A 57,671-nucleotide genomic window follows, 5' to 3' on the forward strand; every position below is an offset into this window, starting at 1 on the left:
ATGACCATCGCGAGCATGAGCATTTATGGCGGCAGTATGATCTTGCTGTTTCTCGCTTCAACCCTCTACCACTCTATCCCTTACCAAAGAGCAAAACGTTGGCTCAAAACCCTCGATCATTGCGCGATTTATTTATTAATTGCGGGCAGCTATACCCCATTTTTGTTGGTGAGTTTGAGAACACCACTTGCGATTGGTTTGATGGCTGTCATTTGGGGTATCGCGTTAGTCGGAATCATCATGAAATTGGCGTTTGTGTACCGCTTTAAACGTTTTTCATTGTTTACCTATCTTGCGATGGGGTGGCTGTCCTTAGTGGTGATCTATCAATTGGCGATCAACTTAGATGTGGGGGGATTGGTCTTGCTGGCTGCCGGTGGAATCATTTACTCATTAGGCGTGATTTTCTACGTTGCTAAGCGCATTCCCTACAATCACGCCATTTGGCATCTATTCGTATTAGCGGGATGCGCATGCCACTTCTTTGCTATCTACCTCTACGTTCACCCGGTGCCTGCTGTCTCTTAGTTTAGCGGGTGCTGACTTGGCTGATATGCGCTGACACTTGGTATTGTTTGTGTTCATCCAGATCGAGTTGGATGGTTTTACCTTGCTCTGCTTGTTGAGGGCGTAAGTAGGTGTCTGCCATGCGCTTTATTGACTTCCAAATGTCGACACTCTCGCTGAACAACACTTTGCCGGTAGTATCAGACACTGTGATATCGACCGTAACAAGTATCACTGATTGAGAGCTCTGGTTAGTGAGTGAGGTTGGAATAACTAACTCGCCATCTTGATATTGAGCTGAGCCTAATAGAACGTCAACTCCAGAATCAGATAACTGCATGGTTGGTTTTTTGCTACCGACAGTAACTAACGTACCTACTTTTTGAGTGACGACTGGGATTGCCACGACCGCTGGTTCAACGGCTTGTTTTACTTCAGATTGGTCAGTTGCCGGTTCAGGTACATACTGCCAGGTGAAGTCGTCGTTAAGTTGTACTTGTCTGCCATCTTCTAGCGTTACTTGTTCTGCGGCGTAGGTTGACGATGTTGCCAGTAGGCAAGCAAATGCGATTCCATTTTTCATAAGTATTTTCCTTGTTAACGGCGCCAGAATGCAGGGAAGAAGAGCACTAATAGCGTCAATATTTCTAATCGTCCCATTAGCATACCCAAGCTCAGCAACCACTTAGCGGCATCTGGTAGTGGAGCAAAGTTACCGGTTGGACCGATGACGCTGCCCATACCTGGGCCGACGTTTGCTACCGCTGTAATTGAACCCGAAATGCTGGTAATTGGATCAAGGCCCATCGCACTTAAGCAGCCAGCAATAAAAATGATGGTGATAAAGAACATCAAGCCAAATGCTACAACAGAGCGAACGATGTCATCATTCACAGGCCTTTGATTGTAGCGCTGGACAAACACACCTGAAGGGTGGATGAGCTTCATCATCTGCTTATGTAGAAGCGTCATGGCTATTTGGAAGCGGAATACCTTAATTCCACCTGAGGTTGAGCCTGAACAAGCTCCTGCCATCATAAGGAAGGCAAATAGCGTGGTAGGTAAGGCGCCCCAAGCGGTGAAATCTTCTAAACCAAAACCAGTGGTTGTCACGACGGATACGATATTAAACATAGAGACACGCAGCGCATCGAGTATCGGGTAACCATCACGAATATTCAGCCACAACGCAACGACAATACTCGAACCTAAGAACAGGTAAGTGAAGCCTCTAACTTGGGCATCGTTATACAGTGCCGCTGGTTTTTTCTTACGTAGTGCGGTGACAAACAACAAGAAAGGTAAACCACCTAAGAACATAAATAGTGTGCCCACCCAGTGAGCGCCTTTAGAGAAGTGATTCATTGAGCTATCGGAGGTGGAATAGCCGCCGGTAGACAAGGTGGTGAAAGAGTGGTTGATCGCTTCGAACAGGCTCATACCAGTGAGTAGGTACCCCAGTAAACATAGCCCCGTTAACACCAAGTACACGACGACGATGTTCTTCGCGACGGTTTTGGCTCGTGGGCTGCTTTTGTCGGACCAGTCTGATGACTCGGTTTGGAACAGCTTCATACCACCCACATTGAGCATCGGCAGCACCGCAACCGCCATAACGATGAATCCTACGCCACCAAGCCATTGTAAGATGGAGCGCCACAACAAAATGCTTGGTGCCATATTATCGAGCCCACTTAATACCGTAGAGCCCGTCGTGGTGATACCGGACATGGTTTCAAAGTAAGCGTCGGTGAAGCTGATGTGATTGATGAACACAAATGGCAAAGCAGCAAAAGCACTGGCAATCGTCCACACTAAGCTGGTGATCAAGAACATATCACGTACGCTAAGGCGGAATTTATCAGTGCGCCCTAAGCTTAGGCAGGCAAAAGCTGCAAGGTGAGTGATCAGCACCGCTTGGCCAAATTCAAGAAAACCATCGGTACCAGATACGAACGCCACTAAGGTTGGGACGTACATAAATAGGGCTAGTTTGGATAGCACTAACCCTATAACAAATAGAACGGGGCGTAGATTGACCATAATGCCAACTTAACTCGCGTTGCCTACTTCTCTATAGGAAGAAAGGACTCGGTTGGAACAGTGCTTCAACATCAGGCACGTATTTTTTATCGACTAAGAACATCACTACGTGGTCGTCTTGTTCAATGATGGTTCGGTCGTGGGCGATCAGCACTTCTTCGCCGCGTACAATGGCACCAATAGTGGTACCTGGTGGTAGCTTAATGTCACCAATGGCTCTGCCAACCACTTTAGAGGTGGTTTCGTCACCGTGAGCGACCGCTTCGATGGCTTCTGCCGCGCCGCGACGTAAAGACGATACGTTAACGATGTCTGCTCGACGTACGTGAGTGAGTAGTGCAGAGATTGTTGCTTGTTGTGGTGAGATAGCAACATCAATGACACCGCCTTGAACTAGGTCGACATAGGCGCCACGCTGGATCAGCACCATGGCTTTTTTGGCACCCATACGCTTGGCTAGCATAGCCGACATGATGTTGGTTTCATCTTCATTGGTGAGAGCGATAAACACATCGACTTGGTCGATGTTCTCTTCAGTGAGCAGCTCTTGATCGGCGGCATCACCACAAAAGACGATGGTATTCTCAAGCTCTTCGGAAAGTTTTTCGGCGCGTTGGTAACTGCGTTCAATTAGCTTAACGCTATAGCTCTGTTCTAGGCGTTTGGCCAAACTAGCACCAATGTTACCACCGCCGACTATCATGATACGGCGGTATGGCTTTTCTAAACGCTGCAGTTCACTCATGACAGAGCGAATGTGGTTACTCGCGGCAACAAAGAACACTTCATCATCGGCTTCGATAATGGTAGTTCCCTGTGGCCGGATAGGGCGACCTTGACGGAAGATAGCTGCAACACGAGTATCGATGTGAGGCATGTGCTCACGTAGGGCTGATAACGCATTACCGACTAACGGCCCACCATAATAGGCTTTTACAGCGACAAGGCTAACTTTCTGCTCGGCGAAACTGACCACTTGCAGTGCGCCTGGGTACTGGATTAGACGCTCAATGTAGCTCGTTACTAGTTCTTCTGGTGCAATCAGGTGATCGACAGGGATCGCACCGGATTTAAACAGCGCTTCTTTTTCCGCCAAGTACTCTGGAGATCGGATTCGAGCGATACGGTTTGGGGTATTAAACAAAGAGAACGCAACCTGACAAGCTGCCATGTTGGTTTCATCCATGTTGGTGACGGCAACTAACATGTCGGCGTCTTGTGCACCGGCCTCACGCAGCACATCTGGGTGGCTTGCGTAGCCATTTACAACACGTAAATCATATTTATCTTGCAGTTCACGAAGACGATCGCTGTTCTTGTCGACGATAGTAATATCGTTGTTTTCACCGACAAGGTTTTCTGCCAGCGTACCACCGACCTGACCTGCACCAAGAATGATGATTTTCATACTGAGTTCTCTTTGTTACCACTTAGCCAAATGACCTGATTGATTGGCGCATGCCAACCAAAACCAATCAAGGCGGCTTATACAATCGCCGCCTATACTGCGCCTAATCTATGCGTGTTTTGTCAGCACTGCGTAATAGAAACCGTCCATATCTTCTTCACCCGGAAGAATTTGGCGGCCTGGGTTGTCTGTGTCAGAGCCAATTAGAGTCGCGTTTTGAGTGCGCTCTAAGAAGGCTTTAACCTGCAGGCTGTTTTCTTGTGGAGTGATAGAGCATGTCGCGTAGACTAATGTCCCACCAGGTTTGAGCTGTTGCCACATCGCATCCAAAATCTCACTTTGCAGCTGAGCAAGTGCGTCAATATCATCAGCGCGGCGAAGCCACTTAATATCTGGGTGACGGCGTATTACCCCAGTTGCAGAGCAAGGTGCGTCTAGCAAAATACGATCAAACTGGTCACCTTGCCACCACTCTTGCGGGTAACGTGCGTCACCGCAAATTACGTCAGCTTTGAGTCGCAGGCGCTCTAGGTTGTCATGAACACGGTTCAAACGAGTAGGGTCGCTATCAATGGCGACCACTTCGGTATCATTGGTGTGCTCGAGAATGTGTGCGGTTTTTCCGCCTGGCGCTGCACAGCAATCAAGAATCAGTTCGCCTTCTTGAGGTTGTAGGTAGTCCACTGATAGCTGCGCCGCTGCATCTTGCACCGATACCCATCCTTTTTCAAAGCCAGGCAGAAGCGTAACGTCACATGGAGAGGCCAGTTTAATCGCGTCTTCTGCTTGAGAGTGAACACTATGTTCAATGTCAGCGTCTTTGAGTAGTTCTATGTACTCGTCACGGGTATGGTGCTGGCGGTTGACGCGTAACCACATCGGCGCCTTGCTATTATTCGCTTCAATCAGACTTTCCCATTGTTCTGGATATGCTTCCTGCAGCATTTTTAAGATCCAGCTTGGGTGGCCGTACTTGCCTGCGTTGTGGCTGACGGCGATTTCGTCGAGCTCTTCTTGATTACGTAGGTAGTTACGCAATACCGCATTGATCAAACCACGCAGGCTAGGGCCGCGTAGCGTTTTTGTTCCTTCAACGGTTTCCGCGACAGCGGCATGAGAAGGAATTCGCATGAAGCTCAATTGGTAAATACCGACCAAGATGAGATGGTGAAAAACGCGCTTTTTGCCTTTTAATGGGTTTTCCATCAGCTCATTCGCGATTGACTCAAGGCGTGGTAAGTAACGCAACGCGCCATAGCAGATCTCTTGTAGAAGAGCATGGTCTCTTGGTCTAATGGTTTTTTGAGCTGCCGGTAAGGCGTGAGAAAGAGATTGGCCTTTGTCGACCACTTGGAAAAGGACGTTAGCTGCCGCAGCGCGAACATTCATGGTGAATACCTTAAAGTCGGTGGAGGCATCTCTGCCTCCGAAATGTACTATCTAAAAATAAGTGTTAGCTCAGCTGTGAGCCAACTTCGAACCAATTGGCTCGTGAGTTAAGAATATCTTGCACAGCCATGGCTTTCTTGCCTGGTACTTGTAGCTGCTCTAGGACTAATACGCCGTTGCCTGTTGCGACATAGATACCCGTTTTATCCGCTTGAACAATAGTGCCGGCAGGTTTGTCAGTGCTTTGCTCTGCGACACGGCTTTGCCATACTTTGATGCTGTTTTCAGCCGCAATAAAGTGGCTCATCGGCCAAGGGTTAAAAGCGCGAACGCAGCGTTCAATGTGCTGTGCTTCATCAGCCCAATTGATGCGAGCTTCATCTTTACTTAGTTTTTTCGCGTAGTTTGCTAGCTCGTCATCTTGCTTCTCTGCAGTAGCGTTGCCACTTGCGATATCTGCAAGGCAGTCAATCAGCGCTTCAGGGCCGAGGTCTGCCAGTTTCTCGTACATAGAGGCACTAGTGTCTGTGTCTTCAATCGGTAACGTAGCGATTTTAAGCATGTCACCTGTATCTAGGCCGATGTCCATTTGCATGATGGTCACGCCTGTTTCAGTGTCACCCGCCCAGATTGAACGTTGAATTGGCGCAGCACCACGCCAGCGTGGCAGAATAGAGCCATGGACATTGATACACCCTAGTTTTGGCGTATCAAGCACAGCTTGTGGCAGTAGTAAGCCATACGCCACCACCACCATTAAATCAGCATTGAGGTCTGCAAGCTGTTGCTTTGCTTCATCTGACTTAAAATTCTCTGGTTGGTAAACCGGAATATCATGCTCAAGTGCGATGTTTTTAACTGGGCTGGCGGTTAGCTTTTTACCACGGCCGGCAGGGCGGTCTGGCTGAGTATATACCGCAATAACTTCATGCTCCGAAGACAACAACGCCGCCAAGTGACGGGCGGCGAAATCCGGAGTACCTGCAAAGACAATTCGTAATGACTGGCTCAAGAGAGGTTTCCTTCTAAATTCTAATACGGCTACAAAAGGCCGCGTGGCGTTACGCCTTGTTCGCTTGCTTATCGTTGAAGCGTTTGATCTTGGCAAGCTTATCTTGGATGCGCTTGCGCTTTAGAGGCGAAAGGTAGTCTACAAACAGTTTGCCTTCTAAGTGATCAAGTTCGTGCTGCACACAAATAGCAAGTAGGTCATCAGCATCAAACGTGAATTCTTTACCGTCACGGTCAAGCGCTTTAACCGTTACTTCTGCTGCGCGCGCAACAAGTGCTCGAGCACCAGGGACTGAGAGGCAACCTTCTTCAATGCCATCTTCTCCACGTTTTTCGATGATTTCAGGGTTAATAAGCACCATTGGCTCATCACGAGTCTCTGAAATATCGATCACAACAATACGCTGGTGGAAATCAACTTGCGTTGCCGCAAGACCAATACCTTCTTCGTCGTACATGGTTTCAATCATGTCATCAACGAACTTTTGGATCTCAGGAGTCACTTCAGCAACTGGCTTTGCGACAGTGCGAAGACGATCATCTGGGAATGTTAATACTTGTAATACAGACATATACACTCGAAAAATTGAACTGTGCCGAAGCAGCATAAACCTTGTTGGCTCAATTCTAGACATTTTGTAACCCAAATGACAGCATCGCAGCGTTATTAATCGATATTTACGACCAAGGAATTCAGGTCATGTCGCGACTTTTCCACTATCTCATACCAACACTTATCTCTACCTTTGTGCTTGTTTCAAATGGCGCGCATGCTAAGCCAAGTAACTCTGAACTGACCGTTAAGCACGATGCGCCGAAAAGCTACACTGTCGTAAAAGGCGATACCTTATGGGACATTTCGGCACTGTATCTCGATAGCCCTTGGTTGTGGCCTAGGCTATGGCAAATCAACCCAGAGATAGATAACCCTCATTTGATTTATCCAGGCGACAAATTGACTTTAATATGGCGTGATGGCCAGCCCGTACTTAGCCTTAAACCGATGGTCAAGCTTAGCCCGAAAGTTCGTGTTTTAGACAAACAAGCTCTGCCAACCGTGCCTGAAGGCTTGGTGCTGCCTTATTTAAAATCTGACCGTTTGGTCGATATGGAAGTGTTAGCCACAAGCGAAAAGGTCCTTGGTGCCAGTAATGGCCGAAAGTACTTAACCTCAGAAGACAGTTTGTTTATCAGTGGGTATCAAACGCAACAGAAGTGGGGGATTTATCGAGTTGCTGCTGAATTTAAGCGTGATGACAAAGTGATGGTAGCGCTAAAGAGAATCGCGTCGGCAACCCTGCTTAATGCTGAGCCTGAATTTACCGGCCTCACAGTGACCAATCAGCAGCAGGAGATATTGGTTAATGATCTTGCTTTGCCAGAAACTGGTATCGAAACGCTTGGGCTTTCGACCACCTTTTATCCTCAGCCTTCTCCGCCCAATAGCCAAGCGACGATACTCGGTGCGCTAGAAGGGGTAGAGTATGTTGGGCAAAACCAGATTGTGGTTATTGATAAAGGCACACAAGATAAACTCCGTCAGGGCAGCATGTTTGAGCTTTATCAGCAAGGCTCTAAAGTGTTCAAGCAGGGGAACGAATTCAGTTATCAAGAGGAACGTGGGGCCGGAGAGTTACAGCTTCCAGATACCCCTGTAGGTAGCTTGATGGTCATTCGCCCATATCCGTTCTTTAGCCTTGCGCTGATCACCGACAGCAAAGCCCCAATCGATAAAAACGTTACTGCTCTCTCTCCCGAGTCTAGCCAAACTTCCCTAAGTGAATCACCAAAAGACAATCAAACTTAATGTGCTCTCAATCGTTATTTGCTTGGTTAGCATTGAGCTTTACACCTAAATTGGGGGCTAAGGCTCTTGCTCGCTTAATGTCGATCGATTCTGCACCGAATTTGATTAAGCGAGATTCCCCTTCACTGCAAGCGATTGGGCTGACTACTGAACAGATTCGATACCTTCACGGAGAAGCACAGCGTCAAGCGGAACTAAGCCTAACTTGGGCAGAGCAAGACAATCACACGATCCTTACTTCATTTGATCCCATCTATCCCCCTCTTCTGAAAGAAATAGCCTCAGCGCCTCCTGTTTTATTTGTTAAAGGAGAGGCCAGTTGCTTGTCTGAACCGCAACTGGCGATGATCGGTAGCCGCAATGCGAGTTTGCAAGGGCTTCAGATTGCGAAAGAATATGCGAGCGCTTTTACTAAGCACGGCCTAGTAGTAACGAGTGGCTTAGCGTTAGGTGTAGATGGTCATGCACATGATGGAGCGTTGCGAGCCGGGGGAAAGACGATTGCGGTATTAGGTTCTGGTCTAGAGCAAATTTACCCAGCAAGACATAGGAAGCTGGCTAGTCGAGTGGTTGAAAGTGGTGCCTTGGTCTCAGAGTTTCGCCCAGATACTAAACCTAGGCCGGAGCACTTTCCTCGCCGAAATCGCATTATTAGTGGTTTGTCTGTTGGCGTCTTAGTGGTCGAGGCTGCAGAAAAAAGCGGTTCACTCATCACAGCGCGTTATGCTGCCGAGCAAGGGCGAGATGTTTTTGCAATTCCAGGCTCAATTCATTCCCCGACTAGCCGAGGGGGCAACCTTTTGATTAAAAACGGGGCGTGTTTAGTACAAAGTGAGCAGGACGTTTTAGATGAAATTGATACTTTGGTAAACTGGTCTATTGATAATAGGGCGAGCAGTCAGCCAGATCTTTTCAATGATAAATCTGAGCAGCCAAGAGAAAATGGTAAAGAATTCAATCACAATGAAGAATTGCCATTTCCGCAACTGTTAGCTAACGTAGGAATAGAGGCTACACCAGTTGATATTCTCGCAAGCAGGACCAATATACCTGTGCATGAAGTCATGATGCAGCTCTTAGAGCTTGAGCTTTCAGGGCATGTTGTTGCAGTTTCCGGTGGCTATATTCGTAAGGGGAGGGGCTAGCTATGATGATGGACATACTGATGTATTTGTTCGAAACCTACATCCATAGCGATGCAGAGTTACAAGTGGATCAAGATGAGCTAGAAGATGAACTGCTTCGAGCTGGTTTTCACGAGAAAGATATCTATAAAGCCCTAAACTGGTTAGAAGAGTTGGCAGCATTGCAGCAAAGCGATGAGCACTCTGCTATTTCAACCAGTGCAGCGACTTCAACTCGCATTTACACCCATAAAGAAATGGAACGGATCGATTTAGAAAGTCGAGGTTTCCTGCTGTTTCTTGAGCAGATCAAGGTGTTAACCACCGAGACGCGCGAAATGGTGATTGACCGAGTTATGGGACTAGAAACCAGTGAGTTTGAGCTGGATGATTTAAAGTGGATCATTCTTATGGTGCTGTTTAATGTACCTGGAAATGAAAATGCCTACACGCTAATGGAAGAGCTGTTGTACACCAAAGAGCAAGGTATTTTGCACTAATCAAGTAAGAGTACGATGAGCAGTAAGATTGACCATCAGCTGTTTTCAGCTCATGAACATGCTTTAGAACATGAGTCATGCCCACAATGTGGTGATGAAGGCGGTGAGTTGCAGCTTCGCCATGGTAAACATGGCCCATTTTTAGGTTGTAACCGTTACCCTAACTGCGACTACATCAAGCCGCTACATCAAAATGACGGGCATATCATTAAGCCGTTAGGTGTGGCGTGTCCTGAATGTGAACATGAATTGGTATTACGCCAAGGCCGCTATGGTATGTTTATTGGTTGTAGCAACTACCCGCATTGTCATCACATAGAATCGCTGGATCAGGCTCCCGAGAAAGAACAACCTAAGCATGCTTGTCCTGAGTGCCATAAAGGGCATTTGGTCGAGAGAAAAACGCGCTTTGGCAAATTATTTTATGCGTGTGATAACTATCCGAAGTGTAAGTTTGCCGTGAACCAGCCTCCTATTGAAGGCCTGTGTGAGAAGTGTGGCTTTGGCCTACTTATTGAGAAGAAACTCGCCAGTGGCACTAAGTATCAATGTGCAGATCGAAAGTGTCATCACACTCAAAGTGCTCTGGAAAAATAACATGGGTATATAAAGAAAAGGCGCCATGGGCGCCTTTTTCGATTGGTGTTTAGTTTTGCCTTGGGTACTAGCAATGCTTCTGAGCAAACTCATGTACAGCAGGGAAGGCTTCTTTATCCAAGATATCAGCCAGTGCGCAAAGCTTACGTTGCAGCTCTGCGGTGTACTCAGCAGAAACGTTGATGTGACCCATCTTACGTCCAGTACGTTTTTCTTTCCCGTACCAGTGTACATGACAGCCCTCCATCGCCAACACTTCGCTTGGCAAAGTATCCTCACCGAGGATGTTGATCATAGAGGTAGTACGAATCAGTTGAGTGCTACCAAGTGGCATGCCGCACACTGCGCGTAAATGGTTTTCAAATTGACAGGTTTCAGCACCCTGCTGCGTCCAGTGACCAGAGTTGTGGACTCGTGGCGCAATTTCGTTAACCAGTAACTGACCTTGTACGTCAAAGAACTCGAGAGCAAGTACACCTACATAATCGAGGCGATTCGCTACGGCGGTGAACATTTGTTTCGCTTGCTGTTGAAGTTCAAGGTTATCAATCGCTGTAGATAGGCTCAGTACGCCATTGGTATGAACGTTTTCAGCGAGCGGGTATACCGCGACACTGCCGTCTTTACCACGCGCACCCACCAATGACACCTCTCGGTCAAATGGGACAAACTCTTCAGCGACAATAGCTTGGGTTTCTGAAGCTTGAATGCAAGCTTCCATTTCAGGCCAAATTGCGTCGGCTTGTGCGATATCCTTGAGGCGCCACTGTCCTTTACCATCGTAGCCCCCTAATGCACTCTTGAGTACCATAGGAATACCGACAGATTCAATCGCAGCATCAAAATCGGCGCGAGTTTGAATGACGGCATACTTAGCATTCTTCACTTCTGCAGCATCAAGTAATGCCTTTTCGATACGGCGATCACCACCCGTTTTGATGGCCTCTGCACTCGGTAAGAACTTACCGCTTTGCTCACAGACTTCGAGTACATCATGGGGAATGTGCTCAAACTCAGCCGTGATAATGTCAGCTTGCTCAATCGCATTGGCTAAGCCATGGCCGATCACCGTTTGTGTCAGTGGATGAACGATATTTTCGCTACCGACATCAAACGCTGAAATTTCAATATTGAGAGGGGCACCAGCAAGAGACATCATACGAGCTAATTGGCCTGCTCCCAGTACTAAAACGTGCATGAGATTAATCCTCTGCTGGGTTTGGATTCGCTAGAATCGTTTCAGTTTGCTCGCTACGGAATGCTTCAACTTTTTCCATTACGGCGTCATCGAATGTACCGATGATTTGTGCGGCAAGCAGACCCGCATTAGCTGCACCTGCTTCGCCAATTGCAAGCGTCCCTACAGCAATACCTTTTGGCATTTGTACGATAGAATATAGAGAATCAAGGCCGCTTAGCGCGCGCGATTGAACTGGGACACCTAGAACTGGTAGTGCGGTGAAGGCTGCTGTCATTCCTGGTAGGTGAGCTGCGCCGCCAGCACCAGCGATGATCACTTTTAGACCGCGCTCTTTTGCGCTGTTGGCGTAATCAGCCAGAAGTTGAGGAGTTCGGTGTGCAGAAACAACTTTTGTTTCGTACTCTACGCCGAAACTATCTAGCATTTCAGCGGCTAGTTTCATGGTTGGCCAATCAGATTTAGAACCCATAATAATGCCGACTTTCATCTCAAACTCCTTAAAGCTACAAAAATGGATGAGCAGATAATTTGTGCGCATTATACGGGGAAAATAATTTCAAGCAAACGTTTGCGTCATTCTAAATTTCAATTGATACATTTTATAAACAAATAGCTTTAGGCACTGAAAGTGATTATTTGTACACTTATCATTTATAGAAAACATAAAAGTAACAACAGGAAGTCATAGTGGATAACTTTGAACAAGCGCTCAACGCACTCAAACAAGGCGAAGTCATCGCTTACCCAACGGAAGGTGTATTTGGTGTGGGGTGTGACCCAGATAACCCAGAGGCGATTGAAAAGCTGTTGCAGTTAAAACAGCGTCCAGTCGAAAAAGGCTTGATACTTATCGCTGCCAACTATGAACAGCTACTACCTTATATCGATGAATCACAGTTGACCGAAGAGCAGCTAAAGAAGGTGCAGGCTACTTGGCCTGGCCCTGTGACTTGGATTATGCCGACGAGCGAACGAGTTTCTGACTGGGTTTCAGGCCAATTCGACTCAATAGCTGTGCGAGTAACTGATCACCCATTGGTACAAAAAATGTGTAATGCCTTCGGAAAGCCGTTAACCTCTACCAGCGCGAATCTGACGGGGCAGCCTCCTTGTATGACAACTGCAGAGGTTGAGCAGCAATTAGGCGATAAGCTGGTGGTTATTCTTGCTGGAGAAACCGGTGGCAGAGAGAAGCCGAGTGAGATTCGCGACGCGAAAACATCAAAAATACTAAGACAGGGGTAGAGTGTCGGCTAACGACCTGTCAAAGGAATAAATATGTCAGTCATAGATAAGCAAGCAGTAAAGCAGTTCTTAATGGAGCTGCAAGATTCTATTTGTCATCAACTTGAGCAGGCGGACGGCAAAGCTCAGTTTGAAGAAGACGCTTGGCAGCGCGAGCCAGGAGAGCGCTTAGGTGGTGGTGGTCGTACTCGTGTTATGCGAAACGGTGATGTATTTGAGCAAGGTGGTGTGAACTTTTCTCATGTTAAGGGAAAACAAATGCCAGCATCGGCAACAGCACATCGCCCTGAATTAGCAGGTCGTAAGTTTGAAGCGATGGGAGTGTCGTTGGTGATGCACCCGAACAACCCTTACATTCCAACATCGCATGCCAATGTTCGTTTCTTCATTGCTGAAAAAGAAGGTGAAGCGCCGATTTGGTGGTTTGGTGGCGGCTTCGACTTAACGCCATTCTATCCATTTGAGGAAGATTGCCAGTACTGGCATAACACAGCGAAGGAAATTTGCGCGCCATTTGGCAGTGATGTGTATTCTGAGCATAAAGCCTGGTGTGATAAGTACTTCTATCTACCACATAGAGATGAAACTCGAGGTGTGGGTGGCTTGTTCTTTGATGACTTGAATCAGTGGCCATTTGATAAGTGCTTTGAGTACATGAAAGCAGTTGGCCTTGGCTATACAGACGCCTACTTACCAATCATTGAGCGTCGTAAACATACTGAATTTGGTGAGCGAGAGCGTCAGTTTCAATTGTACCGCCGCGGCCGTTACGTGGAATTTAACTTAGTTTACGACCGAGGTACTTTGTTTGGCCTACAGAGTGGGGGGCGAACGGAGTCGATATTAATGTCTATGCCTCCTCTTGCGCGCTGGGAATACGCTTACCAAGTAGAGCCAAGCTCACCAGAAGCAGAGTTATACGATCATTACCTCAAACCTAGAGAGTGGTAAGACTTTCTTCCTTATAGGGATAGTGATAGGGTCAATGGTTCGCATTGACCCTTTTTATTTCCGACAGGCAAGGATATGACTCAGCAAGTAGACCAATACGTAGTGTTCGGTAATCCCATCAAACAAAGTAAATCACCTTTTATCCACACACTATTTGCTCGTCAAACCAATCAATCGCTCACCTATAAGACTGCTTGCCCAGAAAAAGATAGCTTTAATGAAGCGGTAACTCGCTTTTTTGCGGAAGGTGGTAAAGGCTGCAACGTGACCGTACCTTTTAAGGAAGAAGCGTACCAATTTGCACATCGATTGACAGAAAGGGCTCAACTTGCAGGAGCCGTGAACACTCTGAAAAAGTTAGATGACGGTGAAATCATTGGTGATAACACAGACGGTGAAGGGTTGGTGCAAGACTTATTGCAATACCAAGTGCCATTGAAAGGTGCGCGCATTCTTTTAATTGGAGCGGGCGGCGCGGCTCGTGGAGTGATTAAACCACTACTCGATCAAGAGCCCGCGGAAATTGTCATTACCAATCGAACTTATGCTAAAGCACAGACGCTCGCGAGTATGTTTGAGCAGTACGGCGCAATTAAAGCGGTGGCGATGGAAGAGGTTTCAGAGTCATTCGATGTCATTATTAACTCGACCTCTTCAAGTTTGAGTGGTGAGTTACCTAATATCTCCACGGCTATATTCTCACCTAATAGCACTGTGTATGACATGATGTATGGTTCTGGAAAAACAACGTTCAATCAATGGGCATTAGATAATGGTGTTGGGGTTGTCTACGATGGCCTTGGCATGCTCGTGGGTCAAGCGGCAGAAAGCTTTATGTTGTGGAGAGGGTTAAGGCCAGGCTCTAAGCAAATATTGCGTGAGTTACGTAAAAACCTAGAAGGCTTGTAATGAATCAGTCGATATTATTTCCCGATCTTCAAACGTGGGATGCAGTTAAAAACGTCATCGTCTTTCCGGCTCAACAATCCGGAGCTCTGATTGAGTGCGTAGTCTCGAAATCTTACTTGGAAAATATGGTAGGAAGTGCGATCGAAACAGAGCAACAAGCGATACAAGTATTTCAGAAGCTAAGGTTTGATCTGGAAGAGCAAGCAGAAGAACTCATAGAAGAGGAAGAGTTCAACCTGCAGGGACAGATTGAACTCGGATAATCTAAACGGGTTTTACATCATTGATGTAGTCGTTTTTGTTTTGTACATAGTTATCAGAAGATTTCTGTAAGAAGGCTCGTTCCTTTTCACTTAAAGGGCGAGCTTGCTTTACTGGACTACCAACATATAGATAACCACTTTCTAAAACTTTATTCGGTGGGACAAGGCTGCCGGCACCAATCATCACTTCTTCTTCAATGACTGCTCCGTCAAGTACAATTGCTCCCATGCCTACCAGTACACGATCTTTGATAATACAGCCGTGCAACATCACTTTATGCCCGATGGTGACGTCGTCGCCAATGAGTAAAGGGTAGCCCGCTGGGTTTTCTTTGTTCTTGTGTGTCACATGAAGGACGGAGCCGTCTTGGATATTGCTTCTTTCACCAATGTGAATATGGTTTACATCACCACGAGCAGCGACTAATGGCCAGACACTCGAATCGTCACCAATTTTAATATCACCAACTAAAACTGCACTCTCATCTATATAGACGCGCTCTCCTAACTGAGGGGCTATACCTTTGTAACTACGAATTGAGTTCATAACTTCTCCTTATTTGTGGTGATTAAAGGGCAATATCGCATAGAAGAGTAGCAAAAATAGCCCTTTTTGAATAAAAAACACCCAAACAATAAAAAAATCAAAAAAAACTCGAAAAAGGGCTTGCCAATGTGATGGCGATCTCTATAATGCCCCTCGCTGACACGGCAACGCTCCACAAGGAACGAGAGCCCAGTCAGCAAGGTCAAATAGCTAAGCCAAGTGCTTAAAAAAGTTTTGAAAAAAGTGGTTGACACTAAAACTTAACTCGCTAAAATGGCCGTCCGTTTTGAGCGTAGCTCAGTTCGGAAAGCTCTTTAACAATTTAAACCTATCAATCTGTGTGGGCACTCGTTGATGATAATCCAAATAGATACTTCGGTATCGATTTAGGTTTCAATGAAACGAAGTGACCATTGAATCTTCGGATTCAGCACAGTCAATTCAAACATTACTTTATGTAATGTTCAGTATTCATTGAGCCGACAAAATCTTAAATTGAAGAGTTTGATCATGGCTCAGATTGAACGCTGGCGGCAGGCCTAACACATGCAAGTCGAGCGGAAACGAGTTAACTGAACCTTCGGGGGATGGTAACGGCGTCGAGCGGCGGACGGGTGAGTAATGCCTAGGAAGTTGCCCAGTAGAGGGGGATAACCATTGGAAACGATGGCTAATACCGCATAACCTCTTCGGAGCAAAGCAGGGGACCTTCGGGCCTTGCGCTATTGGATACGCCTAGGTGGGATTAGCTAGTTGGTGAGGTAATGGCTCACCAAGGCGACGATCCCTAGCTGGTCTGAGAGGATGATCAGCCACACTGGAACTGAGACACGGTCCAGACTCCTACGGGAGGCAGCAGTGGGGAATATTGCACAATGGGCGAAAGCCTGATGCAGCCATGCCGCGTGTGTGAAGAAGGCCTTCGGGTTGTAAAGCACTTTCAGCAGTGAGGAAGGCATTAAGATTAACACTCTTAGTGTTTGACGTTAGCTGCAGAAGAAGCACCGGCTAACTCCGTGCCAGCAGCCGCGGTAATACGGAGGGTGCGAGCGTTAATCGGAATTACTGGGCGTAAAGCGCATGCAGGTGGTGGATTAAGTCAGATGTGAAAGCCCGGGGCTCAACCTCGGAACTGCATTTGAAACTGGTTCACTAGAGTACTGTAGAGGGGGGTAGAATTTCAGGTGTAGCGGTGAAATGCGTAGAGATCTGAAGGAATACCGGTGGCGAAGGCGGCCCCCTGGACAGATACTGACACTCAGATGCGAAAGCGTGGGGAGCAAACAGGATTAGATACCCTGGTAGTCCACGCCGTAAACGATGTCTACTTGGAGGTTGTGGCCTTGAGCCGTGGCTTTCGGAGCTAACGCGTTAAGTAGACCGCCTGGGGAGTACGGTCGCAAGATTAAAACTCAAATGAATTGACGGGGGCCCGCACAAGCGGTGGAGCATGTGGTTTAATTCGATGCAACGCGAAGAACCTTACCTACTCTTGACATCCAGAGAATTTTCCAGAGATGGATTAGTGCCTTCGGGAACTCTGAGACAGGTGCTGCATGGCTGTCGTCAGCTCGTGTTGTGAAATGTTGGGTTAAGTCCCGCAACGAGCGCAACCCTTATCCTTGTTTGCCAGCGAGTAATGTCGGGAACTCCAGGGAGACTGCCGGTGATAAACCGGAGGAAGGTGGGGACGACGTCAAGTCATCATGGCCCTTACGAGTAGGGCTACACACGTGCTACAATGGCGCATACAGAGGGCGGCGAGCCAGCGATGGTCAGCGAATCCCAAAAAGTGCGTCGTAGTCCGGATTGGAGTCTGCAACTCGACTCCATGAAGTCGGAATCGCTAGTAATCGTAGATCAGAATGCTACGGTGAATACGTTCCCGGGCCTTGTACACACCGCCCGTCACACCATGGGAGTGGGCTGCAAAAGAAGTGGGTAGTTTAACCTTCGGGAGGACGCTCACCACTTTGTGGTTCATGACTGGGGTGAAGTCGTAACAAGGTAGCCCTAGGGGAACCTGGGGCTGGATCACCTCCTTATACGATGATTATTGCGATGAGTGTTCACACAGATTGATACGGTTTAAGAAGTTTAAGAGATAGAGATGTCCCCCAAGACATTTCGCACTAGTGTCCCGTTCGTCTAGAGGCCTAGGACACCGCCCTTTCACGGCGGTAACAGGGGTTCGACTCCCCTACGGGATACCATTGGGTCGTTAGCTCAGTTGGTAGAGCAGTTGACTTTTAATCAATTGGTCGCAGGTTCGAATCCTGCACGACCCACCATTCTTTCTCCACGAAGGAATTAAAACTTTTAGTGGGCGATTAGCTCAGTTGGGAGAGCACCTGCCTTACAAGCAGGGGGTCACTGGTTCGAGCCCGGTATCGCCCACCATTCTCTAAATATTTTTGGAAATTCATTGTCCAAACCACAACAAAATATTGCTGATGGTTCGGATTTTTGACGCCTCCGAAAGTCTTTAGAAAATGTTCTCTAACGAGAAACATGCTCTTTAACAATTTGGAAAGCTGACGAATAACATTTGATTGATGTTATTCAAATAAAAGTTCTCAAATCCTATGTCTCTTAGAGATGTAGGTACCAACACACATTCAAGTGTTCTTGGGAATAACTTTCGAGTTATTCATATTTGAGTCCGGCAAAATCGAATGTCTCTCGCTCATTCAAATAATGAGAGACAACACCTTGGTTGTTTGCCATACGTAAAGACCCCTTCGGGTTGTATGGTTAAGTGACTAAGCGTACACGGTGGATGCCTTGGCAGTCAGAGGCGATGAAGGACGTATTAACTTGCGATAAGCCCAGATTAGGTAGTAAAAACCATTTGAGTCTGGGATTTCCGAATGGGGAAACCCAACTGCATAAGCAGTTACTGTTAACTGAATACATAGGTTAACAGAGCGAACCCGGGGAACTGAAACATCTAAGTACCCGGAGGAGTAGAAATCAACCGAGATTCCGAAAGTAGCGGCGAGCGAAATTGGACTAGCCCTTAAGCTTTTAATGATGCAGGTGAAGAGTCTGGAAAGTCTCGCGATACAGGGTGATAGCCCCGTAACCGACACATCATAATCAGTGAAATCGAGTAGGGCGGGACACGTGATATCCTGTCTGAATATGGGGGGACCATCCTCCAAGGCTAAATACTACTGACTGACCGATAGTGAACCAGTACCGTGAGGGAAAGGCGAAAAGAACCCCTGTGAGGGGAGTGAAATAGAACCTGAAACCGTGTACGTACAAGCAGTAGGAGCACCTTCGTGGTGTGACTGCGTACCTTTTGTATAATGGGTCAGCGACTTATATTCAGTAGCAAGGTTAACCGATTAGGGGAGCCGTAGAGAAATCGAGTCTTAACTGGGCGTCGAGTTGCTGGATATAGACCCGAAACCAGGTGATCTAGCCATGGGCAGGTTGAAGGTTGAGTAACATCAACTGGAGGACCGAACCGACTAATGTTGAAAAATTAGCGGATGACTTGTGGCTAGGGGTGAAAGGCCAATCAAACCTGGAGATAGCTGGTTCTCCCCGAAATCTATTTAGGTAGAGCCTCGGACGAATACTACTGGGGGTAGAGCACTGTTAAGGCTAGGGGGTCATCCCGACTTACCAACCCTTTGCAAACTCCGAATACCAGTAAGTACTATCCGGGAGACACACGGCGGGTGCTAACGTCCGTCGTGGAGAGGGAAACAACCCAGACCGCCAGCTAAGGTCCCAAAGTATAGCTAAGTGGGAAACGATGTGGGAAGGCTTAGACAGCTAGGATGTTGGCTTAGAAGCAGCCATCATTTAAAGAAAGCGTAATAGCTCACTAGTCGAGTCGGCCTGCGCGGAAGATGTAACGGGGCTAAGCTATACACCGAAGCTGCGGCAATGCAATTTATTGTATTGGGTAGGGGAGCGTTCTGTAAGCCGTTGAAGGTGGATTGTAAAGTCTGCTGGAGGTATCAGAAGTGCGAATGCTGACATGAGTAACGATAAAGGGGGTGAAAAACCTCCTCGCCGGAAGACCAAGGGTTCCTGTCCAACGTTAATCGGGGCAGGGTAAGTCGACCCCTAAGGCGAGGCCGAAAGGCGTAGTCGATGGGAAACGGGTTAATATTCCCGTACTTCTTACAATTGCGATGGGGGGACGGAGAAGGCTAGGTGGGCCTGGCGACGGTTGTCCAGGTTCAAGTGCGTAGGCTTAAGAGTTAGGTAAATCCGGCTCTTTTTAAGGCTGAGACACGATGTCGAGCTACTACGGTAGTGAAGTCATTGATGCCATGCTTCCAGGAAAAGCCTCTAAGCTTCAGATTGTAAGGAATCGTACCCCAAACCGACACAGGTGGTCGGGTAGAGAATACCAAGGCGCTTGAGAGAACTCGGGTGAAGGAACTAGGCAAAATGGTACCGTAACTTCGGGAGAAGGTACGCTCTTGACGGTGAAGTCCCTTGCGGATGGAGCTATTGAGAGTCGCAGATACCAGGTGGCTGCAACTGTTTATTAAAAACACAGCACTGTGCAAAATCGTAAGATGACGTATACGGTGTGACGCCTGCCCGGTGCCGGAAGGTTAATTGATGGGGTTAGACTTCGGTCGAAGCTCTTGATCGAAGCCCCGGTAAACGGCGGCCGTAACTATAACGGTCCTAAGGTAGCGAAATTCCTTGTCGGGTAAGTTCCGACCTGCACGAATGGCGTAATGATGGCCACGCTGTCTCCACCCGAGACTCAGTGAAATTGAAATCGCTGTGAAGATGCAGTGTACCCGCGGCTAGACGGAAAGACCCCGTGAACCTTTACTACAGCTTGGCACTGAACATTGAGCCTACATGTGTAGGATAGGTGGGAGGCTTTGAAGACGGTACGCCAGTATCGTTGGAGCCATCCTTGAAATACCACCCTTGTATGTTTGATGTTCTAACTTAGCCCCATTATCTGGGGTGAGGACAGTGCCTGGTGGGTAGTTTGACTGGGGCGGTCTCCTCCCAAAGAGTAACGGAGGAGCACGAAGGTGGGCTAATCACGGTTGGACATCGTGAGGTTAGTGCAATGGCATAAGCCCGCTTGACTGCGAGAATGACAATTCGAGCAGGTGCGAAAGCAGGTCATAGTGATCCGGTGGTTCTGTATGGAAGGGCTATCGCTCAACGGATAAAAGGTACTCCGGGGATAACAGGCTGATACCGCCCAAGAGTTCATATCGACGGCGGTGTTTGGCACCTCGATGTCGGCTCATCACATCCTGGGGCTGAAGTCGGTCCCAAGGGTATGGCTGTTCGCCATTTAAAGTGGTACGCGAGCTGGGTTTAGAACGTCGTGAGACAGTTCGGTCCCTATCTGCCGTGGGCGTTGGAAGATTGAAGGGGACTGCTCCTAGTACGAGAGGACCGGAGTGGACGAACCTCTGGTGTTCGGGTTGTGTCGCCAGACGCATTGCCCGGTAGCTAAGTTCGGAATCGATAACCGCTGAAAGCATCTAAGCGGGAAGCGAGCCCTGAGATGAGTCTTCCCTGGCGCTTTAAGCGTCCTAAAGGGTTGTTCGAGACTAGAACGTTGATAGGCAGGGTGTGTAAGCGTTGTGAGGCGTTGAGCTAACCTGTACTAATTGCCCGTGAGGCTTAACCATACAACACCCAAGGGGTTTTGATGGACTCAAATAGAACATTGAATGTGTATAAGTAGAACTTAAAATCAGTTTTCCGAATTAAGAATTTGCTTGGCGACCATAGCGTTGTGGACCCACCTGATTCCATGCCGAACTCAGAAGTGAAACGCAATAGCGCCGATGGTAGTGTGGGGCTTCCCCATGTGAGAGTAGGACATCGCCAGGCTTTGAACAACATCGAACTAAAGCAATTAAAGTAAGACTTTAGGACGGTTACATATTGTGGAGAGATGGCTGAGTGGTTGAAAGCACCGGTCTTGAAAACCGGCATACGTTAATAGCGTATCTAGGGTTCAAATCCCTATCTCTCCGCCACATTCGAAAGCCCCAGTCGAAAGACTGGGGCTTTTTCGTATGCGCTTTATAGTGTCTCACTGCAAGAGTGTACCGCTATATCCGATATCGATGAGTCATTGAAAGGCTCATTCGATATAGCATTTAGGAGTTAAGGGAGTGCATGCTCTAATAAAAGCGTAGATTAGGTGTTGTAAAGAGATACAAAAAAGCCGACACAAACTGTATCGGCTTTTAGCTAGGTATTTAAATACGTTAGGTGCGGTCAGCTACGCTATCTTTAAGCTCTTGCTTTTCTTTATCTGAGATAAACGCTAAATCAAGACCATTGATTTGTGCCTGGCGAATCTGTTGTTGAGATAGACCCGCTTGTGGTGCTGCCACTTCGTATTCGTATGGTAGTTCAATACCTTCTACCGCTGGGTCATCGGTGTTTAGACAAGCCATAACCCCATGTTCTAGGAATTGCTTAATAGGGTGGTTAGACAGTGACTCTACTGTGCTGGTTTGGAAGTTTGAGGTTAAGCAAGACTCGATACCGATGCGGTTCTCCGCTAGGTAATCCATAAGCTTCGGATCGTGAATAGCTTTTACACCGTGACCAATACGTGTCGCGCCTAGTTCTTGAATTGCCTGCCACATACTTTCTGCGCCAGCTGCTTCGCCAGCGTGAACGGTAACATTTAGACCTGCATCCTTAACTTGAGCGAAGTGTTTCACGAAGCGATCACCCGGCTGACCTAGTTCATCACCTGCTAGATCAACTGCAACGATATTGTCTTTTTGGGTAAGGATAGCGTCTAGTTCTTGCTGACAAGCGTCGGTACCGAAGGTACGACTCATAATACCAATAAGGTTAGCTTTGACACCAAAATCACGCACACCTGCTTGTACGCCATCTACTACGGCTTCAACAACGCCTTCTACTGGTAGTCTGTGTTTCATAGCCATGTAGTAAGGAGAAAAACGCAGTTCAGCATAATCGATTTGTGCATTCAGTGCGTCTTCTACGTTCTCGTACGCAACACGACGACAAGCATCCAAGTCACCCAGCACCGACACACCCCAGTCAAGTTTAGATAAAAACGCAACCAAAGAAGGCTCCGCCTCAACAATCTGAACATGCGGAGTCAGGCCTTCAATATCATAGGCTGGAAGTGCAATACCAAACTTTTGGCCTAGGTCTAGAATAGTTTGCGTGCGAATGTTGCCGTCTAAGTGGCGGTGCAAATCTGTTAGGGGGAGGTTTTTGGTTATCATTATCGTCGTTCCAAATCTGTGTGTACGCTAAGTATAAAAACCAAAGCTGATAGTGTCAGCAAGCAATTGATTGGTTTCGCACGAATATTGATGAATTCTACTTCATGTTAACCAAATGTGTTGGCCACTCCTCGAAGGGAACAGGTCGGCTATAGAGAAAGCCCTGACCTTGATTGCAATGGAGTTGTGTAAGCATCTGAGCTTGCGCTGTGGTTTCGATTCCTTCAGCAACAATGTTCACTTTCATGCCTTTAGTCATATTAATAATGGCAGCAACAATAGAGGTATCTAGGTTGTCAGGGTCCATTTTGTCGATGAAAGTTCGATCAATTTTAAGGCAGTCGAAAGGCAACTTGTGCAAGTAAGCGAGTGAGCTGTAACCCGTCCCAAAATCGTCAATAGCGATATGCACACCAAGTGCTCTAATGGCTTCCATATTGGAGAGCACGACAGGGTCGCGGCTCACTATACGTGACTCAGTAATTTCCAATGTAAAACAACTAGGGTCGATGCCCGTCTTGTCGAAGGCACGTTTGATGACGTCGATAAACTCAGGTTGAGAAAGTTGGTTTACCGAGACATTTACGTGCATCTGAAAATGATTGCTCCACTTACCTTGTTCGATCCCAGTCTTCAAATCTTGGCAAGCTTGAACAAGGATCTGCTCACCAATGACAGAGATGAGTCCACTTTCCTCTGCCACGGGAATAAAATCTAGTGGTGGAATCAAGCCTGACTGTGGGGATAGCCAGCGCGCTAAAGCTTCCGCACCAATGACATCACCACTATTGAGGTCGACAATAGGCTGATAAAAAGGAATGAACTCATTCTTTTCTGCTGCGGTTTTTATTTTGGCGAGCATCGAAGTACGTTGGCGAGAGATATCCGCCATTTCCGGGCGATAGTAGCTGATGTTGGAAATATCTTGCTTTGCATTACTCAAAGCAATGCTGCCATTACGGAGCCAATGAGTCATGTTGGTATCTGGACTGCTAGCTGAGATAACAATACCTATCGATGTATTTACCACGACATTTTCGTTCTCAGCTTCGAAGGGAGAAGCAAACATTTGAGCAATACGATTGGCGGTTAGCTGGATATCCTCGTAACTTTGTAAGTTAGGATGATAGAGGGCAAACTCATCTCCGGCAATTCGGGCAATGTAACACTCCTCACTAAATACATCTTTAAAGCGGTCTGCGATGACAATGAGTAGTTCATCACCTTTCGAATGACCTAGGCTGTCGTTGATATCACGGAATTTGTTGATACCAATAAGCATCAGTGTGCCATTTAGATTAGGCAGCTTATCGCACGAATCAATAAAGCCTTCTCTGCTGTATAAATTGGTGAGTGAATCGTAGAGTAGTTGGGCTCGTAAGGCGTTAAATGACGCTTTGAGATTATTGGTCATCTCATTAAATGCGTATACCAACATACTGGTTTCGTAGATGTTACCAGGCTTAGGCATAGTGGCATCCCAATCGCCTTTGGCAAGATGCTTTGCTGCAGAAGCGGTAGAGGTTATGGGTCTAGTTACTCGGTTGAAAGCAATGAGCCCAAGTCCAATGCCAATCAAGCTGACTACTAAGCCAATTAACCAGCTGTTTCTTTGATTCTCTGGTAGGTTACCGAGCAAATCAGACTCTGAGATAGAAACACCAATATACCATTGCAGGCCATGCTCATCTCGGTAAGGGGTAATGTGGTTGAAGTAGTGTTCTCCACTAATGAAAGTTTCGAACTTGCTTGTTTGATTTAATTTGCTGTCGGTAAAGGATTGTGCGTATTGAGCACTAGCTTGGATTATCGGGTTTGGGCTCTCAACCGCCAATAGACGTTGGCCTTTCTCAGATCGTTCTGTTCCCCAAGAAATCACACTGCTATTGTTGGAGTGGGCCACCAATCGTTTGTCTTGATCGAAAATAAACACAGAAGCTGTTGTTTGGTTTCTGAGCTGTTTCAGGAAGTTATTGAAGGTATTGATTTTGATATCCAGCCCAATCACGCCTAGGAAGCTGTTACGATCAAATACTGGAGTGAGTGCTGATAGGGTGACCTCTTGTCTTTCATCAGCGTTGGCATAGATAGAAGACCATGCAGGTTTAAAAGATTGGCTAACCGGCGTATACCAAGGTCGAACACGAGGGTCGTAATTTCGAATGACCGTACGAACATCGCTACTGATGGTTTGACCGCGGTAAATGATCAAGTTCTGCTCAGTACGGCGATCTTTAATCATTAAGGTATAGCCATCATTTGGCTCTTTACGGTAGCCAATATACTCTCCACCTTCTCCACCAAATCCAATCACATCTAATTGATCAATAGAGCTATACAGGTCTTCAAAACTAGTGAGCAGATAGCTCTGAATCTCTGAGCCATCATTTGGGTTGTATAGGTTGTTGAACCCAATACTGTGACCGATGGATTGAGCCGCTTGTAAAGGTTCTTTGAGGAAGTTATCGAGCTCTTTAGTGACATTATCTGTCAGGGCGGTAAGACGTTTAACACTGACGTCTTCTACCATTTGCTGGTAACTGCTTTTTTGAGTAGCAACAATAACACCGATAGTGATGAGGAAAATCATCACAAATGGAAGGACGACGGCAGTGCGTAGTGTAATTTGGGTCATTACCAGTATTTTTATTCTTTATTGGTATCCATTTAAACAGTGCGCCGACGTCTTCGGCGCTGCGTTAATACGAGCGCATTCGTAGTGAAAAAATACCGGTATGACAGTGGATGTATAAACTCAATAAAGCTCTTTGAGTTTACGTGTCAATGTGTTGCGTCCCCAACCAAGTACTTTTGCTGCGTCTTGTTTGTGGCCATTGGTATGATTCAACGCTGCTTCTAGAAGTATACGCTCAAATTCAGGGAGTGCATAAGAAAGCAGTTCGGTTTCTCCAGAGGTTAGAGCCTGTTTCGCCCATGAAGATAGTTGCTCTTGCCAACTTATACCATCGCTAAACTGAGGTATTGATTGCTCTGTTAATAACTCGGGAGGAAGATCACTTGGTAATATCTCATTTCCGCTAGCCATCACAGTTAACCAACGACAGATATTCTCTAGTTGTCGCACGTTGCCAGGCCACTCCAAATTATTGAGTACTTCCACTGTCGATGGGTGTAGAGACTTTACATCAACACCAAGCTCTTCAGCTGCGTGGGATAAAAAGTGCAAGGTGAGCTTTTCGATGTCTTGCTTTCGCTCACGTAGAGCAGGGATTTGAATTCGAATGACGTTAAGGCGGTGGAATAAGTCTTCACGGAAATCGCCTTGATGAACCAATTTTTCTAAATTTTGGTGAGTCGCAGCAACAATTCTTACATCAACCTGTACCGCAGCATGACCACCAACTCGATAAAATTGCCCATCAGCTAGAACACGCAACAAGCGCGTTTGAATATCAAGCGGCATATCCCCGATTTCATCAAGGAATAAAGTGCCGCCATTTGCTTGTTCAAAACGGCCTTGGCGCACACTGTTAGCACCGGTGAAGGCGCCTTTCTCATGCCCAAACAGCTCTGACTCGATCAAATCCTTTGGAATCGCTGCCATGTTGAGGGCGATGAAAGGTTTTTTAGCTCGAGGACTATGTCGGTGTAGAGCATGAGCAACCAGTTCTTTACCTGTACCAGACTCTCCATTGATAAGGACAGAGATAGAAGAACGCGACAATCTACCAATTGCACGAAATACTTCCTGCATTGCTGGTGCCTCACCAATGATCTCTGGAGCGTCATTGGCTTGTAAGTCATCGCCAGCTTGGCCTTTGCGTTGCTCTTGGTTATGGGTGATAGCTCGTTCAACCAGTGTTAGGGTTTCATCGACGTCGAATGGTTTTGGTAAGTACTCAAACGCCCCTTTTTGGTAAGCATTCACCGCGGCATCTAGATCTGAGTGGGCAGTCATGATGATGACTGGCAGCTCAGGTGAGCGAAGGTGGATTTGTTCTAGTAATTCAATCCCATCGATTCCAGGCATACGAATGTCAGAGACCAGCACATCTGGGACTTCACGTTCCAATGCGAGCAGTACGCTTTCTGCATCGGAGAAAGTCTCGCACTTAATGTTTGCTGAAGAGAGGGTCTTCTCCATAACCCATCGAATGGAGCTGTCATCATCAACAACCCAAACATATCCTTTACTCATAATTTTTAATCCTTACAGCAATAGCAAACTGACCCAATCTAGCTAAGCGCTAGATTGGCAAATAAATGGTGAACGTAGTTCTACCGGGCCAACTTTCAACGTCTATTTTGCCGTTATGTTGGTCAATTAAGTTTTGTGAAATCGATAGCCCGAGCCCAGTGCCACCTTCGCGGCCGCTGACCATGGGATAAAATAGTGTGTCTTGTAAATCGGCAGGAATCCCCGGGCCGTTATCAATGATCTCTACCCGAGCCGCAAGTTTATGGCGTTGGCCATGAATGTTCGCCTGATGCACCGTTCTGGTGCGTATGGTGATTTTTCCATGTTCTTGAGGTTGTAGGATTTGAGCTGCGTTACTGACGATGTTGAGCAGCGACTGCTCTATTTGATCGGTGTCCATTAGAATATCGGGTAGGCTGGGGTCATAATCCCTTTCAATCACCACGCTATGTCCTGACTCAAGCTCGACCAGCTGACGTACCTTTTCTAGGATGAGGTGAAGGTTCTCTGGTTTTTTTTGTCCTGGTTTTTGTGGGCCAAGTAATCGGTCTACCAAAGAGCGTAGTCGGTCGGCTTGTTCAATAATGATCTGGGTATATTCGGTCAAGCTCTGATCTGGCAACATGCGCTCCAAAAGCTGGGCTGCGCCTCTTAAACCGCCTAAAGGGTTTTTGATTTCATGAGCTAACCCGCGCACCAACAATTTAGCCGCCTGCTGCTGGGCATGTTGATTCAACTCTTGGCTTAGCCTACGTTGCTGCCCTATCTTTCGCATTTCAACCAGCAACATCAGGTTCTTTTCCCAAGATAGGGGACTAACGGTGACTTCTAGCATTAAAGGTTTACCGTCTACCACAAAGGTCACATCGCTATCTGTGATACTTTGGCCACTTTGTAATGGTTGAGAAAGTAGAGCTAAATCCATGGAGGCATGCTGAATCAATTTGGAGAGTGGCTGATCGACAATACGCTTAGCGCTTTGAGTGAATAGCTGTTCTGCAGCCGGATTGGCATAACGAACGACAAGAGCTTCGTCCAACATTAACGTGGCGGTCACTACATTATTGAGTATCGCATTACTGAGTTCGAGGTTCACTGCGTCATCCTTGGCGGTGGTAAAGAAAGTGTTGCACTAATTTGGTGCGTACTATTCTCAGTATGGCGCATTGATGCTGGAAGAAAAAGAAAAATAGGCGGGATAATTGCGTGATAGGCCTAAATTACTGCTTCTTGAGCGATGTTCTATGCAAATGCACCGTTATTGAATCTGATGATGCAATAAGCTTGCCGCCTCTAAATGATTGAATAGACAGGGTGTGAGTACCTCTATCAATATTTTTTAGCTGCCAGTTGTTCGCTATTTGTGGGGCGCCATATTTATTACCATCTAGCAGAAGTTGCAACTGCTCCCCCACGGCCAGCTTACGGCTGACCGATGCTGTAACAGCAATGAACCCTTGGTTGCTACGGATAGTTTGATCGTGCACTGGTGACTCAATCGCAAGCTCTAGCTTGGCTAACGGTTTCGTTGAGGTAGATGATGCAGTTGTAGAAGCCTCTACTGGTTCAGGTTGTTCAAATGTAGGGGCAGGAGATGCTGCACTATGATCAGGCAAACTAATAAGTTTGGCGTTCTTGTGCTGTGGTGAATCACCAAAATGAATCACACCATTGTCATCTTCCCACGTAAAGACATCTTGAGCTGAAAGGCTCAAAGGGATTGTGATCAATAAAGGGGCAGTAAAATGAAAAAGTTTCATTGCTCACCTCAGCCGTCAAGGCGTTGTATGGAAAGCGCAAGCTGGAGAAAGCGCTGGATTAGATACAATGCTACTGGTTGATTTATGAGCGAAAAATACAAAAAAGGCTCGCCTGCGAGGCGAGCCTAATATTTGGTCATTGGGTTACATGGTATTCCAATGAGATCTTGTGATCTAACCGTTAAGACGCTGAATTAAACAGAGTAGTACAGTTCGAACTCAAGTGGGTGAGTCGTCATGTTAACTTTTTCAACATCTTGAGACTTCAGGTCGATGTACGAGTTGATGAAGTCGTCAGAGAATACACCACCAGCTGTTAGGAACTCACGGTCAGCGTCTAGACACTCTAGCGCTTCTTTTAGTGAGTAAGCCACTGTTGGGATTTCTGCAGCTTCTTCAGCTGGTAGATCGTAAAGGTCTTTATCCATTGCTTCGCCTGGGTGGATCTTGTTCTTGATGCCGTCAAGACCAGCCATAAGCATTGCTGCGAAACATAGGTATGGGTTCGCTGATGGATCACCGAAGCGTAGCTCGATACGACGCGCTTTCGGGCTTGGTACCACTGGGATACGGATAGAAGCAGAGCGGTTACGTGCAGAGTAAGCAAGCATAACTGGTGCTTCGAAGCCTGGTACAAGACGCTTGTACGAGTTAGTTGATGCGTTAGCAAATGCGTTGATTGCTTTAGCGTGCTTGATAACACCACCGATGTAGTAAAGCGCCATTTCAGATAGACCGCCGTACTTATCACCAGCAAATAGGTTAACGCCATCTTTTGCTAGAGATTGGTGAACGTGCATACCGCTGCCGTTGTCGCCAACAAGTGGTTTAGGCATGAATGTCGCTGTTTTACCAAATGCGTGAGCAACGTTATGTACAACGTACTTGTAAACTTGGATTTCGTCAGCTTTAGCTGTTAGCGTGTTGAAACGAGTTGCGATTTCGTTCTGACCAGCTGTTGCTACTTCGTGGTGGTGTGCTTCTACCACTTGGCCCATTTCTTCTAGGATTAGACACATTGCAGAGCGGATGTCTTGAGAAGAATCAACTGGAGCTACTGGGAAGTAACCACCTTTAACGCCAGGACGGTGACCTTTGTTACCACCTTCGATTTCAGAACCTGTGTTCCAAGCTGCTTCGATGTCATCGATCTTGAAGAAAGAACCAGACATGTCAGTTGCAAACTTAACATCGTCAAATAAGAAGAACTCTGGCTCAGGACCAACTAGAACTGTATCTGCGATACCTGTTGAACGTAGGTAGTCTTCTGCGCGCTTAGCGATAGAGCGAGGGTCGCGATCGTAGCCTTGCATTGTTGCAGGCTCAAGGATGTCACAACGTACGTTTAGTGTTGCGTCTTCTGTGAATGGGTCAAGAACAGCAGATGATGCGTCTGGCATCATTACCATGTCTGACTCGTTAATACCTTTCCAGCCAGCAACTGATGAACCGTCGAACATCTTACCTTCTTCAAAGAAGTCTGCGTCAACTTGGTGAGCAGGGATAGATACGTGCTGCTCTTTACCTTTAGTATCAGTAAAGCGTAGGTCAACAAACTTAACTTCGTTTTCTTGGATCAGCGATAGAACGTTTTCTACTGACATCTTGGATAACCTCCAGTGTTATTAAAGCGGTAATAGCCCGATTCGGGTGAATCCAGCATTGATTAATTCCATTTCAATCTTATTAATCGATGCTATTTCTCATAAGGCCAAAATCGTGCCAAAAAAATTAATCCATTAATTTCAATGTATTAAGCTGTTTGTGGTGTTTTTGGTGCGTTCTGGTGCACCAAAATGATCTCTTGTTGCACTTTATTGGTGCAAGTGTTGATTACTGCACCAATATGACTCAAACACCGCATACCATTCAGCCTTTCTTTGCTGACTATGTCAATCGTATTTCTGTGTACCTGATTCGAGTTTGTTCCAAATCAACTCCTCGCCTAGTCTTAAAACAGACGAAAACTGCCGTGATAGATCACATATTTCTAGGTTTTTCGCTAGAATCTGGTACATTACGGTCGTTTTTTTAATCAAATAGGCAGTGCTCGTTAAATGTTCGGTTTAAGAGGGCTGCTTCTTTTATAAGTGAATCTAAATCCATGGCTACTCCACAGATTGATAAATTAAGAAATATCGCGATCATCGCGCACGTTGACCACGGTAAAACAACACTGGTTGATAAACTACTACAGCAATCAGGTACCCTTGAGTCTCGCGGTGAAACTGAAGAGCGAGTCATGGACTCGAACGACATCGAGAAAGAACGTGGTATCACCATCCTTGCTAAAAACACAGCAATTAACTGGAACGATTACCGCATCAACATCGTAGATACTCCGGGACACGCGGACTTCGGTGGTGAAGTAGAGCGTATCATGTCGATGGTAGATTCTGTGCTTCTTATTGTTGACGCAGTTGATGGCCCAATGCCACAAACGCGCTTTGTAACGCAAAAAGCTTTTGCTCATGGCCTAAAGCCAATCGTTGTTATCAACAAAATCGACCGCCCAGGCGCACGTCCTGATTGGGTAATGGACCAAGTATTCGATCTATTCGATAACCTAGGCGCAACTGACGAACAGCTAGACTTTAAAGTCGTTTACGCTTCAGCTCTTAACGGTTGGGCTTCTCTAGAAGAAGGCGAAACTGGCGAAGACATGGAGCCACTATTCGAAACTATCGTTGAAGAAGTAGCGGCGCCAGAAGTTGACCTAGACGGTCCTCTACAGATGCAAGTTTCTCAGCTTGATTACAGCTCTTACGTTGGTGTTATCGGTGTTGCTCGTGTGACTCGTGGTAGTGTTAAGCCAAACCAGCAAGTAACCGTAGTTAGCGCTGATGGCAAAACTCGTAACGGTAAAGTGGGTACTGTAATGGGTTATCTTGGTCTAGAGCGTCACGACGTTGAGCAAGCGAATGCAGGTGACATCGTTGCAATCACAGGTCTTGGTGAGCTGAAAATCTCAGACACTATCTGTGCGCAAAACCAAGTTGAAGCACTACCAGCACTTTCTGTTGATGAACCAACAGTAACTATGACGTTCCAAGTAAACACGTCTCCGTTTGCGGGTAAAGAAGGTAAATTCGTAACCTCACGTAACATCCTAGAGCGCCTAGAAAAAGAGCTAGTACACAATGTAGCACTGCGCGTTGAGCAACTTGATGATCCAGACAAATTCCGCGTATCTGGCCGTGGTGAACTTCACCTGTCTATCCTGATCGAAAACATGCGTCGTGAAGGTTTCGAACTTGCGGTATCTCGCCCTGAAGTAATCATCAAAGAAGAAGATGGCCAGCTAATGGAACCGTACGAAACGGTAACCATCGATGTTCTAGAAGAGCACCAAGGCGGCATTATGGAGAACATCGGTCTGCGTAAAGGTGAGCTAACTGATATGGCTCCTGATGGCAAAGGTCGTGTACGTATGGACTTCATCATGCCATCTCGCGGCTTGATCGGCTTCCAAACTGAATTCATGACGCTAACATCAGGTTCTGGCTTGCTTTACCATACATTCGACCACTACGGTCCGCACAAAGGTGGCGAAATTGGTCAACGTATCAATGGCGTACTGATTTCTAACGGCATGGGTAAAGCGCTAACGAACGCATTATTCAACCTACAAGAGCGTGGCCGTATGTTTATTGGCCATGGTGTTGAAGTGTACGAAGGCATGGTTGTTGGTATCCACAGCCGTGACAACGACTTAACGGTTAACGTACTAAAAGGTAAGCAGCTAACCAACGTTCGTGCGTCAGGTACGGATGATGCACAGGTTCTTACTCCGCCAATCATCATGACGCTAGAGCAAGCACTAGAATTCATCGATGATGACGAGCTAGTAGAAGTAACTCCAGAGAGCATCCGTATTCGTAAGAAGTTCCTAACGGAAAGTGATCGTAAGCGTGCATCACGCGGAGCGAAGTAATCTCTAGTTAGGTTGATTTCGTTATTAGATTGAAGGGTGAGAGGGAAACTTCTCACCCTTTTTTATTGACTCAATATGAGCAAATAGATGAAGCCATTTATTATTTCAGGTGGTCCTGGTGCGGGGAAAACCACACTCATTAATGCACTAAGTGATAGAGGCTATACGACATTTGAGGAAGCCTCGAGAACGTTGATAGAGCAGCAGAGCCGGTTAGAACACGGAATTTTGCCTTGGCACGACTTAGCGGCTTTTGCCAAACTGTGTTTTGAGCTGATGAGTGAGCAAAAACAGAGGGCTCGTGTGGAGCAGGTGCCAAGCTTTATGGATCGTGCTATCCCTGATGTCTGCGCCTATTTAACCCAAGCAGGTATCGATATACCTTCGCACTATATAGATGCATGCCAAGGGTACCAAACGGTGGCGTTTTTATGTCGTCCAGAAGCCTCTCTATATGTGCAAGATGAGGTGCGCCCTTACCCGTTTACGCAAGCTTTAGACATTCACAAACAACTTCACCACACATACCTCAACCTAGGCTTTGAGGTAGTAGAGGTACCTTGGGGCTGCATTGATCAGCGCACCTTATTCATTGATAATCATGTACAATCACTAGATTAGGGCATTGAATTCATTCTGTGAGATGATAGATGACCAAAGGGATTGTTAGGCTTGCTTGGCCAGACCATGAGATCAAGGATTGAAGTACATGCTACCGAAAGCACCATTCGAGTGGCCCCCAGCCATCACCACTACGGTACACTTTTTTCGCTATTTATTGGCGCGGATGAAACATGACCGCGTTAACGTCAATGCCGGTTATCTAGCGTATATCACTTTGCTGTCGATTGTTCCTATGTTGACGGTACTTCTCTCTGTCCTTTCTTCTGTGTCGGTATTTTCAGATGCAGGGGAAGTGATTCAAGATTTTGTGATTACTCATTTTGTGCCAGCTGCTGGTGATGCGGTTCGTGCAGCGCTTATTGAGTTTGTCGCGAATACCGGAAAAATGACCGCGGTAGGTAGTGTGTTCTTATTTGTCGCAGCGTTAATGTTGATCTCAAATATCGACTCGAACCTTAACTATATCTGGCGAGTGACTCACAAACGTCGGGCAGTGTTCTCGTTTTCTATGTACTGGATGGTACTTACCTTGGGCCCTCTGTTAGTCGGTACCAGCATTGCTGCAACTTCTTACATTACGTCGTTAAAAATACTAGAAAGCGATGCGGTTTCTGGGGTGTATAACCTATTGCTTCGCTGGTTGCCTTTCCTGCTGTCCTTTTTTGCTTTTGTAGGACTATATCTGATTGTTCCTAACAAAAAAGTACGCTTTCGCCATGCGATGTTGGGGGCGATTGTAGCTGCGATCTTGTTTGAGTTGAGCAAAAAAGGCTTTGCTGCCTACATTACTCAGTTCCCTTCATATCAGCTGATTTATGGCGCGTTGGCGGCGATTCCTATTTTGTTTGTGTGGGTGTATTTGTGCTGGCTAATCGTGTTGATTGGTGCAGAAGTGACAGCCGCAATGAGCGAGAGGTCACACTGGAGTCAAGAGCCGGACATGGTACACTCTAGCCAACGTAACCCAGAGCAATCGATAGGAAGTTGTAGTGATCGCACTGATTCAAAGAGTGAGTGAAGCCGCGGTAAAAGTGGATGGTGAAGTTGTAGGGCAGATAGACAAAGGTCTACTTGTATTACTTGGCGTAGAAAAAGACGATGATGAAGCGAAAGCGAAACGTCTTATGGAGCGTGTCACCACGTATCGTGTATTCGAAGATGAGGCTGGCAAGATGAACCTGAATGTTCAACAAGTGAACGGAAAGGTGTTGGTGGTGTCTCAATTTACATTACCAGCAGATACCAAAAAAGGGACTCGCGCTGGTTTTTCACGCGGTGCTCATCCTGCAGATGCGGAGCGTTTGTACGAGTATTTTGCCGAGCAGTGCGAAGGCGTCTTGCCAACGGAACGTGGTCAATTTGCAGCGGACATGAAAGTATCGCTGGTTAATGATGGCCCAGTGACGTTTTGGTTGCAGGTTTAATAAAGGAATAAGCGCTGGTTGCATAAAGCATTGATAACAAGCTAAGCGGCTAGGCAATTAGGGATGAATTCATGTTTAAACTGATTACGCCAAAAACAGATAACCAGCTTAATAAGTATTACCACTTTCGCTGGCAAATGCTAAGAGAGCCATGGCGTATGCCAATTGGTTCAGAGCGTGACGAATACGACCCAATGAGTCACCATCGAATGATTGTGGATGGTCGTGGTCGCCCTATGGCGATTGGTCGCCTGTATATTACTCCCGATAACGAAGGTCAGATCCGCTATATGGCGGTGAAAAGCAATCGCCGCAGTAAAGGTATGGGCTCATTGGTGCTGGTGGCGCTTGAATCTCTGGCGCGCCAGGAGGGAGCGAAGCGTTTGGTTTGTAATGCGCGTGAGGATGCGATCTCTTTTTACGAAAAAAATGAGTTTGAACCGCGTGGCGAACTGAATGATCAACGTGGTCCAGTAAGACACCAGCAGATGGTGAAGCAACTTGACCCTATGGCCAATGTACTGCGAAAGCCTGAATGGTGTACTGAACTGCAAGAGCGCTGGGAAAACCAGATCCCAATCAGTGACAAAATGGGTATCAAGATTAACCAGTATACAGGGTATCAGTTTGAGTGTGGTGCGCAGTTAAACCCAAACCTTAACCCACACAACACCATGTTCGCAGGATCTGCGTTTACTTTGGCAACCCTTACCGGCTGGGGGATGACTTGGCTGCTGCTGAAAGAGCGAGGCTTACAAGGTGATATTGTGCTGGCCGACAGTAAAATTCGCTATCGCCATCCGGTAGAGCAAAACCCAGTGGCCTCGACGTCCCTCGATGGCATTAGTGGTGACCTAGATAGGTTAGCCTCTGGTAGAAAAGCACGTATCGTAATTAACGTGACCATCTATAGTGGTGACAAGCCAGCGGTAGAGTTTGTCGGTACGTACATGCTATTGCCAAACTACAAGCAACGATTAACTGCAGAGACTTAGTCTACCGCTTCAGATTCTTTCTCTGAGCAGTTATCGGCAAACTGATTGATGCCAGACAGCACATTAGAAGTGACAGTCTGGCATTTTTGTTTGAGTTCTAGAGTGAGCGTTGCTTGCTCTGGACTAACTAAGTCTAGCTCTCCTGAGAAGTTTGCGTTTAGCTCCGTCCCTTCAATATTTGTGCTAGTGATCGTCACTCGCCCGCGATCGGCTTTTGCGTGAATGCTGGCGGAGTCTAAGGGTTGGAATAGAGTCCGATTGCGTTGTGATTGTTGTTCTTGTATCACTAACAAGCTGTCTCTGAGTTTGAGATCGATTTGCCCCGAAAGAGAGTGGGCTAAAGCCGATTGATCTCCAGACAAGCCTTGTAGCTCTAATTCTAACTCAGCTAACCCATCTAGCTTGAATGGTAATAATTTGGTGTAACTAAACAGTTCGGTCGGTAGCCCATCCCCATGAACGGAAAGCTGCCAAGGTGCGCTAGGCTGTTGCCTATCCCATTGTCCTGTTACATCTACATATCCTTGCTCTAAAGGAACAAACAGCCTATCGACTTGCCACAAGCCTTGATGAGATTGAGCAGAAAAAATTGCCTGAGTCGCGCTGGTATCTCCATAGCTTAAGCTATTGGCAGATGCGCTAAGCTTTCCTTGCCAAAGCCCTAGTTTTCGCTCACGAATCAACTCAAGCTCTTTCCCTTCTACACTCACTCCTGAAAGCTGCCAATACGGTAATTGCTCCAATTGGATTATTTGGCTGCGATTAATTTCGAGATCATCGACGATGAGGGTATCGGGTTCGCCTAGATAATCAGAAATGAACTGAAGCGTACTTTGAGTATCTTCAAGCAGTTTAAGCCCGGTAAGTCTTAGTGTAGACAGATGAATGTCAGAGGGGCTAAGGCGGCCTGATAGCTGCACTCGCCCTTGTAGGTAATCACTGTCGAAGTCTTCAATTTCTATCGTATCGGGTGTGAAATTGAGTGTCGCTGTTGGGCTGATGACCTTTTGTTGGCGCAACTCTATGCTTTCAGCATTAAATGATAAGTACGCCTCGGGTTGCTCCCAAGCCGATTTACTGAGCTCAAGGTTCTCTAGCGAAGCGTCTAGGTTAGTCAATGTCATGTCAGCAAAGCGAAAACTGCTACCGAGTATGTCCAGGCTATTAATGTGGTAGATATTTGCCAGCCAAGGCGCAACGACGGGCTGAACTTGGCTTAAGACGTCGGTGTCAGGCTGAACTAGGTGGTTGATGGTGACATTAATCAGCGACCAGCCTTGTGGAAATTGTTCTGCTTGCCCTGAAATATCAGCCCCGCGCCAGCGGAAAGAGGCGCCATAAATGGTGCTGTTTTCCTGTTTTAGCTCCGCATCGATCAATAATGAGTTCAGAGCTTCACCGTAGTAGTAGATCTGTTCGGCTGAAAGCTGAATATCACCAAACGGAATGTGTTGCGTTGGCTTATCCCAATGTGGCTGCTTGATCTGTACATTCACTCCTCGTGCAACAACGTCTTGATTGGAGAAATCAAAGTTATTCAGTGCCAGTTGGTGCAGTTCAATATTATCTATGGGCAGCTTGGCAAGCTCCTGATCTTGCAGGCTTAGACCATCAATCAGTATGCTATCAATCTGCAGCTTGTTATCTTGGAAAATCGATGAGTTAAACCAAATATCTGTTTGTGGGATATAAATAGGATTGGAATTCGTTTGAAGTGTTAAGCCTTTAATCGTGAAGTGGAAAGGGGCTTGGTAGCGGACACTTTCAACGTGAGCGTCATTGCCATAACGTTGCTGGAGTAGATAGTTTGCTAGCTTGGCGGAATAAGGGGTTTGTGACACAGTAAACAGCGCTGCAATGCAGATCGCTATAACAATTATCACAACTGCTAATGCAGTCAGTAGTTTCTTAGCCAAAGCTCTAACCAAATCCTTATGAATGTGCTGTTAGCTTGAAACAAATGCAGCAACTGTTCAATAAAAAAAGCCCCTCTTTAGAGGGGCTTGTAGCATAGTTAACAGTTTTATCGCGTGTTGCGATTAGTCTAGTTGAGGGCCTGCCGCAACCAGAGACTGACCTTCAGCGTTATCGGTGTATTTATCAAAGTTGTTGATAAAGCGACCCGCTAGATCTTTTGCTTTGCTTTCCCATTGTAGAGGGTCGGTGTAAGTATCACGTGGATCTAAGATGTTAGGGTCAACATCATGTAGCGCCACTGGCACCTCTAGGTTAAAGATCGGGATGTGCTTAGTTTCCGCTTGCTCAATTGAGCCATCTAAAATGGCATCAATGATCGCACGTGTATCTTGAATCGAGATACGCTTGCCGCTGCCATTCCAACCTGTGTTGACCAGGTAAGCTTCAGCACCAGCAGCTTCCATGCGTTTAACCAACACTTCTGCGTACTTAGTTGGGTGCAGGGTTAGGAAAGCAGCACCAAAACAAGCTGAGAATGTTGGTGTTGGCTCTGTAATTCCACGCTCAGTGCCCGCAAGTTTTGCTGTAAAGCCTGATAGGAAGTGGTATTTGGTTTGCTCAGGTGTCAGCTTTGAAACCGGAGGTAATACACCAAATGCGTCTGCCGATAGGAAGATCACTTTATTTGCGTGACCGCCTTTTGATACAGGCTTAACGATGTTCTCAATGTGGTGAAGTGGGTAGGAAACACGAGTGTTTTCTGTTTTTGAACCATCATCAAAGTCGATCGAACCGTCAGAACGAACGGTCACGTTCTCAAGAAGTGCATCGCGGCGGATTGCATTGTAAATATCAGGTTCAGCTTCTTTCGAAAGCTTGATGGTTTTTGCGTAGCAGCCACCTTCAAAGTTGAAGACACCATCGTCATCCCAGCCGTGCTCGTCATCACCAATTAGTGCACGTTTAGGATCGGTAGACAGGGTTGTTTTACCCGTACCCGATAAGCCGAAGAAGATAGCCACATCGCCATCTTGACCCATGTTAGCGCTACAGTGCATTGATGCGATGTCTTTAAGCGGAAGGAAGTAGTTCATCATTGCGAACATGCCTTTCTTCATCTCGCCACCGTACCAAGTACCGCCAATAAGTTGCATGCGCTCAGTTAGGTTGAAGACAGTGAAGTTTTCAGAGTTCAGACCATGCTCTTCCCACTTCTCGTTAGTGCACTTAGCACCATTCATGACCACGAAATCAGGTTCGAACGTTGCTAGTTCTTCTTCCGTTGGGCGAATGAACATGTTTTTCACGAAGTGCGCTTGCCAAGCGACTTCAGTAATGACACGAATGCTCAGGCGAGTATCAGGGTTGGCACCACAGTATCCATCGATGACGAATACACGCTTGCCAGACAGTTGTTCCGTCACTTTCGCTTTAAGATCGTTCCATACTGCTTGGTCGATTGGCTTGTTATCATTTTTCACCGCATCGGATGTCCACCACATGTGTTCTTCAGTAGTTGCGTCTTTAACGATGTATTTATCTTTTGGTGAGCGGCCAGTAAAAATACCAGTATCCACGGCGACGGCGCCTAGCTCTGTTACTACGCCTTTTTCGTAGCCTTCTAGATCAGCGCGAGTCTCTTCTTCGAACAACATTTCGTAGCTAGGGTTACGAATAACCTCTTTGACGTTTTGCAGCCCGTGCTTGGTAAGATCAATTGTTGCAGCCTTTGTATGTTCCATAACGGTCATAGGTGCTCCTTATTAGGATATTTTGTAGGGATTTTGTAAGTATTTTTAATTTTTATATGCTCACCATGTTAGCAACGGGTCTTACGACAAACAGGGATATAGCTCAAAATATACCCATGATTTTTGTGGGGTTTAAGCGTCCCGTCACATATTGGTACTGCTATTTTATCTCGCCCGCAAACCTTTGCGCTAGATCAAATGAATTATTAATATCAAAAAATTAAGTACGCTATTCGGTCGCTTGTAGGCCTTGATTTGTCAGGCTTTGATCACAAAAAAAGCCAACATAAAGTTGGCTTTTTCTCAGTGCTAATTAGCTTGTTGTTTAAGGCGAATTAATGCAGCGTATCGTTACCAGAGGATGCGTGACGGTAAAGCTCTTTGATCTCACCTTCATCGAACGAGTAATTCGTGCCACAGTAATCACAATGTAAAGAAACTGATCCTTCAGTGGCCAAAATGTCATAAATTTCATCTTGGCTGACTGTGATGATTGCTGCGCCACTTCGCTCGCGTGAACAACCACAATGAAATACGACAGGCTGTGGCTCAAACAAGCGCACTTTCTCTTGGTTGTACAAACGGTAAAGAAGTTCGTTTGCTTCAAGAGTGAATAGCTCTTCATCTTTCACTGTGTCGGTCAATTGCTCTAGATGCTCGAAGTCATCTGGGGAGCCTGTGCCGTCTGGCATGACTTGCAGTAGCATACCTGCTGCATGTGCTTTGCCTTCTACTTCACCTGTGCGAATCCAAATACGCGTTTTCAGCTGTTCAGAGTTAGCAAAGTAGCCTTCTAGAATAGAAGCGAGATCATCGCCTTCTAAACCAACGATACCTTGATAGCGTTCGCCTTTCTTTGGCTCAATAGTGATTACTAAATGGCCTTTGCCCATCAACTGATGGATTGATGCATCATCAGCAATATCGCCATCCCAGCGAGCGACACCACGGATTTTCTGGTCGTGGTCGCCATTGATTACAGCCAGTGATACAGGGCCATCACCTTGCAGTTGCATAGTGATTGAACCTTCGAACTTCAGTGTGGCGGTAAGAAGGGTAGTTGAAACGAGTAGCTCACCGAGTAGTTTTTGAATTGCTACTGGGTATTCCTTGCTGGAAATAATCTGTTGGTACGCTTCATCAACTTGTACCAACTCACCACGTACTGATAGGTCTTCAAATAAGTAGCGATTTAAAACGTTGTTTGCCATCAGGCTATTCCTCTCAAGAATGTGTGGAGCTTACTGGTGTTTAAACTTAATGATGTCGCGACGCTGCTTTTTGTCAGGGCGACGTTCAGGGCTAGGGTTGTGAGCATGAAGCTTACGCTGCATGGCATTTTGCTCTCGTTTGGCAACACTCTCGGACGTTTCTGAGTACAGTGTTTGCGCGATAGGAGCGCCCTTGCGTTGATCTGATAGAATTTCGACCACAACGGTTTTTTCTTCATGCCCCTGTCTTAGGGTAATCGTTGCGCCAAGCTCAACTATCTTGCTTGGTTTACTACGTTGACCATTATAATGGACTTTACCGCCGTCAACCATGTTTCGAGCGATAGAGCGGGTTTTATAAAATCTTGCGGCCCATAACCATTTATCAAGTCTAACGGCAACTGAATTGGAACTCATTGTGAAGAAACACCTCTAATTTATTCGGCATACTATCGATTAATGTTGGTAACAATGGTGTTGTGCTCCCAGTTTTTCAAGGTAAGGGGCAATTTTTGACAGTAATTCGATGTCGTTCAAAACAGCTATGTTATATTGAATAAACCCTGTAACTGCATGATCATAAAAACTTCACAAGCAGTCTCGTAGGATCTAAAAGAGTAAGGATTTTTTGGTGAGGCAGAACCAAATCGAAAGGAACACGGCTGTTATTTGGCTGCAAAACCTAGTCAGCAAAACACCCAATCTACAAGTCAAAGCCAGTTGGACGATCACGGCTTTGCTTTTAGCCTTGTCTGCTTGGTTACTCGGCCAAATGTTCTGGATGCTCCAAGGCGAGCAACAAGCTGTGCCTAAGTGGTCACCAAAAGCGGTGGCGACGACCACGACGACAAGTAACGGGGTTAATATCTCTGACTTACAAAAAAGTGAGCTGTTTGGTGAGTATCAGGCCGATAAAAAACCAGTCGAAGTTGCGCCAGTAGTGCAAGACGCACCAAAAACGCGATTAAATTTAACCTTAGTGGGTGTAGTAGCCAGCAGCAATGCCAGCCGAGGCTTAGCGGTCATTGCCAACCGAGGTTCTCAAGCAACTTACGGCATCAATGAACAAATTGAAGGGACTCGCGCTAGTTTGAAAGCCGTTCTTGCTGATCGCGTCATCATTGATAACGCAGGCCGTGACGAAACATTGATGCTAGACGGCATAGATTACAGTAAACGAGCGGCCCCTACTGAATCACGCCCTAAACCGGCCTTATCTGTGGGCAATAACGCGCACAATCAGGCTAATCAACTAGAAAAGATTCGCCAACAAATCACCAAAGATCCCCAGCAGATTTTCCAATATGTTCGCATGTCTCAAGTAAAGAGAGATGGCGACGTCGTGGGGTATCGAGTGACACCTGGAAAACAACCTGAACTGTTTCGCTCTGTTGGACTCCAAAGTGGGGATATTGCGGTACAGATTAATGGGCAGGATCTGACTGACCCAAAAGCAATGAGCAACGTGTTTAAGTCAATAACGGAATTAAGCGAGCTCAACCTGACCGTTGAACGAGATGGTCAGCAACATGATATCTACATTGAATTTTAGTACTGCTGCCGGAGTGCATCAGGGTGAGGAGTAAAGAGTGAAGCATTGGTTTAGTAAAAGTGCTTGGTTGCTAGCAGGAAGCTTATTTGTAGCGCCTATGGCTGCTGCTAATGATTTCAGTGCCAGTTTTAAAGGGACTGATATTCAAGAGTTCATCAACATCGTTGGTCGAAACTTAGAGAAAACAATCATTGTTGACCCTGCTGTACGCGGTAAGGTAGATGTCCGCAGTTATGACATGCTGACGGAAGAGCAGTATTACAGCTTCTTCCTTAACGTGCTGGAAGTCTATGGTTTTGCAGTGGTTGAAATGGACAACGGTATTCTTAAAGTCATCAAGTCTAAAGATGCCAAAACGTCTGCAATTCCTGTCGTTAGTGATGACAGCGCGAATGGCGACAGTGTGATCACTCGTGTGGTTGCGGTTCGTAATGTGTCGGTACGAGAACTTTCTCCTTTGCTGCGCCAGCTTAACGATAATGCGGGTGCGGGTAATGTTGTGCACTACGACCCGGCCAATATCATCTTAATCACTGGCCGTGCTGCTGTGGTTAACCGCTTAGCAGAAATCATCAAGCGTGTAGACCAAGCGGGTGACAAAGAAATTGAAGTGGTTGAGCTGAAAAACGCTTCTGCGGCTGAAATGGTACGTATCGTCGAAGCTCTAAACAAGACTACTGATACCAAGAATACGCCAGCTTTCTTACAGCCTAAATTGGTGGCTGATGATCGAACCAACTCGATTCTGATCTCTGGCGATCCTAAAGTTCGTTCGAGACTCAAAAAACTGATCACTCAGCTTGATGTGGAAATGGCGTCGAAAGGAAACAACCGAGTGGTGTACTTGAAGTATGCCAAAGCAGAAGATCTAGTCGATGTTCTGAAAGGGGTCTCCGACAACTTACAAGCTGAGAAGCAAGCGGGTCAAAAGGCGTCATCAAGCACTCAGCGCGGTGAAGTGATGATCGCTGCACACCCAGAAACCAACGCGCTCGTGATTACTGCTCCGCCAGATATTATGAATGCGATTCAAGATGTGATTGCTCAGCTCGACATTCGCCGCGCTCAAGTACTGATTGAAGCGCTGATTGTTGAAATGGCAGAAGGTGATGGCGTTAATCTTGGTGTCCAATGGGGCTCACTAGAAAGCGGAACGGTTATCCAATATGGTAATACGGGTGCACCAATTGGTCAGGTTATGGTAGGTCTTGAAGAGGCGAAAGACACTTCGACAACTACTGCTGTTTATGATGAAAATGGCGATTTCTTACGTAATGAGACCACTACCGAAGAAGGTGATTACTCGACGTTAGCTGCGGCCCTAGGTGGAGTCAATGGTGCAGCAGTGAGTATCGCGATGGGTGATTGGACCGCGTTAATTAGTGCAGTTGCTACCGATTCCAATTCAAACATTCTGTCGTCACCAAGCATTACCGTTATGGATAACGGCGAAGCGTCATTTATCGTGGGTGAAGAAGTGCCTGTCATTACCGGTTCTACTGCAGGTTCTAACAATGATAATCCATTCCAAACGGTTGACCGTAAAGAAGTGGGTATCAAACTCAAAGTGGTACCCCAGATTAACGAAGGTAACTCAGTTCAACTTAACATCGAGCAAGAAGTTTCCAATGTGCTTGGTGCTAACGGTGCCGTAGATGTGCGCTTTGCGAAAAGGCAATTGAATACCTCTGTGATGGTGGAAGATGGCCAGATGATTGTCCTCGGCGGTCTTATTGACGAGCGAGCATTGGAAAGCGAATCAAAAGTGCCTCTGCTGGGTGACATTCCTTGGTTAGGCCACTTATTTAAGTCGACCAGTACGCAAGTTGAGAAAAAGAACCTAATGGTGTTTATCAAGCCAACCATTATTCGAGACGGCGTGACAGCCGACGGTATTACTCAACGTAAGTACAACTTTATTCGAGCAGAGCAGCTGTATAAAGCGGATCAAGGCTTGAAGCTAATGGATGACGCTCATATTCCTGTTGTACCAAAATTTGGTCAAGATATTCGTCATCCAGCTGAAATACAGGCATTCATCGACCAGATGGAAGATGTTCAATGAGTGATACCCTAGAGGCACCTGCTTTGCGTCGCCTTCCATTTAGCTTTGCTAATCGCTTTAAGCTTGTGTTTGAGCATACCGAACAAGGGCCAACGCTGTTTTATGTTGAGCCTTTGTCTATGGAAGCGTTAGTCGAAGTGAAACGCGTAGCCAAAGTGGCGTTCGCACTGTCTGCTTTAAACTCTGAAGACTTCGATGCCAAGCTTACGCAGGTCTATCAAAGAGACTCTTCCGAAGCGCGTCAGTTGATGGAAGATATTGGCGCTGACAACGACGACTTCTTCTCTTTAGCTGAAGAGTTACCCCAGGATGAAGACTTATTAGAGTCGGAAGACGATGCGCCGATCATCAAGCTTATCAACGCCATGTTGGGTGAAGCGATCAAAGAAGGTGCATCGGATATTCATATTGAAACCTTCGAAAAATCTCTATCGATTCGCTTCCGTGTCGATGGTGTCTTACGAGATGTGCTTGCTCCAAGTCGCAAGCTAGCGCCGCTGTTGGTCTCTCGTGTAAAGGTTATGGCTAAGCTCGATATCGCTGAAAAACGCGTGCCTCAAGATGGACGAATTTCTCTGCGAATCGGTGGCCGAGCAGTCGATGTGCGTGTATCCACTATGCCGTCTTCTCACGGCGAGCGAGTGGTGATGCGTCTATTGGACAAAAATGCGACTCGACTTGATTTGCACAGCTTAGGTATGACCAAGTCCAATCATGATAACTTCCGTCACCTTATCCAAAGGCCACACGGCATTATATTGGTGACTGGCCCAACGGGATCAGGTAAATCCACCACGCTGTATGCTGGCTTGCAAGAGCTTAACAGCAATGAAAGCAATATTCTTACCGTAGAAGATCCGATCGAATTCGACATTGACGGTATTGGTCAGACTCAGGTAAACCCAAAAGTCGACATGACCTTTGCCCGTGGTTTGAGAGCGATACTGCGTCAGGACCCTGATGTAGTGATGGTGGGGGAGATTCGAGATTTAGAAACCGCCCAAATTGCGGTTCAAGCTTCTTTGACTGGCCACTTGGTGATGTCTACTTTGCACACTAATACTGCAATTGGTGCAATTACTCGTTTACGCGATATGGGCATTGAGCCGTTTTTGATTTCTTCATCGCTACTTGGTGTGTTGGCTCAGCGCTTAGTTCGCACACTGTGCAGTGATTGTAAAACGCCTTTCCAAGCCGACAAAGAGCAGAAAAAGTTGTTTGACTTGAGCGCTGATGAAGAGCTGATTCTGTATAAAGCCAATGGCTGTGAAAGCTGTAACGGTAAAGGCTACCGTGGCCGGACTGGTATTCATGAGTTGTTGATGGTCGACGACCAAATCCAAGAACTCATTCACAGTGAAGCGGGTGAGCAAACCATTGAGAAAGCGGTGCGCGAGAAAACACCAAGTATCCGTAGTGATGGGCTAGCCAAAGTTAAACAAGGGATCACCTCGCTCGAAGAAGTGATGCGAGTGACCAAGGAAGTGTAATGGCGGCATTTGAGTACAAAGCACTGGATGCGAAAGGACGTAAGAAAAAAGGCGTCATTGAAGGAGACAATGCTCGCCAGGTTCGTGCTCGCTTAAAAGAGCAAGGCATGGTGCCGATTGAAGTCACCGAGACTCGCGCTAAGCAGCAGAGCAGCAGTTCAAGTGGCTCGTTTACTTTTAAACGAGGTATTAGTACACCAGACTTAGCGCTAATCACTCGCCAGCTTTCGACTCTTGTTCAATCCGGTATGCCACTGGAAGAATGTTTAAAAGCCGTGTCAGAGCAATCTGAAAAGCCTCGTATACGTTCGATGCTAGCGGCTGTTCGCTCTAAAGTAACCGAAGGCTATACCTTGGCCGACAGCCTAGCCGACTATCCACACATCTTTGATGAGTTGTTTCGCTCTATGGTGTCGGCAGGCGAAAAATCCGGCCACCTAGATGCGGTGCTTGAACGTTTAGCTGACTATGCCGAAAACCGACAAAAGATGCGCTCAAAGTTACAACAGGCCATGATTTACCCTGCTGTGCTGGTGGTGTTTGCGGTCGGGATTGTCTCGTTTCTTCTGGCTAGTGTGGTACCAAAAATCATCGAGCCGATTATTCAAATGGGGCAAGAGTTACCCCAATCGACACAAATCCTGTTAGCCGCAAGTGAATTCATTCAGGCTTGGGGTCTGTACCTATTCATCGGTACGGTTGTGGTTATCTATGCTGTTCGCTGGCTGTTGAGTAAGCCGGATATTCGTTTGAGTTGGGATCGAAAAGTAATCGCGATGCCGCTGCTAGGAAAAATCGCCAAAGGGCTAAATACGTCTCGTTTTGCTAGGACTCTCGCGATTTGTACTTCGAGTGCCATTCCTATCCTTGAAGGTATGCGTGTCGCTGTTGATGTGATGTCGAATCAATATGTGAAGAAACAAGTGCTTGCAGCAACAGATAATGTGCGAGAAGGTGCGAGCCTTCGTAAAGCGCTTGATCAAACCAAGCTGTTTCCACCCATGATGCTGCATATGATAGCCAGTGGTGAGCAGAGTGGTGAGTTAGAAAGCATGTTAACTCGAGCGGCCGATACTCAAGATGCGAACTTTGAGTCGTCGGTGAATATTGCACTTGGAATATTTACCCCGGCACTGATTGCATTGATGGCGGGTTTGGTGCTGTTTATCGTCATGGCCACCCTGATGCCAATGCTTGAGATGAACAACTTAATGAGCCGCTAGTACCAAATGGTTTAAACGCTGGGAACTTATTGTGCTCATGCGTCTCTATATTGAATTAAATTTGCTGTAACCAAGATCCATAGTTGGAGAACATAATGAAAAACAAAATGAAAAAACAGTCAGGCTTTACGCTACTTGAAGTAATGGTAGTGGTAGTGATTCTCGGTATCTTGGCGAGCTTTGTTGTGCCTAACCTACTTGGAAACAAAGAAAAGGCCGACCAACAAAAAGCAATTACGGATATTGTGGCACTCGAAAATGCGCTAGACATGTACAAATTGGATAACAGCGTTTACCCAACCACCGACCAAGGCCTAGAAGCGCTGGTTAACAAGCCAAGTAACCCTGAACCGCGTAATTACCGCGATGGTGGCTACATTAAGCGTCTTCCAACTGACCCATGGGGCAATGAATACCAATACCTAAGCCCAGGCGACAATGGCACGATTGATATCTTTACGCTGGGTGCCGATGGTCAAGAGGGCGGTGAAGGAATTGCTGCTGATATTGGTAACTGGAACATCCAAGACTTCCAGTAACAGAAGAAAGCGGGCGGCACGTGGCCGCCCTATTTGTCTGTGATGATGTCATCTCGCCTTATGCCTTCGCGCGGGTTTACCCTTATTGAAATTCTGCTAGTGCTGGTGCTACTAGCGGTGAGTGCCGTTGCGGTTATCGCAAGCCTACCGAATAGCTCTGAAGACACTGCGAAGAAGGATGCCCAATCTCTTTTTCACCGAATGCAGTTGCTGAATGAAGAAGCCATTTTGAGTGGTAAGGACTTTGGCTTGCGGGTGGATGAAAAGCAATCTGGCTATGCATTGATGGCTCTGGCAAGCGATGGCTGGCAGTTGCTTGATATGGATGGACTTCCAGCTGAAACTCATTTGGATGACAGGCTTTCAATTCAAATGACCTTAGGTGGCGATGCATGGCGCGACGATGATCGGCTATTTAACCCGGGTAGTTTGTTTGATGAAGACATGTTTGCTGATGTCGAAAAAGACAAAAAAACAAAGCCGCCTCAAATATTCATCATGTCGAGTGGAGAGGTTACGCCAGTGAATGTGGCGTTTTATCCGAGTGATAAGGATGCTGAGCAAGATAGTTGGACCGTTGTGGTGAAAGAAAATAGCCAGATCTTGTTGCTTGCACCGGGAGAGTCGTTGGATGAATAGCGCTCGAGGCATGACTCTACTTGAGGTTCTGGTCGCTCTGGCCATTTTTGCGACAGCGGCGATCTCTGTCATTCGCTCGGTCAGTCAGCACATCAATACCATCAATTATTTAGAAGACAAAACCTTTGCTGCCATGGTGGTGGATAACCAAATGGCCAAAGTATTACTCCAACCGGGAAATTTAAAAAAGTCGAAAGGGGAAGAAGAACTCGCGGGTCGAGTGTGGTACTGGCAAGTTGAACCGGTAGCCACTACTGGTGACATGCTGAAAGCGTTCGATGTAAGCGCAGCCATAGAGAAAGAAGGTTCACCTTTGGTGACGGTGCGAAGTTATGTATCGAACTAGCAAGCATATTCCTATGAAGAAAAGCACCCTCTTAAACTTATCAGCGTCGAAAAAGCGAAGCCGAAGCAAAGGCTTTACCCTAATTGAGGTGCTGGTTTCCATTGCTATCTTTGCAAGCCTGAGTTTAGGCGCCTATCAGGTGGTGAGCCAAGTGCAAAAGAGCAACCAGTTGTCATTGGAGAGAAGCACTCGGCTCAAAGAATTGCAACGTGCGCTGGTGATGATGGACAGCGATTTTCGTCAAATGGCAACACGTGCGTTTCGTACCAATGGTGAGGAGCCAGGTGAAGAACTGTTGGTTTGGCGTGACTACTTACTCGACTCAGACCATAAAGGGGTGATGTTTACTCGCTTAGGCTGGCATAACCCGCAGCAGCAGTTTCCTCGTGGAGAAGTGACTAAAGTCGGCTATCGAGTTAAGGAAAATGTCTTAGAGCGCATTTGGTGGCGCTACCCTGATACGCCAGTGGGGCAAGAAGGTTTAGTGACACCTCAAGTGACGGACGTTGAGTCTTTTGATATGAAGTTCTATGTCAACGGACAATGGCTGACTAAGTGGGAAGAACAGCCCGGTTTACCTCAAGCTGTATCGGTGATGCTTGAATTAAAAGATTACGGAAAAATAGAGCGAATTTATCTGACTGCTGGTGGTGATTCGCTCAATCGTAGTGGTGATGACGAAGGTGAGAACAGTGAAAGCTAACACTCGTCAGAGAGGCGTTGCACTGATTGTAGTGCTTATGCTATTAGCCATCATGGTATCAATAGCGGCGGCAATGTCTGGACGCCTTTTTACTCAGTTTAAACGAGCGACAAACCAAATTAACTACCAACAAGCCTATTGGTATAGTGTTGGTGTTGAGGCATTAGCGAAAGTCGGTATCGAGCAGAGCTATCAAGATAGCGATACGATTAACTTGTCTCAACCTTGGGCATTAGAAGAACAAACTTACCCGCTCGACTATGGAGAAGTTAAAGGGCGTATTTGGGATCAGCAGGCTTGTTTTAACCTTAATGCGCTGGCGTCGATACAGCCGGCGAGTAATGGCAATGATAAGTCATACTTGCTCACAGTATGGCAGGCATTGTTAGAAGAGCTTGAAGTGGAAAACTATCAAGCTGAAGTTATCGCGGATTCGACTTGGGAGTTTATTGATCAAGACAACACCGTGCGCAGCCAGACTGGTGTAGAAGACAGCCAATATGAAGCTATGTCTCCAGCGTATTTAACGCCGAATGGCTTTATTGCTGATGAAAGTGAGCTGAGATCTGTGTATCAGGTTTCAGGGGAAGTGATGCAAAAAGTGTCCCCATATATTTGTGCTTTGCCAACGGATGAGCTGAGGATTAACGTTAATACCTTGAGTGAGGACCAAGCGATGTTGTTGGCGGCAATATTTACTCCGCATTTAAGTGAAGACGATGCGGCCGAGTTAATTGCTAGTCGTCCGTTTGACGGTTGGTCGAGTATTGATGATTTTATGTCTGAGGCTAAGATTGCCTCACTAGATGGTTCGGTGCGTGAACAAGCGAAGAGCCACCTTGGCGTAGATAGCGCCTACTTTGAGCTGGATGCCGAAGTGTTAGTCAATGACTCACGAGTAAGAATTCGTAGTCTGTTATTTAGTGATAATCGAGAAACTGCGACGGTGATACGCCGACGCTTTGGAGGGTTCAGTGAGCGAGTTTCTGATCGTTCGACTGAGTTGTGATAAGGACGCCACCATACAATGGTTAGTTTGGTCCACCAGTCAAAATGAAGTGATCGCCAGTGGCGATATAGCCTGCTGGGAAAATTTGCCAGAGCTGGCTGAGTATGCTCAGCAAAGGACAGTGCATTTGCTGGTGTCTGCGGATGATGTGATTTTGTCTCAGGTGGTGATTCCTGCCGGAGGCGCTAGGCAGCTTGACTCTATGTTGCCATTCCTTATGGAAGATGACATTGCGCAGGATGTCGATGCATTGCACTTTTCAGTGTTAGAAAAAGGTGCTGAGCATGCCTTTGTATGTGCGTTGGATAAACAATGGTTGACCGATACCCTTGCTGAGCTTAAGTCGTTCGGGGTAGAGGTAAAGAAAGTGCTACCTGACGTGCTAGCCCTACCAAGCTATTCTGATGCTGATCAACGCTCGGGAATTTCTTCTGCGCAGATTAATGACAAATGGCTGATGAAAAAAGGTCAGTACTTAGGTGTCAGTATTGATAGTGATTGGCTACAAGTGCTGGCAGCTTCTGAGTGGGTTAAGCAAGATGATGCGTTCTTACCGCTTTCCAGCCATAGCCCGCTGCCAAGCTTGGAGCTAGCGTCTGAACAGGAATGGCAGGAGCTGCCACCACAACTGGTGATGGCTTTGCTTGCACAAGGTGCTATTAGTTCAAAAGTTAATTTGCTAACCGGATCGTTTAAGCCTCGCTCTTCTTGGCTTCGCCATTGGAAAGTGTGGCAAAAAGCCGCGATGGCCGCTGTGTTCCTAATTGCGGTGTCGACCACTTATAACATTCTGCAGATTAGCCAATTTGAGTCTCAGGCCAATGCGTACCGTGCTGAGAGTGAGCGTATTTTCCGTGAAGCTTTACCTGGTAAAACGCGTATTCCGACCGTGAGTTACTTGAAGAGGCAAATGGAATCGGAAGCCAACCGATTATCAGGCGGTGGCTCAGGGGGGAGCATGCTGGAGTGGATGGCAAAACTGCCGCAATCACTGGGTGTGGTGAATACCATGCAGTTGCAAAGCATAAAATACGATGGTAATCGTGATGAAATTCGCATCCAAGCGCAGAGCAAAGATTTCCAAAGCTTCGAACAGGTTAGAGTGAAACTCGCTGAGCAATTTGAAGTTGAACAAGGCCAACTCAACCGTTCTGGTGAGTGGGTGAACGGCACGTACGTGCTTAAGCGTCAATGAGGATTGAATCATGGATAAGATGTTAGCCACATTCAATGCTTGGTGGGGGAGTATCAGCCAACGTGAACAACGATTGGTGATGGTGTGCTCGGCGCTATTAGTGGTTGGTGGAATATACTGGGGTGTGATTCAGCCGCTGACTGAACGTGCAGAGCAGGCGAAAATGAGCATCAATAGCGAAAAGCAGCTGTTCAATTGGGTCAGCAACAAAGCCGATGAGATCACGAGCTTAAGGGCACAAAGTGGTATCAAAACCTCATCTCAGCCGATGAACCAAGTGATTTCATCATCTGCTCGTCGTTTTAATATTGAACTGATTCGAGTCCAGCCGCGAGATGAGATGATTCAAGTGTGGATTCAACCTGTGGTGTTTAATCAGTTCGTGAACTGGCTGGATTATTTGCAGCAAGAACAGGGGGTTGGGGTCGAGTTTCTCGATATCGAACGCTCAGAACGCGCTGGAGTGGTTGAAGTGAAGCGATTGCAGTTTAAGCGAGGCAGCTAATGAAGCGGATCGTTCTAGTATCAGCACTGGTTAGCGTGGTCTTTAGTACCAGCGTTGTGGTACACACACCAGCAAGCTTTGTTGTTAACTACTTGCCTAACATCCCCTCTCTCTCTTTATCCGGTGTGTCTGGGACTATCTGGAATGGTAAAGTGAATCAAGTTGAATGGCAGGGCAACTCGTTAGGCGAGGTTCAATGGCACTTAAAACCTTTGAAGCTGCTAACCGGTAAAGCTGAAGCTGACGTACGTTTTGGCCGAGGTAGTGAGATGAACGTCAGTGGCAAAGGGACAGTAGGCTATGGGTTCTCGGGTCCTTATGCCAACAATCTCGTGGCATCTGTACCGGCTGATTATGTCATGCAGCAGATTCACATCCCTGTTCCTCTAACGGTTGAAGGGCAGCTTGAGATGTCTATCAAACAGCTCGCGTACGCTGCGCCTTATTGTCAAACTGGTGAAGGTGCTCTGGTTTGGAATGCAGCGTCAGCGACGTCTCCTCTGGGAGGGTTAGAACTAGGGCCAGTGGTAGCGCAGCTAAACTGTCAGGATAGCGTTGTGTCAGTGCAGGGCGACCAAAAAAGTGAGCAGGTTTCTGCTGAGTTCAGTGCCACTCTTCAGGCTGATAACCGTTACAGTGCGCAGGCTTGGTTTAAACCCGGTGCGCAATTCCCTGAGGGGCTTCAGAATCAGCTTAAATGGCTACCTAGTCCTGATAGCCAGGGACGTTATCAGTTTAATTATCAGGCCAAACTGTAACTTAAGTTGGGACTTGGAAACACAAAAGCGGCGCATCATGCGCCGCTTTTCAATTTTGAAGAGGATTAATCTTTGACTTGAAGAATGTCATTCCATGGCAGATCTGCGTCACCCAATACAATAAAGTTAGGATTCTCTAGCGTCTCTCGTTCGTTGTACGACAGAGGGGCAAGCTGAGTGCTGAGAATGCGACCACCAGCTTCTTCAACAATGCATTGGGTCGCTGCGGTATCCCACTCACCGGTTGGCCCGATACGTAAATAGCAATCGACGGCCCCTTCTGCTACTAAGCAAGCCTTGAGCGCAGCAGAACCTAATGGAACAAGGTCATAGTTCCATTCGCTACTCATACGGCCTGTAATGCGGTTGATATCTTGGCGGCGGCTGATAGCAATGGCGATGCTTTGGCTGCCTTCCTCGTGCTTGTGAGTATCGATACGAACGCTTTCATTCATATCTGGGATTTTCCAAGCCCCTTTGCCCGAATAGGCGTAGTAAGTCACGCCCGAAACTGGCCCATACACCACGCCCATCACTGGGTGGTTATTCTCAACCAAAGCAATAATAGTAGCGAAGTCGCCGCTGCGAGCGATGAACTCTTGCGTACCATCGAGTGGGTCGACCAACCAATAGCGCTCCCACTGCGAGCGCTGTTCTAAGCTAATATCGGCATCTTCTTCAGATAAGATTGGGATATCAGGCGTGAGCTCGCTTAGCTGTTTCATGATCAGCTTATGTGCAGCAATGTCAGCACTGGTGACTGGTGTTTCATCGCTTTTTACATAAGCTTCGTATTGTTTGTTTTCGTAGATATCAAGAATCAGTTGCCCGGCAGAGCGCGCAATCTCGATCACGGAGGGGAGTAGGTTCGATAGATCTTTTTGTATTGGCATAATGTTTCCTAACGCCCTAGATTATTATTTTTAGATATTAATTTTTCTAGGTGGCTCATTCTTTAGGTGACTACCTATTTAGGTACTTAAGGGCGAGCATTAACGCGGTGATGCTCCGCGCTTCACAAAAATCGAGGTGAGTCAGCAGCTCTTCCGCTTGGGCAAGTGGCCAACGCACAATTTCCAAAGGTTCAGGTTCATCGCCCTCTAACTTTTCTGAGTATAGGTCTTGTGCTACAAATAATGTCATTCGGCTAGAAAAATAGGAGGGTGCGAGTATCACTTCTTTAAGTGGAGTCAGTGTTTGAGCACCAAAGCCAATTTCCTCTTTGAGTTCGCGAACTGCGGCCTGCTCAGCTGTTTCACCTAAGTCGATAAGCCCTTTCGGGAAGCCAAGTTCATAGCGCTCTGTGCCCGCCGCGTACTCTCTGACCAAGAGTAAGTCGCCTTGCTCAGTGACTGGCACCATCATCACCGCATTGCGTCCACTCGGTTTCATGCGTTCGTAAATTCGCTGTTCTCCGTTACTAAAACGTAGATCAAGCGACTCAATAGAAAACAATCTCGATTGCGCAACAACTTGCTTCGCTAAAATCTCCGGCTGGCTGCGTTTGGTCATGACGCTTACTCCTTAGCGTTTAGGATCGTCGATCCCATAGGTAGAGTTAATATATGAAAAAATACCGCGGTATTAAAGGGATAGATTTCGACCAATCAAGATTTTTATCAGTATTGGCGGAGACTTAAAAACAAAAAGGGCTGGCACATGGCCAACCCTTAATATCAACGATGATGACGGATTAGTAGTAAGAGTGCTCACCACGGTCATGTTCAGTCGCATCACGTACAGCAGTAAGCTCACCTTCAAACTGTTGAAGTAGCTCTTTTTCGATGCCTTCTTTCAGCGTGACATCGACCATTGAACAGCCGTTACAACCGCCACCAAATGCAACAATCGCCACGCCTTCGTCAGTAATTTCGACTAGGTTTACGTGACCACCGTGACCTGCGAGTTGTGGGTTAACTTGAGTTTGAATTGCGTACTCTACGCGCTCCAGCAGTGGAGCGTCATCGGCGACTTTACGCATTTTTGCGTTAGGTGCTTTTAGCGTTAACTGAGAACCCATTTTGTCTGTAACAAAGTCGATTTCAGCGTCTTCTAGGAACGGTAGGCTCAATTCATCAACAAACGCAGAGAAGCCTTCGAATTTAAGCTCAGTATCTGTTGATTCGACTGCTTCAGGTGGACAGTAAGAAACACCACATTCAGCGTTTTGAGTACCTGGGTTAACCACGAAAACACGAATGTTAGTGCCTTCTGGTTGTTGGCCAAGCAGGTTGGCAAAGTGAGATTGGGCGTTTTCTGTAATAGTAATAGAATTTGACACGACGAATACCTGAGTGAAATTGTAGGCTATTTAAGCGCCATTTTACTCCTGCACAGCCTAAGATCTAGCCTTTTTTCATCGTGATGCAATGACTAGTGTGAGTCTGTGGGTTCAGGGGTACGGCAGATACAGTAAATATCAATGGTTTCGACGCCCGCTTCAAGCAGTAATTTGCATAAATGATGCACCGTACTGCCTGTGGTGACGACATCATCAATAATCGCGACATGCTTTGCTAGTGGTGGCGATGAAAGTCGAAATGCTCCGCGCAAATTACTCAGCCGTTGAGACTTGTTTAAACCTTGTTGCTGCTTGGTTGGTCTACATCTTTTAAACAAATTATGCTGATACGTTATGCCTGTACGTTTTGCTACTTCAGCAGCCAAAATCTCACTGTGGTTAAAGCCTCGCCACCATTTCCTTCGCCAATGCATAGGGACTGAGGTTAGTATCTCTGGCTTGGTGTCGATTTTTTCCGTAAGCAATGGTGCCAAGTTGCGGGCATGCCAAAACTGGCGCTGGTATTTAAGTTTGCTGACGTAGTTGGACAGCGGTGCTTGGTAGTCGCCCACGCAATACAGTCGCGACCACAGTGGTGGAGCGGTTAAGCATGAGCCGCACATTGGCGTCGATGTTATTGTTGGAAGTCCACATCGCTGGCAACGTGATGTAGGTTGGAAGTAGCTTTGGCAACTAGAGCACCAGATGCTGAACTCTTGCTTTGGATCGAGCGGTAATCGGCATAAGTCGCATACCGGTGCGCAGTATTGGTGCATGGTTTTTTGTAGCCAATCGGATAACATGGTCGCCAAACTGTTGGGTGAAGTGGTGTTTATCATCTCGCCTAACGACGGTGATTAGGGCTGAATTTAGTAGGAGAGAGTGCGACCATGAAGGAAACTTTGCACTGGCATCGAGAAGGTCATGTGAATCAAGATAGCGAAGCCGCTGACTTGGTGCTTGTTCACGGCTGGGGAATGAATGGCGCGGTTTGGCATCAAACTGCAGAAGTTTTGAGCCAACATTTCAATGTTCATGTTGTTGATCTTCCGGGTTATGGTCATAGTGCTCACTTGCATGCCTCGACCTTAGAGGAAATTGCTCAGCAGCTTTTGATTGAAGCGCCAGAACAAGCCATTTGGGTTGGGTGGTCGTTGGGTGGTTTGGTGGCAAGTCATGTCGCTTTGCATCACTCCGAACGCGTCACTAAGCTTGTGACGGTGGCATCCTCACCTAAGTTTGCTGCAGAACGGCCTTGGCGTGGGATTCAACCTAATGTGCTGACGGCGTTCACCGATCAGCTGGTAGATGACTTTCAGACTACGATTGAACGGTTTATGGCGCTGCAAGCCATGGGAAGCCCGTCAGCTCGTCAAGATGTTAAGCAGCTGAAGCAAGCTGTGTTATCTCGCCCAAGTCCAAACCCAGAATCACTGTTGGCTGGGCTACAAATGCTGGCGAATGTTGATATGCGTGAGCAACTGGAAGAAATTTCGGCGCCAATTTTACGACTGTATGGTCGGCTTGATGGCCTGGTGCCAGTTAAGGTCGCCAGTGATGTTCAAAAAGCCCTGCCGAGCAGTGAACACTATGTGTTCAGCCAGTCTTCACATGCGCCATTTATGACTGAATTGGATGCATTCTGTCATCAAATTGTCGTTTTTGGCCAAAAGTAATGAATAATTGCTAAATTTTTAACCACCTCAGTCGATACAGAAATTAACCCAATAGAGCTGACACAAGTTAGGCATTATCGGGTTGGGCGATACTGAGGAGGTTTCGACTATGATCGTGTCACCGACTAACGTTAGTGTGCCACTTATCGCCCCATCAGTTAATGTACAAACGGAGCAGGCCGCGCGCGATAATAAAGTGCGGGAGCCTATAATACCGACCGTTGAACTGGCTAAAACCAATGCTGAGCGAAAGGTTAAGGCAGACGATAAACGGCGAAAGCAATCTTCATGGGACCCGTCGGAGCATCCTGGCTACGAAACGGAGAACGACAGTGAGGTTGCCGAGTCTTATCACGAAGACCCCAAGGATACCCTTGAGCGACTCTTCAGTTTGCTGGCCCTCGAGACATACAGCGAGAAGCAGGGAAAAGGCTATGCGATGCGTTTTCGGTTGCCCAAGTGCATTATTGATGCTGCGATAACTGAAGGAAGAATGGCGAAGCGGCGAACTGTGATCAGGTACCACTATGGTCATGCCGTTGCACCAAACACTCCATCTGAGGTTATAGCGGTGTTGTAAACATCTACAGTTCGGTGTTTATCGCTATCAAAAATACCCACTTTCTTGTAGTGCACCACTACCAGCAAGTGGGTTTTTCTTTTTTACTCGCATTAAAAAGCCATCGGCGTGCGATGGCTTTTGGTCAGTGATAGCTATTGGTCCGTTGATAGCTACTGTATCAATTAGCGTTTGGCTTTGGCAAAGGCTGCCGCAAACGCACCGCCCATAGCACCGTTTTGTGGTTCTTCACGTTTGCGCTGCCCTTGTTGGCGATGACCACCACGAGGAGCGTTTGAGCGTGATGTGTGCGAGCGCTGCGAACGGTTGTCTTGGCCTGGTTCATCTTTTAAGCGCATAGACAGAGCGATGCGCTTACGTTGTACATCGACTTCCATCACTTTTACTTTAACGATGTCACCTGCTTTTACCACTTCACGTGGATCAGAAACAAAGCGATCGGTCAGTGCCGAGATATGAACTAAGCCATCTTGGTGAACACCGATATCGACGAAAGCACCAAAGTTAGCCACGTTGGAAACGACCCCTTCGAGAATCATCCCGATTTCTAGATCTGACACTTCGTTCACACCATCTGCAAATGTGGCCGTTTTGAACT

The 57,671-nt window shown here is 46.8% G+C and carries 52 protein-coding genes, 4 tRNA genes and 3 rRNA genes (2 of these 59 cut by a window edge); 35 read left to right on the forward strand and 24 right to left on the reverse strand.

Features of this window, described 5'->3' with window-relative positions; translation table 11 throughout:
* Window positions 1-528, forward strand: partial view of a PAQR family membrane homeostasis protein TrhA gene (gene trhA, locus ACXABW_RS00245; RefSeq protein WP_457523422.1) — the 3' portion only. It extends 138 nt beyond the left edge of the window; only the last 528 of its 666 coding nucleotides appear in the window; its start codon lies beyond the left edge, outside the window; it ends in the stop codon at window positions 526-528.
* 1 nt (window position 529) lies between these two features.
* On the opposite strand, the gene ACXABW_RS00250 is transcribed toward trhA, so the two are convergent.
* The 6 genes from ACXABW_RS00250 to def all read right to left on the reverse strand — a co-directional run bounded on the left by ACXABW_RS00250 (window position 530) and on the right by def (window position 6,930).
* Window positions 530-1,090 (reverse strand): DUF3157 family protein, encoded by a 561-nt coding sequence (locus ACXABW_RS00250; protein WP_252028927.1) that lies wholly within the window; start codon window positions 1,088-1,090, stop codon window positions 530-532.
* A gap of 14 nt (window positions 1,091-1,104) precedes the next feature.
* Window positions 1,105-2,550 carry a TrkH family potassium uptake protein gene (locus ACXABW_RS00255; RefSeq protein WP_252028928.1) on the reverse strand — a complete coding sequence of 482 codons (1,446 nt, stop codon included), beginning with the start codon at window positions 2,548-2,550 and terminating at the stop codon, window positions 1,105-1,107.
* A gap of 31 nt (window positions 2,551-2,581) precedes the next feature.
* Window positions 2,582-3,958, reverse strand: a complete 1,377-nt coding sequence (gene trkA, locus ACXABW_RS00260) for a Trk system potassium transporter TrkA (RefSeq protein WP_265687087.1) — start codon at window positions 3,956-3,958, stop codon at window positions 2,582-2,584.
* 108 nt (window positions 3,959-4,066) lie between these two features.
* Window positions 4,067-5,347, reverse strand: coding sequence for a 16S rRNA (cytosine(967)-C(5))-methyltransferase RsmB (rsmB, locus tag ACXABW_RS00265; RefSeq protein WP_457523424.1), 1,281 nt, complete (start codon window positions 5,345-5,347; stop codon window positions 4,067-4,069).
* 64 nt (window positions 5,348-5,411) lie between these two features.
* A complete protein-coding gene (fmt, locus tag ACXABW_RS00270) occupies window positions 5,412-6,359 on the reverse strand; it encodes a methionyl-tRNA formyltransferase (RefSeq protein WP_252028931.1) in 948 nt (315 codons plus the stop codon).
* Between the two features lie 49 nt (window positions 6,360-6,408).
* Window positions 6,409-6,930 carry a peptide deformylase gene (def, locus tag ACXABW_RS00275; RefSeq protein WP_252028932.1) on the reverse strand — a complete coding sequence of 174 codons (522 nt, stop codon included), beginning with the start codon at window positions 6,928-6,930 and terminating at the stop codon, window positions 6,409-6,411.
* Window positions 6,931-7,058: 128 nt separating this feature from the next.
* Here def and ACXABW_RS00280 point away from each other — a divergent pair, with 128 nt between their 5' ends.
* Genes ACXABW_RS00280 through ACXABW_RS00295 form a run of 4 tightly spaced genes read left to right on the forward strand, consistent with a single transcriptional unit; the run spans window position 7,059 to window position 10,386 of the window.
* Window positions 7,059-8,165 (forward strand): LysM peptidoglycan-binding domain-containing protein, encoded by a 1,107-nt coding sequence (locus ACXABW_RS00280; protein WP_457523425.1) that lies wholly within the window; start codon window positions 7,059-7,061, stop codon window positions 8,163-8,165.
* Window positions 8,165-9,310, forward strand: a complete 1,146-nt coding sequence (dprA, locus tag ACXABW_RS00285) for a DNA-processing protein DprA (protein ID WP_457523427.1) — start codon at window positions 8,165-8,167, stop codon at window positions 9,308-9,310. Before ACXABW_RS00280 ends, dprA begins: the two co-directional genes overlap by 1 nt.
* Before the next feature lie 2 nt (window positions 9,311-9,312).
* Window positions 9,313-9,789: a DUF494 family protein gene (locus tag ACXABW_RS00290; protein ID WP_279348551.1), complete on the forward strand. Its 477-nt coding sequence runs from the start codon at window positions 9,313-9,315 to the stop codon at window positions 9,787-9,789.
* Window positions 9,790-9,804: 15 nt separating this feature from the next.
* On the forward strand, window positions 9,805-10,386 hold the full coding sequence (locus ACXABW_RS00295) for a topoisomerase DNA-binding C4 zinc finger domain-containing protein (protein ID WP_457523428.1): 582 nt from the start codon (window positions 9,805-9,807) through the stop codon (window positions 10,384-10,386).
* A 67-nt stretch (window positions 10,387-10,453) separates the two neighbouring features.
* Here the strand turns inward: ACXABW_RS00295 and ACXABW_RS00300 are convergent, their stop codons facing one another.
* Both ACXABW_RS00300 and purE read right to left on the reverse strand, forming a co-directional pair.
* Entirely contained in the window at window positions 10,454-11,584 is a 1,131-nt protein-coding gene (locus ACXABW_RS00300) for a 5-(carboxyamino)imidazole ribonucleotide synthase (protein WP_457523430.1), read from the reverse strand.
* Window positions 11,585-11,588: 4 nt separating this feature from the next.
* On the reverse strand, window positions 11,589-12,074 hold the full coding sequence (gene purE, locus ACXABW_RS00305) for a 5-(carboxyamino)imidazole ribonucleotide mutase (RefSeq protein ID WP_457523432.1): 486 nt from the start codon (window positions 12,072-12,074) through the stop codon (window positions 11,589-11,591).
* A gap of 200 nt (window positions 12,075-12,274) precedes the next feature.
* Here purE and ACXABW_RS00310 point away from each other — a divergent pair, with 200 nt between their 5' ends.
* The 4 genes from ACXABW_RS00310 (at window position 12,275) to ACXABW_RS00325 (ending at window position 14,955) form a co-directional block, all read left to right on the forward strand.
* Window positions 12,275-12,832, forward strand: coding sequence for an L-threonylcarbamoyladenylate synthase (locus ACXABW_RS00310; RefSeq protein ID WP_457523433.1), 558 nt, complete (start codon window positions 12,275-12,277; stop codon window positions 12,830-12,832).
* 33 nt (window positions 12,833-12,865) lie between these two features.
* Entirely contained in the window at window positions 12,866-13,783 is a 918-nt protein-coding gene (hemF, locus tag ACXABW_RS00315; protein ID WP_457523435.1) for an oxygen-dependent coproporphyrinogen oxidase, read from the forward strand.
* A gap of 75 nt (window positions 13,784-13,858) precedes the next feature.
* Window positions 13,859-14,692: a shikimate dehydrogenase gene (aroE, locus tag ACXABW_RS00320; protein WP_457523437.1), complete on the forward strand. Its 834-nt coding sequence runs from the start codon at window positions 13,859-13,861 to the stop codon at window positions 14,690-14,692.
* Window positions 14,692-14,955 (forward strand): DUF1488 domain-containing protein, encoded by a 264-nt coding sequence (locus ACXABW_RS00325; protein WP_457523438.1) that lies wholly within the window; start codon window positions 14,692-14,694, stop codon window positions 14,953-14,955. Before aroE ends, ACXABW_RS00325 begins: the two co-directional genes overlap by 1 nt.
* Before the next feature lies 1 nt (window position 14,956).
* Here ACXABW_RS00325 and ACXABW_RS00330 read toward each other — a convergent pair whose 3' ends face one another.
* A complete protein-coding gene (locus tag ACXABW_RS00330; RefSeq protein ID WP_457523439.1) occupies window positions 14,957-15,502 on the reverse strand; it encodes a gamma carbonic anhydrase family protein in 546 nt (181 codons plus the stop codon).
* Between the two features lie 492 nt (window positions 15,503-15,994).
* On the opposite strand from ACXABW_RS00330, the gene ACXABW_RS00335 reads away from it, so the two are divergent.
* The 7 genes from ACXABW_RS00335 to ACXABW_RS00365 all read left to right on the forward strand — a co-directional run bounded on the left by ACXABW_RS00335 (window position 15,995) and on the right by ACXABW_RS00365 (window position 21,498).
* Window positions 15,995-17,547: ribosomal RNA gene (locus ACXABW_RS00335) — 16S ribosomal RNA — on the forward strand.
* A 92-nt stretch (window positions 17,548-17,639) separates the two neighbouring features.
* Window positions 17,640-17,715 (forward strand) — tRNA-Glu (locus tag ACXABW_RS00340).
* Between the two features lie 2 nt (window positions 17,716-17,717).
* Window positions 17,718-17,793: transfer RNA gene (locus ACXABW_RS00345), tRNA-Lys, on the forward strand.
* 33 nt (window positions 17,794-17,826) lie between these two features.
* Window positions 17,827-17,902: transfer RNA gene (locus ACXABW_RS00350), tRNA-Val, on the forward strand.
* Between the two features lie 352 nt (window positions 17,903-18,254).
* A 23S ribosomal RNA gene (locus ACXABW_RS00355) occupies window positions 18,255-21,144 on the forward strand.
* An 89-nt stretch (window positions 21,145-21,233) separates the two neighbouring features.
* Window positions 21,234-21,349 (forward strand): 5S ribosomal RNA (rrf, locus tag ACXABW_RS00360).
* The 16S, 23S and 5S rRNA genes sit together here with 4 tRNA genes alongside, the layout of an rRNA operon.
* A 58-nt stretch (window positions 21,350-21,407) precedes the next feature.
* Window positions 21,408-21,498, forward strand: a tRNA-Ser gene (locus tag ACXABW_RS00365).
* A 234-nt stretch (window positions 21,499-21,732) separates the two neighbouring features.
* Here the strand turns inward: ACXABW_RS00365 and add are convergent.
* The 6 genes from add to glnA all read right to left on the reverse strand — a co-directional run bounded on the left by add (window position 21,733) and on the right by glnA (window position 30,260).
* On the reverse strand, window positions 21,733-22,737 hold the full coding sequence (gene add, locus ACXABW_RS00370) for an adenosine deaminase (protein WP_457523441.1): 1,005 nt from the start codon (window positions 22,735-22,737) through the stop codon (window positions 21,733-21,735).
* 97 nt (window positions 22,738-22,834) lie between these two features.
* Window positions 22,835-25,381, reverse strand: a complete 2,547-nt coding sequence (gene gepA, locus ACXABW_RS00375; RefSeq protein ID WP_457524920.1) for a phosphodiesterase GepA — start codon at window positions 25,379-25,381, stop codon at window positions 22,835-22,837.
* 111 nt (window positions 25,382-25,492) lie between these two features.
* Entirely contained in the window at window positions 25,493-26,896 is a 1,404-nt protein-coding gene (gene glnG / locus ACXABW_RS00380; protein WP_252028945.1) for a nitrogen regulation protein NR(I), read from the reverse strand.
* 49 nt (window positions 26,897-26,945) lie between these two features.
* Window positions 26,946-27,938 (reverse strand): nitrogen regulation protein NR(II), encoded by a 993-nt coding sequence (glnL, locus tag ACXABW_RS00385; protein ID WP_457524921.1) that lies wholly within the window; start codon window positions 27,936-27,938, stop codon window positions 26,946-26,948.
* Window positions 27,939-28,116: 178 nt separating this feature from the next.
* On the reverse strand, window positions 28,117-28,656 hold the full coding sequence (locus tag ACXABW_RS00390; protein ID WP_457523443.1) for a DUF4124 domain-containing protein: 540 nt from the start codon (window positions 28,654-28,656) through the stop codon (window positions 28,117-28,119).
* A 194-nt stretch (window positions 28,657-28,850) separates the two neighbouring features.
* Complete coding sequence (gene glnA, locus ACXABW_RS00395) at window positions 28,851-30,260, reverse strand: glutamate--ammonia ligase (RefSeq protein ID WP_252028948.1); 1,410 nt, start codon at window positions 30,258-30,260, stop codon at window positions 28,851-28,853.
* Between the two features lie 500 nt (window positions 30,261-30,760).
* Here glnA and typA point away from each other — a divergent pair, with 500 nt between their 5' ends.
* From typA to ACXABW_RS00420, 5 genes are all read left to right on the forward strand, one after another.
* Window positions 30,761-32,590: a translational GTPase TypA gene (gene typA / locus ACXABW_RS00400; protein WP_252028949.1), complete on the forward strand. Its 1,830-nt coding sequence runs from the start codon at window positions 30,761-30,763 to the stop codon at window positions 32,588-32,590.
* Between the two features lie 87 nt (window positions 32,591-32,677).
* Window positions 32,678-33,211 (forward strand): AAA family ATPase, encoded by a 534-nt coding sequence (locus tag ACXABW_RS00405; RefSeq protein WP_457523445.1) that lies wholly within the window; start codon window positions 32,678-32,680, stop codon window positions 33,209-33,211.
* 88 nt (window positions 33,212-33,299) lie between these two features.
* Window positions 33,300-34,232: a virulence factor BrkB family protein gene (locus ACXABW_RS00410; RefSeq protein WP_457523447.1), complete on the forward strand. Its 933-nt coding sequence runs from the start codon at window positions 33,300-33,302 to the stop codon at window positions 34,230-34,232.
* A complete protein-coding gene (dtd, locus tag ACXABW_RS00415) occupies window positions 34,204-34,638 on the forward strand; it encodes a D-aminoacyl-tRNA deacylase (protein WP_252028952.1) in 435 nt (144 codons plus the stop codon). Before ACXABW_RS00410 ends, dtd begins: the two co-directional genes overlap by 29 nt.
* A gap of 71 nt (window positions 34,639-34,709) precedes the next feature.
* Entirely contained in the window at window positions 34,710-35,633 is a 924-nt protein-coding gene (locus ACXABW_RS00420; RefSeq protein WP_457523449.1) for a bifunctional GNAT family N-acetyltransferase/hotdog fold thioesterase, read from the forward strand.
* Here ACXABW_RS00420 and ACXABW_RS00425 read toward each other — a convergent pair.
* From ACXABW_RS00425 to hslR, 4 genes are all read right to left on the reverse strand, one after another.
* Window positions 35,630-37,549 carry an AsmA family protein gene (locus ACXABW_RS00425; protein ID WP_457523450.1) on the reverse strand — a complete coding sequence of 640 codons (1,920 nt, stop codon included), beginning with the start codon at window positions 37,547-37,549 and terminating at the stop codon, window positions 35,630-35,632. The genes ACXABW_RS00420 and ACXABW_RS00425 overlap by 4 nt on opposite strands.
* A gap of 123 nt (window positions 37,550-37,672) precedes the next feature.
* Entirely contained in the window at window positions 37,673-39,301 is a 1,629-nt protein-coding gene (gene pckA, locus ACXABW_RS00430) for a phosphoenolpyruvate carboxykinase (ATP) (RefSeq protein ID WP_252028955.1), read from the reverse strand.
* A gap of 335 nt (window positions 39,302-39,636) precedes the next feature.
* Window positions 39,637-40,512 carry an Hsp33 family molecular chaperone HslO gene (hslO, locus tag ACXABW_RS00435; RefSeq protein WP_457523452.1) on the reverse strand — a complete coding sequence of 292 codons (876 nt, stop codon included), beginning with the start codon at window positions 40,510-40,512 and terminating at the stop codon, window positions 39,637-39,639.
* 30 nt (window positions 40,513-40,542) lie between these two features.
* Complete coding sequence (hslR, locus tag ACXABW_RS00440; RefSeq protein WP_457523454.1) at window positions 40,543-40,929, reverse strand: ribosome-associated heat shock protein Hsp15; 387 nt, start codon at window positions 40,927-40,929, stop codon at window positions 40,543-40,545.
* Window positions 40,930-41,179: 250 nt separating this feature from the next.
* Here hslR and gspC point away from each other — a divergent pair, with 250 nt between their 5' ends.
* The 12 genes from gspC (at window position 41,180) to ACXABW_RS00500 (ending at window position 52,536) form a co-directional block, all read left to right on the forward strand.
* The gene (gene gspC / locus ACXABW_RS00445; RefSeq protein WP_457524923.1) at window positions 41,180-42,064 is read left to right on the forward strand and encodes a type II secretion system protein GspC; all 885 of its coding nucleotides are present in this window, start codon (window positions 41,180-41,182) and stop codon (window positions 42,062-42,064) included.
* Between the two features lie 37 nt (window positions 42,065-42,101).
* A complete protein-coding gene (gene gspD / locus ACXABW_RS00450; protein ID WP_457523456.1) occupies window positions 42,102-44,129 on the forward strand; it encodes a type II secretion system secretin GspD in 2,028 nt (675 codons plus the stop codon).
* Complete coding sequence (gene gspE, locus ACXABW_RS00455; protein WP_457523457.1) at window positions 44,126-45,619, forward strand: type II secretion system ATPase GspE; 1,494 nt, start codon at window positions 44,126-44,128, stop codon at window positions 45,617-45,619. The genes gspD and gspE overlap by 4 nt, the downstream gene beginning before the upstream one ends.
* Complete coding sequence (gspF, locus tag ACXABW_RS00460; RefSeq protein ID WP_265686924.1) at window positions 45,619-46,842, forward strand: type II secretion system inner membrane protein GspF; 1,224 nt, start codon at window positions 45,619-45,621, stop codon at window positions 46,840-46,842. The genes gspE and gspF overlap by 1 nt, the downstream gene beginning before the upstream one ends.
* A 95-nt stretch (window positions 46,843-46,937) precedes the next feature.
* The gene (gene gspG, locus ACXABW_RS00465; RefSeq protein WP_265686925.1) at window positions 46,938-47,381 is read left to right on the forward strand and encodes a type II secretion system major pseudopilin GspG; all 444 of its coding nucleotides are present in this window, start codon (window positions 46,938-46,940) and stop codon (window positions 47,379-47,381) included.
* 45 nt (window positions 47,382-47,426) lie between these two features.
* The gene (gene gspH / locus ACXABW_RS00470) at window positions 47,427-48,020 is read left to right on the forward strand and encodes a type II secretion system minor pseudopilin GspH (RefSeq protein ID WP_457524924.1); all 594 of its coding nucleotides are present in this window, start codon (window positions 47,427-47,429) and stop codon (window positions 48,018-48,020) included.
* Entirely contained in the window at window positions 48,013-48,366 is a 354-nt protein-coding gene (gspI, locus tag ACXABW_RS00475) for a type II secretion system minor pseudopilin GspI (RefSeq protein WP_457523460.1), read from the forward strand. The genes gspH and gspI overlap by 8 nt, the downstream gene beginning before the upstream one ends.
* Window positions 48,367-48,379: 13 nt before the next feature.
* Window positions 48,380-49,069: a type II secretion system minor pseudopilin GspJ gene (gene gspJ / locus ACXABW_RS00480; protein WP_457523462.1), complete on the forward strand. Its 690-nt coding sequence runs from the start codon at window positions 48,380-48,382 to the stop codon at window positions 49,067-49,069.
* 37 nt (window positions 49,070-49,106) lie between these two features.
* A complete protein-coding gene (gspK, locus tag ACXABW_RS00485) occupies window positions 49,107-50,078 on the forward strand; it encodes a type II secretion system minor pseudopilin GspK (protein ID WP_457524925.1) in 972 nt (323 codons plus the stop codon).
* Window positions 50,044-51,273, forward strand: coding sequence for a type II secretion system protein GspL (gene gspL, locus ACXABW_RS00490; RefSeq protein ID WP_457523463.1), 1,230 nt, complete (start codon window positions 50,044-50,046; stop codon window positions 51,271-51,273). The genes gspK and gspL overlap by 35 nt, the downstream gene beginning before the upstream one ends.
* Window positions 51,274-51,283: 10 nt before the next feature.
* Window positions 51,284-51,778 carry a type II secretion system protein M gene (locus tag ACXABW_RS00495; protein ID WP_457523465.1) on the forward strand — a complete coding sequence of 165 codons (495 nt, stop codon included), beginning with the start codon at window positions 51,284-51,286 and terminating at the stop codon, window positions 51,776-51,778.
* Window positions 51,778-52,536, forward strand: a complete 759-nt coding sequence (locus ACXABW_RS00500; protein WP_457523467.1) for a type II secretion system protein N — start codon at window positions 51,778-51,780, stop codon at window positions 52,534-52,536. The genes ACXABW_RS00495 and ACXABW_RS00500 overlap by 1 nt, the downstream gene beginning before the upstream one ends.
* Window positions 52,537-52,601: 65 nt before the next feature.
* On the opposite strand, the gene cysQ is transcribed toward ACXABW_RS00500, so the two are convergent.
* The 4 genes from cysQ to ACXABW_RS00520 form a co-directional block, all read right to left on the reverse strand.
* Window positions 52,602-53,429, reverse strand: a complete 828-nt coding sequence (gene cysQ, locus ACXABW_RS00505) for a 3'(2'),5'-bisphosphate nucleotidase CysQ (protein WP_252028968.1) — start codon at window positions 53,427-53,429, stop codon at window positions 52,602-52,604.
* 70 nt (window positions 53,430-53,499) lie between these two features.
* Entirely contained in the window at window positions 53,500-54,048 is a 549-nt protein-coding gene (nudE, locus tag ACXABW_RS00510; RefSeq protein ID WP_457523469.1) for an ADP compounds hydrolase NudE, read from the reverse strand.
* A gap of 181 nt (window positions 54,049-54,229) precedes the next feature.
* Window positions 54,230-54,817, reverse strand: a complete 588-nt coding sequence (nfuA, locus tag ACXABW_RS00515) for a Fe-S biogenesis protein NfuA (RefSeq protein WP_252028970.1) — start codon at window positions 54,815-54,817, stop codon at window positions 54,230-54,232.
* Between the two features lie 92 nt (window positions 54,818-54,909).
* Window positions 54,910-55,656: a ComF family protein gene (locus tag ACXABW_RS00520; protein WP_457523471.1), complete on the reverse strand. Its 747-nt coding sequence runs from the start codon at window positions 55,654-55,656 to the stop codon at window positions 54,910-54,912.
* Between the two features lie 51 nt (window positions 55,657-55,707).
* Here ACXABW_RS00520 and bioH point away from each other — a divergent pair, with 51 nt between their 5' ends.
* Together bioH and ACXABW_RS00530 are read left to right on the forward strand one after the other, a co-directional pair.
* Window positions 55,708-56,493 carry a pimeloyl-ACP methyl ester esterase BioH gene (gene bioH / locus ACXABW_RS00525; protein ID WP_457523473.1) on the forward strand — a complete coding sequence of 262 codons (786 nt, stop codon included), beginning with the start codon at window positions 55,708-55,710 and terminating at the stop codon, window positions 56,491-56,493.
* Window positions 56,494-56,602: 109 nt separating this feature from the next.
* Window positions 56,603-57,073 (forward strand): ATP-dependent Lon protease, encoded by a 471-nt coding sequence (locus ACXABW_RS00530; RefSeq protein WP_252028973.1) that lies wholly within the window; start codon window positions 56,603-56,605, stop codon window positions 57,071-57,073.
* A gap of 164 nt (window positions 57,074-57,237) precedes the next feature.
* Here ACXABW_RS00530 and ACXABW_RS00535 read toward each other — a convergent pair whose 3' ends face one another.
* Window positions 57,238-57,671 carry the 3' end of a Tex family protein gene (locus tag ACXABW_RS00535; RefSeq protein WP_457523475.1) on the reverse strand. It continues 1,894 nt past the right edge of the window, so 434 of the gene's 2,328 nt are visible here — the last part of the coding sequence; the start codon falls outside the window, past its right edge; it ends in the stop codon at window positions 57,238-57,240.

The organism is Vibrio paucivorans (genome assembly GCF_054053395.1).

Bases quoted from the DNA above. Each gene is read 5' to 3' on its own strand.
- ACXABW_RS00250 (WP_252028927.1), bottom strand. From the start codon at position 1,090: ATGAAAAATGGAATCGCATTTGCTTGCCTACTGGCAACATCGTCAACC.
- ACXABW_RS00255 (WP_252028928.1), bottom strand. From the start codon at position 2,550: ATGGTCAATCTACGCCCCGTTCTATTTGTTATAGGGTTAGTGCTATCC.
- trkA (WP_265687087.1), bottom strand. From the start codon at position 3,958: ATGAAAATCATCATTCTTGGTGCAGGTCAGGTCGGTGGTACGCTGGCA.
- rsmB (WP_457523424.1), bottom strand. From the start codon at position 5,347: ATGAATGTTCGCGCTGCGGCAGCTAACGTCCTTTTCCAAGTGGTCGAC.
- def (WP_252028932.1), bottom strand. From the start codon at position 6,930: ATGTCTGTATTACAAGTATTAACATTCCCAGATGATCGTCTTCGCACT.
- ACXABW_RS00280 (WP_457523425.1), top strand. From the start codon at position 7,059: ATGTCGCGACTTTTCCACTATCTCATACCAACACTTATCTCTACCTTT.
- dprA (WP_457523427.1), top strand. From the start codon at position 8,165: ATGTGCTCTCAATCGTTATTTGCTTGGTTAGCATTGAGCTTTACACCT.
- ACXABW_RS00290 (WP_279348551.1), top strand. From the start codon at position 9,313: ATGATGATGGACATACTGATGTATTTGTTCGAAACCTACATCCATAGC.
- ACXABW_RS00295 (WP_457523428.1), top strand. From the start codon at position 9,805: ATGAGCAGTAAGATTGACCATCAGCTGTTTTCAGCTCATGAACATGCT.
- ACXABW_RS00300 (WP_457523430.1), bottom strand. From the start codon at position 11,584: ATGCACGTTTTAGTACTGGGAGCAGGCCAATTAGCTCGTATGATGTCT.
- purE (WP_457523432.1), bottom strand. From the start codon at position 12,074: ATGAAAGTCGGCATTATTATGGGTTCTAAATCTGATTGGCCAACCATG.
- hemF (WP_457523435.1), top strand. From the start codon at position 12,866: ATGTCAGTCATAGATAAGCAAGCAGTAAAGCAGTTCTTAATGGAGCTG.
- aroE (WP_457523437.1), top strand. From the start codon at position 13,859: ATGACTCAGCAAGTAGACCAATACGTAGTGTTCGGTAATCCCATCAAA.
- ACXABW_RS00325 (WP_457523438.1), top strand. From the start codon at position 14,692: ATGAATCAGTCGATATTATTTCCCGATCTTCAAACGTGGGATGCAGTT.
- ACXABW_RS00330 (WP_457523439.1), bottom strand. From the start codon at position 15,502: ATGAACTCAATTCGTAGTTACAAAGGTATAGCCCCTCAGTTAGGAGAG.
- add (WP_457523441.1), bottom strand. From the start codon at position 22,737: ATGATAACCAAAAACCTCCCCCTAACAGATTTGCACCGCCACTTAGAC.
- glnG (WP_252028945.1), bottom strand. From the start codon at position 26,896: ATGAGTAAAGGATATGTTTGGGTTGTTGATGATGACAGCTCCATTCGA.
- glnL (WP_457524921.1), bottom strand. From the start codon at position 27,938: ATGTTGGACGAAGCTCTTGTCGTTCGTTATGCCAATCCGGCTGCAGAA.
- ACXABW_RS00390 (WP_457523443.1), bottom strand. From the start codon at position 28,656: ATGAAACTTTTTCATTTTACTGCCCCTTTATTGATCACAATCCCTTTG.
- glnA (WP_252028948.1), bottom strand. From the start codon at position 30,260: ATGTCAGTAGAAAACGTTCTATCGCTGATCCAAGAAAACGAAGTTAAG.
- typA (WP_252028949.1), top strand. From the start codon at position 30,761: ATGGCTACTCCACAGATTGATAAATTAAGAAATATCGCGATCATCGCG.
- ACXABW_RS00405 (WP_457523445.1), top strand. From the start codon at position 32,678: ATGAAGCCATTTATTATTTCAGGTGGTCCTGGTGCGGGGAAAACCACA.
- ACXABW_RS00410 (WP_457523447.1), top strand. From the start codon at position 33,300: ATGCTACCGAAAGCACCATTCGAGTGGCCCCCAGCCATCACCACTACG.
- ACXABW_RS00420 (WP_457523449.1), top strand. From the start codon at position 34,710: ATGTTTAAACTGATTACGCCAAAAACAGATAACCAGCTTAATAAGTAT.
- pckA (WP_252028955.1), bottom strand. From the start codon at position 39,301: ATGACCGTTATGGAACATACAAAGGCTGCAACAATTGATCTTACCAAG.
- hslO (WP_457523452.1), bottom strand. From the start codon at position 40,512: ATGGCAAACAACGTTTTAAATCGCTACTTATTTGAAGACCTATCAGTA.
- hslR (WP_457523454.1), bottom strand. From the start codon at position 40,929: ATGAGTTCCAATTCAGTTGCCGTTAGACTTGATAAATGGTTATGGGCC.
- gspE (WP_457523457.1), top strand. From the start codon at position 44,126: ATGAGTGATACCCTAGAGGCACCTGCTTTGCGTCGCCTTCCATTTAGC.
- gspF (WP_265686924.1), top strand. From the start codon at position 45,619: ATGGCGGCATTTGAGTACAAAGCACTGGATGCGAAAGGACGTAAGAAA.
- gspG (WP_265686925.1), top strand. From the start codon at position 46,938: ATGAAAAACAAAATGAAAAAACAGTCAGGCTTTACGCTACTTGAAGTA.
- gspH (WP_457524924.1), top strand. From the start codon at position 47,427: ATGTCATCTCGCCTTATGCCTTCGCGCGGGTTTACCCTTATTGAAATT.
- gspI (WP_457523460.1), top strand. From the start codon at position 48,013: ATGAATAGCGCTCGAGGCATGACTCTACTTGAGGTTCTGGTCGCTCTG.
- gspJ (WP_457523462.1), top strand. From the start codon at position 48,380: ATGAAGAAAAGCACCCTCTTAAACTTATCAGCGTCGAAAAAGCGAAGC.
- gspK (WP_457524925.1), top strand. From the start codon at position 49,107: ATGCTATTAGCCATCATGGTATCAATAGCGGCGGCAATGTCTGGACGC.
- ACXABW_RS00495 (WP_457523465.1), top strand. From the start codon at position 51,284: ATGGATAAGATGTTAGCCACATTCAATGCTTGGTGGGGGAGTATCAGC.
- ACXABW_RS00500 (WP_457523467.1), top strand. From the start codon at position 51,778: ATGAAGCGGATCGTTCTAGTATCAGCACTGGTTAGCGTGGTCTTTAGT.
- cysQ (WP_252028968.1), bottom strand. From the start codon at position 53,429: ATGCCAATACAAAAAGATCTATCGAACCTACTCCCCTCCGTGATCGAG.
- nudE (WP_457523469.1), bottom strand. From the start codon at position 54,048: ATGACCAAACGCAGCCAGCCGGAGATTTTAGCGAAGCAAGTTGTTGCG.
- ACXABW_RS00520 (WP_457523471.1), bottom strand. From the start codon at position 55,656: ATGATAAACACCACTTCACCCAACAGTTTGGCGACCATGTTATCCGAT.
- bioH (WP_457523473.1), top strand. From the start codon at position 55,708: ATGAAGGAAACTTTGCACTGGCATCGAGAAGGTCATGTGAATCAAGAT.
- ACXABW_RS00530 (WP_252028973.1), top strand. From the start codon at position 56,603: ATGATCGTGTCACCGACTAACGTTAGTGTGCCACTTATCGCCCCATCA.